Origin of the sequence: Streptomyces sp. NBC_00158, assembly GCF_045160885.1 — a bacterium.
GTDB lineage: Bacteria > Actinomycetota > Actinomycetes > Streptomycetales > Streptomycetaceae > Streptomyces.
On the sequence record NZ_CP108162.1, the window covers coordinates 1 to 56,642 of the forward strand.

The 56,642-nt window shown below is 71.6% G+C and carries 50 protein-coding genes and 7 pseudogenes (1 of these 57 running past the window's edge); 27 read left to right on the forward strand and 30 right to left on the reverse strand.

Annotated elements, in window-relative coordinates:
- Positions 1-20 precede the first annotated feature (20 nt).
- A complete protein-coding gene (locus OG553_RS35150) occupies positions 21-1,271 on the reverse strand; it encodes a S1 family peptidase (protein ID WP_331727665.1) in 1,251 nt (416 codons plus the stop codon).
- Between the two features lie 579 nt (positions 1,272-1,850).
- Between OG553_RS35150 and OG553_RS35155 the strand changes: the two genes are divergently transcribed.
- Both OG553_RS35155 and OG553_RS35160 read left to right on the forward strand, forming a co-directional pair.
- On the forward strand, positions 1,851-2,393 hold the full coding sequence (locus tag OG553_RS35155) for a hypothetical protein (protein WP_331727668.1): 543 nt from the start codon (positions 1,851-1,853) through the stop codon (positions 2,391-2,393).
- A gap of 109 nt (positions 2,394-2,502) precedes the next feature.
- Entirely contained in the window at positions 2,503-3,105 is a 603-nt protein-coding gene (locus OG553_RS35160; RefSeq protein WP_331727671.1) for an HD domain-containing protein, read from the forward strand.
- Positions 3,106-3,183: 78 nt separating this feature from the next.
- On the opposite strand, the pseudogene OG553_RS35165 reads toward OG553_RS35160, so the two are convergent.
- Positions 3,184-3,438 (reverse strand): annotated as a pseudogene (locus OG553_RS35165) (IS110 family transposase); the annotation flags it as partial.
- Between the two features lie 122 nt (positions 3,439-3,560).
- Between OG553_RS35165 and OG553_RS35170 the strand changes: the two are divergent.
- Positions 3,561-4,934: a tetratricopeptide repeat protein gene (locus OG553_RS35170; RefSeq protein WP_405983221.1), complete on the forward strand. Its 1,374-nt coding sequence runs from the start codon at positions 3,561-3,563 to the stop codon at positions 4,932-4,934.
- Between the two features lie 103 nt (positions 4,935-5,037).
- Positions 5,038-5,550 (forward strand): hypothetical protein, encoded by a 513-nt coding sequence (locus tag OG553_RS35175; protein WP_331727677.1) that lies wholly within the window; start codon positions 5,038-5,040, stop codon positions 5,548-5,550.
- Positions 5,551-5,636: 86 nt separating this feature from the next.
- Here OG553_RS35175 and OG553_RS35180 read toward each other — a convergent pair whose 3' ends face one another.
- Complete coding sequence (locus OG553_RS35180; protein ID WP_331727680.1) at positions 5,637-6,668, reverse strand: hypothetical protein; 1,032 nt, start codon at positions 6,666-6,668, stop codon at positions 5,637-5,639.
- Between the two features lie 223 nt (positions 6,669-6,891).
- Positions 6,892-7,149: a transposase gene (locus OG553_RS35185; RefSeq protein ID WP_331727683.1), complete on the reverse strand. Its 258-nt coding sequence runs from the start codon at positions 7,147-7,149 to the stop codon at positions 6,892-6,894.
- A 195-nt stretch (positions 7,150-7,344) separates the two neighbouring features.
- Between OG553_RS35185 and OG553_RS35190 the strand changes: the two genes are divergently transcribed.
- Positions 7,345-8,841: a RodZ domain-containing protein gene (locus OG553_RS35190; RefSeq protein ID WP_331728669.1), complete on the forward strand. Its 1,497-nt coding sequence runs from the start codon at positions 7,345-7,347 to the stop codon at positions 8,839-8,841.
- 234 nt (positions 8,842-9,075) lie between these two features.
- Positions 9,076-9,956 (forward strand): IS5 family transposase gene (locus OG553_RS35195; RefSeq protein WP_331727686.1). Its coding sequence is split into 2 segments (ribosomal slippage): positions 9,076-9,439 and positions 9,439-9,956, totalling 882 coding nucleotides; the frame shifts between segments, so codons are not numbered across the junction.
- A 122-nt stretch (positions 9,957-10,078) separates the two neighbouring features.
- Here the strand turns inward: OG553_RS35195 and OG553_RS35200 are convergent.
- Both OG553_RS35200 and OG553_RS35205 read right to left on the reverse strand, forming a co-directional pair.
- Positions 10,079-10,177 (reverse strand): annotated as a pseudogene (locus OG553_RS35200) (site-specific integrase); the annotation flags it as partial.
- 410 nt (positions 10,178-10,587) lie between these two features.
- Entirely contained in the window at positions 10,588-10,797 is a 210-nt protein-coding gene (locus tag OG553_RS35205) for a hypothetical protein (protein ID WP_331727688.1), read from the reverse strand.
- Between the two features lie 239 nt (positions 10,798-11,036).
- Here OG553_RS35205 and OG553_RS35210 point away from each other — a divergent pair, with 239 nt between their 5' ends.
- The 4 genes from OG553_RS35210 (at position 11,037) to OG553_RS35225 (ending at position 13,039) form a co-directional block, all read left to right on the forward strand.
- Positions 11,037-11,282, forward strand: a complete 246-nt coding sequence (locus OG553_RS35210; protein WP_331727690.1) for a hypothetical protein — start codon at positions 11,037-11,039, stop codon at positions 11,280-11,282.
- Between the two features lie 49 nt (positions 11,283-11,331).
- Complete coding sequence (locus tag OG553_RS35215) at positions 11,332-12,420, forward strand: zeta toxin family protein (protein WP_331727691.1); 1,089 nt, start codon at positions 11,332-11,334, stop codon at positions 12,418-12,420.
- Between the two features lie 144 nt (positions 12,421-12,564).
- Positions 12,565-12,849: a hypothetical protein gene (locus OG553_RS35220; protein WP_331727693.1), complete on the forward strand. Its 285-nt coding sequence runs from the start codon at positions 12,565-12,567 to the stop codon at positions 12,847-12,849.
- The gene (locus OG553_RS35225) at positions 12,758-13,039 is read left to right on the forward strand and encodes a UDP binding domain-containing protein (RefSeq protein WP_331728670.1); all 282 of its coding nucleotides are present in this window, start codon (positions 12,758-12,760) and stop codon (positions 13,037-13,039) included. The genes OG553_RS35220 and OG553_RS35225 overlap by 92 nt, the downstream gene beginning before the upstream one ends.
- A gap of 39 nt (positions 13,040-13,078) precedes the next feature.
- On the opposite strand, the gene OG553_RS35230 is transcribed toward OG553_RS35225, so the two are convergent.
- Positions 13,079-13,219 carry a hypothetical protein gene (locus OG553_RS35230; RefSeq protein WP_331727696.1) on the reverse strand — a complete coding sequence of 47 codons (141 nt, stop codon included), beginning with the start codon at positions 13,217-13,219 and terminating at the stop codon, positions 13,079-13,081.
- A gap of 608 nt (positions 13,220-13,827) precedes the next feature.
- On the opposite strand from OG553_RS35230, the pseudogene OG553_RS35235 reads away from it, so the two are divergent.
- From OG553_RS35235 to OG553_RS35255, 5 genes and pseudogenes are all read left to right on the forward strand, one after another.
- Positions 13,828-14,097 (forward strand): annotated as a pseudogene (locus tag OG553_RS35235) (SAM-dependent methyltransferase); the annotation flags it as partial.
- A 109-nt stretch (positions 14,098-14,206) separates the two neighbouring features.
- On the forward strand, positions 14,207-14,467 hold the full coding sequence (locus OG553_RS35240) for a hypothetical protein (protein WP_331728724.1): 261 nt from the start codon (positions 14,207-14,209) through the stop codon (positions 14,465-14,467).
- Positions 14,464-15,477 carry an NAD(P)H-dependent glycerol-3-phosphate dehydrogenase gene (locus OG553_RS35245; protein ID WP_331727699.1) on the forward strand — a complete coding sequence of 338 codons (1,014 nt, stop codon included), beginning with the start codon at positions 14,464-14,466 and terminating at the stop codon, positions 15,475-15,477. Before OG553_RS35240 ends, OG553_RS35245 begins: the two co-directional genes overlap by 4 nt.
- 67 nt (positions 15,478-15,544) lie before the next feature.
- Positions 15,545-15,919, forward strand: coding sequence for a hypothetical protein (locus tag OG553_RS35250; RefSeq protein ID WP_331727702.1), 375 nt, complete (start codon positions 15,545-15,547; stop codon positions 15,917-15,919).
- Positions 15,920-16,085: 166 nt separating this feature from the next.
- Positions 16,086-21,620 (forward strand): RICIN domain-containing protein, encoded by a 5,535-nt coding sequence (locus OG553_RS35255; protein WP_331727705.1) that lies wholly within the window; start codon positions 16,086-16,088, stop codon positions 21,618-21,620.
- Between the two features lie 234 nt (positions 21,621-21,854).
- On the opposite strand, the pseudogene OG553_RS35260 reads toward OG553_RS35255, so the two are convergent.
- From OG553_RS35260 to OG553_RS35290, 7 genes and pseudogenes are all read right to left on the reverse strand, one after another.
- A pseudogene (locus OG553_RS35260) lies at positions 21,855-22,690 on the reverse strand (IS5 family transposase).
- 300 nt (positions 22,691-22,990) lie between these two features.
- Positions 22,991-25,927 carry a BTAD domain-containing putative transcriptional regulator gene (locus OG553_RS35265; RefSeq protein WP_405983222.1) on the reverse strand — a complete coding sequence of 979 codons (2,937 nt, stop codon included), beginning with the start codon at positions 25,925-25,927 and terminating at the stop codon, positions 22,991-22,993.
- A 173-nt stretch (positions 25,928-26,100) separates the two neighbouring features.
- On the reverse strand, positions 26,101-26,421 hold the full coding sequence (locus OG553_RS35270; RefSeq protein ID WP_331727710.1) for a hypothetical protein: 321 nt from the start codon (positions 26,419-26,421) through the stop codon (positions 26,101-26,103).
- Between the two features lie 330 nt (positions 26,422-26,751).
- Complete coding sequence (locus OG553_RS35275) at positions 26,752-27,378, reverse strand: DUF6461 domain-containing protein (RefSeq protein ID WP_405983223.1); 627 nt, start codon at positions 27,376-27,378, stop codon at positions 26,752-26,754.
- Between the two features lie 100 nt (positions 27,379-27,478).
- Positions 27,479-27,874, reverse strand: a complete 396-nt coding sequence (locus tag OG553_RS35280; protein ID WP_331727716.1) for a helix-turn-helix domain-containing protein — start codon at positions 27,872-27,874, stop codon at positions 27,479-27,481.
- Positions 27,871-28,212: a hypothetical protein gene (locus OG553_RS35285; RefSeq protein WP_331727718.1), complete on the reverse strand. Its 342-nt coding sequence runs from the start codon at positions 28,210-28,212 to the stop codon at positions 27,871-27,873. Before OG553_RS35285 ends, OG553_RS35280 begins: the two co-directional genes overlap by 4 nt.
- A 140-nt stretch (positions 28,213-28,352) precedes the next feature.
- On the reverse strand, positions 28,353-29,084 hold the full coding sequence (locus tag OG553_RS35290; RefSeq protein ID WP_331727721.1) for an SDR family NAD(P)-dependent oxidoreductase: 732 nt from the start codon (positions 29,082-29,084) through the stop codon (positions 28,353-28,355).
- 95 nt (positions 29,085-29,179) lie between these two features.
- Between OG553_RS35290 and OG553_RS35295 the strand changes: the two genes are divergently transcribed.
- On the forward strand, positions 29,180-30,031 hold the full coding sequence (locus OG553_RS35295) for a LysR family transcriptional regulator (RefSeq protein ID WP_331727724.1): 852 nt from the start codon (positions 29,180-29,182) through the stop codon (positions 30,029-30,031).
- A gap of 70 nt (positions 30,032-30,101) precedes the next feature.
- Here OG553_RS35295 and OG553_RS35300 read toward each other — a convergent pair whose 3' ends face one another.
- Positions 30,102-30,380, reverse strand: a complete 279-nt coding sequence (locus OG553_RS35300) for an immunity 49 family protein (protein ID WP_331727727.1) — start codon at positions 30,378-30,380, stop codon at positions 30,102-30,104.
- 16 nt (positions 30,381-30,396) lie between these two features.
- Here OG553_RS35300 and OG553_RS35305 point away from each other — a divergent pair, with 16 nt between their 5' ends.
- Positions 30,397-30,624, forward strand: coding sequence for a hypothetical protein (locus tag OG553_RS35305; protein ID WP_331727729.1), 228 nt, complete (start codon positions 30,397-30,399; stop codon positions 30,622-30,624).
- Here OG553_RS35305 and OG553_RS35310 read toward each other — a convergent pair.
- Entirely contained in the window at positions 30,611-31,018 is a 408-nt protein-coding gene (locus OG553_RS35310) for a carbonic anhydrase (RefSeq protein WP_331728673.1), read from the reverse strand. The two genes, OG553_RS35305 and OG553_RS35310, sit on opposite strands and share 14 nt — an antisense overlap.
- Before the next feature lie 211 nt (positions 31,019-31,229).
- Between OG553_RS35310 and OG553_RS35315 the strand changes: the two genes are divergently transcribed.
- The 4 genes and pseudogenes from OG553_RS35315 (at position 31,230) to OG553_RS35330 (ending at position 34,785) form a co-directional block, all read left to right on the forward strand.
- The gene (locus OG553_RS35315) at positions 31,230-31,724 is read left to right on the forward strand and encodes a GNAT family N-acetyltransferase (RefSeq protein WP_331727732.1); all 495 of its coding nucleotides are present in this window, start codon (positions 31,230-31,232) and stop codon (positions 31,722-31,724) included.
- Between the two features lie 985 nt (positions 31,725-32,709).
- Positions 32,710-33,450, forward strand: coding sequence for an alpha/beta hydrolase (locus OG553_RS35320; RefSeq protein WP_331728675.1), 741 nt, complete (start codon positions 32,710-32,712; stop codon positions 33,448-33,450).
- Between the two features lie 9 nt (positions 33,451-33,459).
- Positions 33,460-33,621 (forward strand): annotated as a pseudogene (locus tag OG553_RS35325) (response regulator transcription factor); the annotation flags it as partial.
- 513 nt (positions 33,622-34,134) lie between these two features.
- Positions 34,135-34,785: a hypothetical protein gene (locus OG553_RS35330; RefSeq protein ID WP_331727738.1), complete on the forward strand. Its 651-nt coding sequence runs from the start codon at positions 34,135-34,137 to the stop codon at positions 34,783-34,785.
- 35 nt (positions 34,786-34,820) lie between these two features.
- On the opposite strand, the pseudogene OG553_RS35335 reads toward OG553_RS35330, so the two are convergent.
- The 6 genes and pseudogenes from OG553_RS35335 to OG553_RS35360 all read right to left on the reverse strand — a co-directional run.
- Positions 34,821-35,003: pseudogene (locus tag OG553_RS35335) on the reverse strand (ATP-dependent helicase C-terminal domain-containing protein); the annotation flags it as partial.
- Positions 35,004-35,108: 105 nt separating this feature from the next.
- Positions 35,109-35,750: a hypothetical protein gene (locus OG553_RS35340; protein WP_331727741.1), complete on the reverse strand. Its 642-nt coding sequence runs from the start codon at positions 35,748-35,750 to the stop codon at positions 35,109-35,111.
- A gap of 202 nt (positions 35,751-35,952) precedes the next feature.
- Entirely contained in the window at positions 35,953-36,318 is a 366-nt protein-coding gene (locus OG553_RS35345; protein WP_331727743.1) for a hypothetical protein, read from the reverse strand.
- A gap of 217 nt (positions 36,319-36,535) precedes the next feature.
- Positions 36,536-37,240, reverse strand: coding sequence for a response regulator transcription factor (locus tag OG553_RS35350; protein WP_331727745.1), 705 nt, complete (start codon positions 37,238-37,240; stop codon positions 36,536-36,538).
- Positions 37,237-38,448, reverse strand: coding sequence for a sensor histidine kinase (locus OG553_RS35355; protein WP_405983224.1), 1,212 nt, complete (start codon positions 38,446-38,448; stop codon positions 37,237-37,239). The genes OG553_RS35350 and OG553_RS35355 overlap by 4 nt, the downstream gene beginning before the upstream one ends.
- 2 nt (positions 38,449-38,450) lie before the next feature.
- Entirely contained in the window at positions 38,451-38,975 is a 525-nt protein-coding gene (locus OG553_RS35360) for a hypothetical protein (protein WP_331727749.1), read from the reverse strand.
- 122 nt (positions 38,976-39,097) lie between these two features.
- Between OG553_RS35360 and OG553_RS35365 the strand changes: the two genes are divergently transcribed.
- Together OG553_RS35365 and OG553_RS35370 are read left to right on the forward strand one after the other, a co-directional pair.
- On the forward strand, positions 39,098-40,432 hold the full coding sequence (locus tag OG553_RS35365) for an ATP-binding protein (RefSeq protein WP_331727751.1): 1,335 nt from the start codon (positions 39,098-39,100) through the stop codon (positions 40,430-40,432).
- Between the two features lie 2 nt (positions 40,433-40,434).
- Complete coding sequence (locus OG553_RS35370) at positions 40,435-41,505, forward strand: hypothetical protein (RefSeq protein ID WP_331728678.1); 1,071 nt, start codon at positions 40,435-40,437, stop codon at positions 41,503-41,505.
- A gap of 34 nt (positions 41,506-41,539) precedes the next feature.
- On the opposite strand, the gene OG553_RS35375 is transcribed toward OG553_RS35370, so the two are convergent.
- Genes OG553_RS35375 through OG553_RS35385 form a run of 3 tightly spaced genes read right to left on the reverse strand, consistent with a single transcriptional unit; the run spans position 41,540 to position 48,150 of the window.
- Complete coding sequence (locus tag OG553_RS35375) at positions 41,540-42,091, reverse strand: hypothetical protein (RefSeq protein ID WP_331727754.1); 552 nt, start codon at positions 42,089-42,091, stop codon at positions 41,540-41,542.
- Between the two features lie 4 nt (positions 42,092-42,095).
- Positions 42,096-47,597 (reverse strand): trypsin-like peptidase domain-containing protein, encoded by a 5,502-nt coding sequence (locus tag OG553_RS35380; RefSeq protein ID WP_331727755.1) that lies wholly within the window; start codon positions 47,595-47,597, stop codon positions 42,096-42,098.
- Between the two features lie 31 nt (positions 47,598-47,628).
- Positions 47,629-48,150, reverse strand: coding sequence for a CU044_2847 family protein (locus tag OG553_RS35385; protein ID WP_331727757.1), 522 nt, complete (start codon positions 48,148-48,150; stop codon positions 47,629-47,631).
- 456 nt (positions 48,151-48,606) lie between these two features.
- Here OG553_RS35385 and OG553_RS35390 point away from each other — a divergent pair, with 456 nt between their 5' ends.
- The gene (locus OG553_RS35390; RefSeq protein ID WP_331727759.1) at positions 48,607-48,858 is read left to right on the forward strand and encodes a hypothetical protein; all 252 of its coding nucleotides are present in this window, start codon (positions 48,607-48,609) and stop codon (positions 48,856-48,858) included.
- A complete protein-coding gene (locus OG553_RS35395) occupies positions 48,855-49,913 on the forward strand; it encodes a hypothetical protein (RefSeq protein WP_331727762.1) in 1,059 nt (352 codons plus the stop codon). The genes OG553_RS35390 and OG553_RS35395 overlap by 4 nt, the downstream gene beginning before the upstream one ends.
- A gap of 181 nt (positions 49,914-50,094) precedes the next feature.
- Here OG553_RS35395 and OG553_RS35400 read toward each other — a convergent pair.
- The 5 genes and pseudogenes from OG553_RS35400 to OG553_RS35420 form a co-directional block, all read right to left on the reverse strand.
- Positions 50,095-50,267 (reverse strand): annotated as a pseudogene (locus OG553_RS35400) (ATP-binding protein); the annotation flags it as partial.
- A gap of 321 nt (positions 50,268-50,588) precedes the next feature.
- On the reverse strand, positions 50,589-51,146 hold the full coding sequence (locus OG553_RS35405; RefSeq protein WP_331727765.1) for a hypothetical protein: 558 nt from the start codon (positions 51,144-51,146) through the stop codon (positions 50,589-50,591).
- Positions 51,143-52,102, reverse strand: a complete 960-nt coding sequence (locus OG553_RS35410; protein ID WP_331727768.1) for an alpha/beta fold hydrolase — start codon at positions 52,100-52,102, stop codon at positions 51,143-51,145. The genes OG553_RS35405 and OG553_RS35410 overlap by 4 nt, the downstream gene beginning before the upstream one ends.
- On the reverse strand, positions 52,092-52,958 hold the full coding sequence (locus tag OG553_RS35415; RefSeq protein ID WP_405983225.1) for a hypothetical protein: 867 nt from the start codon (positions 52,956-52,958) through the stop codon (positions 52,092-52,094). The genes OG553_RS35410 and OG553_RS35415 overlap by 11 nt, the downstream gene beginning before the upstream one ends.
- Before the next feature lie 91 nt (positions 52,959-53,049).
- Positions 53,050-53,238: a hypothetical protein gene (locus OG553_RS35420; RefSeq protein ID WP_125594457.1), complete on the reverse strand. Its 189-nt coding sequence runs from the start codon at positions 53,236-53,238 to the stop codon at positions 53,050-53,052.
- A gap of 476 nt (positions 53,239-53,714) precedes the next feature.
- On the opposite strand from OG553_RS35420, the gene OG553_RS35425 reads away from it, so the two are divergent.
- Together OG553_RS35425 and OG553_RS35430 are read left to right on the forward strand one after the other, a co-directional pair.
- Complete coding sequence (locus OG553_RS35425) at positions 53,715-53,915, forward strand: hypothetical protein (protein ID WP_125594456.1); 201 nt, start codon at positions 53,715-53,717, stop codon at positions 53,913-53,915.
- A gap of 107 nt (positions 53,916-54,022) precedes the next feature.
- Positions 54,023-56,642, forward strand: partial view of a lantibiotic dehydratase gene (locus OG553_RS35430; RefSeq protein ID WP_331727782.1) — the 5' portion only. The gene runs 464 nt beyond the window's last position; 2,620 of the gene's 3,084 nt are visible here — the first part of the coding sequence; it begins with the start codon at positions 54,023-54,025; its stop codon lies beyond the right edge, outside the window.

The following is a 56,642-nucleotide window of genomic DNA, read 5'->3' on the forward strand; positions in this document are numbered from 1 at the left end:
GAGAACCAGCCCTTCGAGCATCAGGGCGACACTTGAACCTGCAAACCCGGGAACGTGGCTACAACATCGTTGATATCGGTGAACTGGATGTCTGACGAGCACCGGTAGGTACCACTATACGGACTTGAGCACGTGCGGTTACCACTACCGCCGTGAATTATCCCGAGGGCAACAACTTCGGAGCCATTCCCCGTGGAGAACACAGGTCCACCACTGTCTCCCTGCCCAGCTGCTGTATAGCCATTGACCTGTTCCCCGACCCAGACGTTGTAGGTCTTGCCATCGGCACCTACGGCGTTCTCAACGCGGCCACGAACACGAATACCACACATAGCACCTGTGATGGCGCCAGATGTACAGACCATTTCCCCTGGCGTATTCGGGCTCACTGCAGAGACCATCTTCGAGAATTGACCAGCCCGGTTCGCTCCAGGCCCATCATAGATGGCGTTGCCCGAAGAAGTCACATTGATGAAGAGGCCGTCCTGTGCATCAGGCGTGGCTCCCTCTGCCTTGCCGATACCGATGTTCTGGCCGTTAGCCCAGTAGCTACCGACGGTCCCGCAGTGCTTGGCAGTTACAAGATACCTCTTGCCGATACTGGGCCACACAAGAGAGAAACCCGAAGAGCAAATCGCATTCGACGACCGCACAACGGCACCGCCGAACATGGCTCCTGAGTCGTTCTCACGAGCATAGGGGACATGGCGATCAACGCTAATCGGCTTGACGTCTACTCCCGCTACCTGCCTGGCACGGTCAGAGCCCGAGTGCTGCGGTGTAACCAATGCCTTGGCATCTGCTCTGGCGGTGGCAATCTCGAGACCGCTGCCGTCGTAAAGAGGCATTACCCTGACAACCCCGGCCGCTCGCGAATCCGGATCTGCGCTCACACGCCGGGCTGCTTCCAACAGCTGCTTCTGCGTAAACTTCGCAGGCTTTACGACAATCTGCACTCCACCCTTGCGGATCTCGGTGACAGCTGTCGCGACAGGCCCTGTGAAGTCGCCCTTCCAATAAATGGTCAAATTATTGTTGGGCGCATCCATCCACGTTCCGGCGTAGCCGGAATTCTGATCAGAATTAACAGCAGTCGTGATCTTCTTCTGCGCCTCGACAAGAGGGACCTGACGGGCCATTATCTCATACTCCGAAGCAACACCCGAAGAAAACTTCGGATGAACCAGCGTCGGATCATCGGCGTAGGCATTAGACGACGACGCGAAAATTCCGGCTATCGCAAATAAGGCAGCATACTTGCTCAGACGCACTTGTTAATCCCCCCGCAAAGTATCGAGCTCCGCTATCACTTCAACGTGATCTTGGGAGTATCGCCCGTATCATACACGGCAGCCCGGCTAGAAGTCTTGCAGATTGAGGGAGTTGTGAGCGTCCCGTCTGTGTGCGGTACTACCTTGGCTCGGCTGCTCTTGCTGCATCAGTTTCATGTCCGGATAAAGACCTGGCTCAGCGCTCCGTCCCTCCTCAGGCCGGTCAGGCAGTAGCTGCCGAGGATCAGCGGAACTGCGCAGTACTCAAAACCAGACCCCAAGCTCAAGACTCCGCAGGTCAGACATCCGGCAACCCCGGACACTACGCAGATCCAGCAGGCGAACACAGTCACCAACCCGCTCAATCAACCTGCACAACACCAGGTCAGAAGCATGACAACTGCTCAGATCCACTGACCAGCGGCATCAGGGAATCACCGCAGGTCAGAAGACTCCCAGAGCTCAAGAGTGGCCGGAAGTAGACATCGCCGCGCCGTCGGCCGACAGCGCGGCAAGAGGCGATGAGCAACCGGAGCAGCGCGAGCTGCTGCCGCCAACGTGGACCATACGGGCTCCCTCATGCGCGACCATCAGGACGCCGAGGAACGATGGCTGGCCAAGGAGGCCGAGCGCGAGGAACTCGCCCTGCTCCGGGGCGCGCAGCGCCGCGCAGCTCAGGCCCGGATCCGTGCCAGGCGGTACGAGCGGCAGGAGTCCGGGCTGCACCGCCCGACGCGGGCGCTCGTGCTGGCGCCGGGCCTGCGCGCCGAGATGCAGCACCGCGGGCTGCTGAAGGAGTGGGAGCCGGTCCCGGCCGAGGCGCCGAAGGCCGGGCAGACCCTCGGCGGGACCGGGCCGCACGCCGGGGCGGGGCTGACGGGCCGGCTGATCGTCGCCCTGCCCGAGACGCTATCCGTGCCGCTCGAACGCGGGGTCTGCTGGAACAACCAGCCCCACGTCCAGGCCCTCCAGGCCTGGACCGACCGATGGGGGCCGGGACCGGCCGCCGGCCGCTCGGCGGCGCCGCCCGAGGCGCTCGCCGAACGCGAACGCAGCACCGCCCTCGTGATGACGACCGGGGACGTCGTCCGGGCGGGACTGGAGCGGGTGTTGCAGGAGTAGGGCGGCCCGGTGGTACTGCTTCCCAATGCAGCAGTCAAGCGGCCGCAGCAGAGGCCGCGTCTTCGGAACTTGCCCAACCTGCACACCAGGGACCAGTACCGTCACCAGGATGACTTCGATATCCTCCGACGTCCTGTCCCGTGCCCTTGAAGCCCCGACGGAGCCGTCCCTGCGGCCGCTGCCGCCCGTAGTCGCAGAGCTGCTGCGCTCCCTGGAGGCCCCGCCCCGGTTGGTGGCGCACCTCCGCGCGGTCCACGACGTCGCTGCCGAGCTGGCCGACTGGGTGGCAGACCGGTACCCGGGCCTGGGAGTGGACCGCGACGCGGTTCTCATCGGTGCGGCAACCCATGACGTGGGCAAGACCTTGCACCCTGGAGAGCTCTCCGGGCCGGGATCAGCCCACGAGGTAGCCGGCCGGAATCTCCTTCTGGAGCACGGCTTCGCGCCCGGCCTGGCCAGGTTCGCCGCCACCCACGCGACCTGGGACGGCCCCGACGTAACGATCGAGGACCTCCTCGTCAGCACAGCCGACAAGATCTGGAAGGACAAACGCGTCCCCGACCTGGAGGAGCGGCTCCTGCAGATGCTGGCCGCGGCCACGGGGCGGGAGCCCTGGGAGGAGTACCTCGCCCTCGACGACCTCCTCACCCGTCTCGGCGCAAACGCCGCACATCGACTCGCCTTCCAGGCAGCCTTCCCCATCGGCCAATGACCTGTCCATATCCGGTCCCCAACCGCTGGGAGCGGTCTCCGTGCCGACGCCGCCCCGCACGGCACGAGGGACGTCGGCCTATGTCGCCGGGGCCACGACGGTGTAGCAGCGTCGGTCTCGCAGCAGAGCCCAGAGGACGTTGACACGTCGTCGGGCCAGGGCAAGCACTGCCTGGACATGTCGTTTGCCTTCGGCGCGCTTGCGGTCGTAGAAGGCTCGTGAATTGGGGTCGCGCTGGATGCCGAAAAGCGCTGACGCGTAGAAGACGCGTTGCAGGCCGCGGTGATAGCGCTTCGGCCGGTGGAGGTTCCCGCTGATCTTGCCTGAGTCCCGCTCCAGGCGAAGCTCAGGGAGTTCGAGCACATTGAAAAGTACGCCGACAAGTGCTGGCACGTGCCCTTGAAGAAGATGCTCCCGCCAGCAGGTTGTCGGTGGGTGCCCTTATGCTCGCCCCCGTGAACGTGGACGATCTTGAATGGCAGGCGAGCCACTTCGGCGGCCTTCCGCCGCGAATAGTGAAGTTACTGCTGGAACACAACCACCTGGACCTGGTGATCCAGGCGGCGGCGGAACGCGGTGAGTGGTTCTGCGCGCAGGGCGCGGCGCAGGCGCTGTGCCGGGCGGGAGAGTTCGGCCGGGCGCTGCGGGTGATGGAGCCCTTCGTCGCGACCGGGTGGCGCGACGCCCTGTGGGCGCGGGCCGTCATCCTGCTTCAGGCGGGCCGGACACAGGAGGCCCGGGATCTGGTCCGTCCAGACGAGGCGGGCCGCGCGTCGGCGACCGGATGCCGCGCGTTCGCCGAGCTGCTCGCCACAGCGGGACGTGTCGACGAGGCCGTCGACCTGCTCCTCCCGCACCTGGACGAGTCGTGGATCCTATCGGCCCTGGTGGAGATCACCGAGGGCCGAGGCCGTGACGAGCGGATGCTCGAGCTGATCGCCCCGCACGCGGAAGGCGCGCGGAGGGCCCGCGGCCAAGGTCGGCGGGACCACCCGTTCTCGGGGGCGCAGGAGCTGGAGGCCCGGGTGCTGGAGCGCGCGGGCCGGGCCGAGGAGGCGATCCGGATTCTCGGCCGCGACATAGCCGGGCGTCACTTCCTCTTCCAGAACACCCTCACCGCCTACGCCGAGCTGCTGGCACGCCACGGCCGGCTCGACGCACTGCGCGAGCTGGCCGTCGGACGGGACGCGCACGTCGTCCTGGACGTCTACGCTCAAGCCCTGCGCGACCACGGCCGGGCCGATGAGGCCGAGGCCGTGATGCGTGAGGCCATCGCGGCCGACGACTGGGTCGGCTACCGCGCCTGGCTCTCCGCGACCCTGCTGGGCGACGGCCGACTGGACGACGCGATCGCCGTGGCCGAACCCGGCTTCGGCTGGTACGACTGCTCCAACCTCCTGGCACCGCTCGTCTCGCTCCTCGACGATCCCAAGGACGTGCTCTACCTGGTCGAGCACCCCAGCGTCGTGCCCCACCACGATCACGAGGAGTTCCAGCACCAGTGGCGGGCCTGGGCCCTCGCCGGCCTCGGCCGCGTCGACGAGGCAATCGCCCTGGCCGAAGCCCACCCAGCCCAGCAGACCGACCCCCGCATCATCAAGGCCGGACTCCTCGACACCGCCGGCCGCCTGGACGACGCCGCCGCCGAACTCCGGGCCCTCGGCACGGTCAAGGCACGCGAAGAACTCTCCGAAGTCCTGATCCGGCAGGGCCGGCCGGCCGAAGCGATCGCCGTCCACCCCACAGTGGTCGAACAGCGCGCCGCCCGACCGAAGCCCGCCCCTGTCCCCCGGGACGAGAACGGCTACTCCCTGGAACCCCCGTTCTGAGCAAGCCCGGGACCGGCTACCAGCCCGTTCGACCCCTCCCGCCCCATCCCGTATCCGGGCGGAGACCTCTACGCCGCCAGAGCACCGAAGAGGACACCCCTTCATGAACCGCAGCAGGCAGGCGATCCGTCTCGCCGAGCACCTGTCCCAGATCACCGCCGTCCCCGTCGAGCTGGCCCACGACAGTGGCGCACGGTGGGTCCTCCAATGGGACGACGGCCCGCACTGTGAGGAGATGCGGGCACACCTCGACGCAGCCCTCGCCGACGGCGACCGCTACGCCGCCATGCGTAACCGCACGATCGGCTGCTCGCGCCTCCAGACGCTGCGGGCCTGGGCTGTCCTGGCTGCTGCCGCTCGTCGCGAGGGCGTACTCGCGTCGGCCGTGGCCGAGATCACCGTAACCAAGGACGAAGAGGAAGCCGATGAGGCGGGCGACCTGTGGCGGTTCGTGCGGCAGCTGTGGGAGACGACCTCCTACCCGGAACGGGTCGGCGCCCCCGAAGACGTTCCTCTCATCGAGCAACTCGTCGCCGCCAGTCGCCGGGACCATCCCTCAGGACGGTCCAGCACGACCAGCGAGCTGTACATGGCACAGGCACTCCTGGAGGAGTGACGGGGCGCTCCGCCTGTGCGGCGCAGTACCGGCTACGGCCCACGTGATGTGCTGGGGTGGATGCCGACTGCTCGGGAGGCGCGCTGCTACTGGATGCTGGTGAGGTGTGGGTGTTCCGGGTCGGCGGGGCAGGCGAAGACGTTCAGTTTGCCCCAGCGGCCCACCGTAACCTCGGTGGGCTCGGAGCCCCCGCGGACGGCTGGGTCGCCTTCCTCCAGGGGCTTCCAGCTGTGGCTGCCGCCGTCCCATTCCGAGCTGGCGATGGTCAGCAGCAGTTCCATCGGGGCCACGCAGGCCGGGCAGACCAGGGTGGCGGCGTCGGTCAGGTTCCATGACGCGTAGCCCCCGGCCCGCCAGCCGGGCGGGATGGACAGGTCGAACTGGTACGTCGGCCAGTCCCATTCCTCCACGCCGGCTTCCTCGGCCTCCTCTTCTAGGGCCTCCTCCCTGGCCTCGATCCGGGCGCACAGCTCTTCGGGCAGCAGCCCGGCAAAGGGGTACGTGACCACCTGCTCGGGGTGCAGCACGCAGGGCTCGGGTACGTAGCCCTCGAAGCCCACCACCTCCGGCTCGGGCGGCTGCGCCATCGATGCGGAGACCTCCCACGATCGGCGCCAGCGCAGGTCCAGCAGCATGCCGGTCCGGTTCTCGCCGTGCGCGTCGAAGGGGCACCAGAACACCTGGAGCAGGTCGCAGTCCTCCGGCCCCGCGAGCAGGTCGGGAACGTCCCTGCGGTACAGCTGTGCCAGGCCGATCATCGGGAGCGGATCCGTCTCGCCGCTCTCCCCCGCCGTCCGGTGTCTGGTCCTGAGCTCCTCCAGGAGCCGCCGCTCCTCGTCCGTGGGTCCGGAGTCCGGGTCCCGGGCCCATGCGGCAGCCAGGAGCCGCCGTTCCCGGTGGATGTCCGCGGGGCGCCGGCCGCGCCCGTGGGGGTGCGGATCGGTGCACACCGGCCACGGCTCGTCCGCCGGCCAGAGCAACGGCCCGCCCACGGAGCTCGCTGACGCGCCGGGGCTACCCGGCCTCGGGTGCAGCCGGGTGGTCGTTCCCCGGTGGGCCGAGAGTCCGGGAAAGAGTCCTTCGACGTCAAGCGGGCGCGGGGGCGTGGTCCTCGTCATGATCCCGAACCCTAAGGCCGCGGCCGGCTTGGCCCTCAACCGGCCGGTCGCTGGGCCGAGGAGCCGGCCCCGATGGCAGGGATGTGTTCCTACCTTTCACTGACATCCCGGGTATCGGTGACCACGAGACGTTCCTGTACGCCGCAAACAACCGTTCCCGGAGATGGGGGCTCTGGTCCACTTCTTGGGCTCTGTCGCAGATTTGGGGGTTGCGGTCTCTTGATCATGGTGAGAGCAGGATGCGGCGCCGCAGGAGATCGAAGTCTGCGCGGCCATACATTTGTCTCTTCAGCAGCTTGATCCTGGTGACGCTGCCCTCGACGGCCCCGGAGGTGTAGGTCGTGTTCAGGGCTGCCTGGATGGCCGCGTGGTCGCGCCGCATGCCGTTGGCCAGGGTGCGGAGTTCGCGTTGACCGTCGAGGCGGACGTCGGCGATCCAGACGTCGAGGGCCAGATGCTCGTTGCGGCGTTCGCGGATCATGAGTGCCAGGCGGCGTGATGGCGCACGTTGAAACCGGCCAGCCGGTGCTCGGGGTTGACCGCAGACCTGCTCGGTGTTGACCGTAGACCTGCTCGGTCTGATTCCCCACCTACGTGCTAACCAAAGGGCGCCATGTCCCGAGCCGAGGGGCTCGGTCATACTGACGCGCGTACCGCAAGGGGAGGCGTGCAGCGTATGGCATTCGGGGTGGAACGGCCGGGGCGTATCGGTGTGTACGCCGTGGAGCGGGAACTGGGCGCCGGAGGCATGGGGACGGTTTATCTGGCACGATCGCGCGGTGGTCGCGCCGTGGCCGTCAAGGTGGCCCGCCCCGAGCTGGCCGCTGATCCTCATTTTCGTGAGCGGTTTCGTGCCGAGGTTGCTGCCGCCCGCAAGGTCGGCGGTTTCCACACGGCCCCGGTCGTGGACGCCGACCCGGACGCGGAAGCGCCCTGGCTGGCCACGGCGTACATCCCCGGGCCCACCCTGTCCGGGCTGCTCGCGGACCAGGGACCGATGGACGAACACCGGCTGAGGCTGCTGGGTGCCGCTCTGGCGGAGGCGCTACAGGCCATCCACGCCTGCGGCCTCGTCCACCGCGACCTCAAGCCAGCCAACATCATCATGGCTGAGGACGGCCCGCGGGTCCTCGACTTCGGTATCGCACGTGCCGTGGAGTCCACCCGGCTGACGTCCACCGGAACGGCGTTCGGCACCCCCGGGTTCCTGGCGCCCGAGCAGGCGCAGGGCCTCGAAGTCGGCGGTGGGGCCGATGTGTTCGCCCTCGGTGCGGTGCTGGTTTCCGCAGCTGGCGGCAGCGCGTTCGGCTCAGGTACTCCGATGGGGCTGATGTATCGCTCGGTGCACGAGCCCGCGGATCTGTCCGCGGTGCCGGCGGGGTCGCGCCCCGTGGTCGCCGCCTGTCTGTCGAAGGACCCGGCTGACCGGCCGAGCCCGGCCCGGCTGCTAGACCTGTTCGTGCCCGGCTCCGCCCCATACACGCCCACCCTCATCGCCCCTTCGGACCATCGTCCGACTGTGCCTCCAGCCTCCCAGGCCGGGGCGCAGACCGAGAGGGGAGGCCAGCCGGACGATCTTGAGGTGCCCTCCACCGCTGCGGACACCCCGAGCGGTACCGCGATGCCCGACGACGGTCTTGCGAATGACTCCAGCAGTCACTTCATCCAGCTCGCCGGGAATGCGATCAGCACCAACGGCCCCGCCTGGCCTGCCCCCACCAAGCCTCCACGCAGGCGCACGATCTCCATCGTGCTTGTGGCCGCAGCCGTGATCAGTGCGCTCGTCGGCGGCGCGATCGCCCTCACGACTAAGAACGATTCCCCTAACACCAAAACTCCTTCCGCCTCCGCGTCGGGATCAACACCAGCGTCGTCGGCCGCCCCCAAACCCAACCCCGGCGACAGCGGGACCACCAACACCCCCAAGGACAAGGTCACGGTCCTGATCAGCGGCAAAGACGGAACGAGCTGGATCTCAGCCAAGGACGCCAATGGTCGACTTCTCTTCGACGGAACGCTCAAACAGGACCAGACCAAGACCTTCACGGACGAGGAGCGCATCGACCTCGTCCTCGGCGACGCCGGCGCCGTCCAGCTCGTCGTCAACGGTAAGGCAGTCGAAAGCGGCCTGCCCGGTGAGGTCGTGCGGAAGACGTATACGAAGAGCGACTAGCCATGTCATGCGAATCGCCGTATAGACGGTCGCCCTTCACCAGCCTGAAGACCACGGAATCGGCAACAGACACGGCGGTGTCACCAGCCCACGAACCAGCGGGACGGTAAGGGCCGCCCCTTCGGCCGTTCATCGCCAGCGTCCTGGGGCCGCGTGGTAGCCAGACCGCCCCTCGGACTAGGTTCTGTCCGGCGGATGTTGTGACTGTCTGCTTGTCTGGTCGTTAGGTTGGGTATGGGGCGGGGTGATCTGACGAATGCGGAGTGGGTGCGGCTTGAGCTGCATCTGCCTGCTGCCGGGCTGCGGGGCGGACGCTGGTGTGACCATCGGCAGGTGGTCAACGGGATCCTGTTACGGGTCCGGACCGGGATCCCGTGGCGGGATCTTCCCGAGCGGTATGGCAGCTGGAAGACGGTCTACGAACGTCATCGGCGCTGGTCCGCCGACGGCACATGGGACCGGATCCGGCGGGCGGTCCAGGCCGACACCGATCTGGCGGGCCGGCTCGACTGGAGCATGGTGGGCGTCGACTCGACCACGTGCCGGGCCCACCAGCACGCGGCCGGGGCCCGCAAGACCGCCCCGAGGGTCCCGAAAGAAGAACGACGCCTCGAAACCACCGCCCCGACGAGGGACTCGGCCGGTCCCGGGGCGGCCTGACCTGCAAGATCCACCTTGCCGGCGAGGGCGGCTGCCGCCCGCTCGCCCTTCTGATCACCCCGGGTCAGTGGGGCGACGCACCGCAGTTCACGGAAGTCCTCGCCCGGATCCGCGTCGCCCGGCCTGGCGGCGGGCACCCCCGAACCAGGCCGGACCACGTCAGCGGCGACAAGGCGTACAGCTCACGCCGCAACCGCAGCCACCTGCGAAGACGCCAGATCAAGCACACGATCCCCGAACCAAAGGACCAGCGGGCCAACCGCAGACGCCGTCGCAGCATGGGCGGCCGGCCCACCGGCTTCGACAGCGAGCTCTACAAGCGCCGCAACGAAGTCGAACGGACCATCAACCGGCTCAAGCACCACCGGGCCGTCGCCACCCGCTACGACAAACGCGCCTACGTCTTCCACGGCACCATCACCACAGCAGCCATCAGACTCTGGCTCCGCGAATGATCCGCCGGACAGAACCTAGTGGACGGACTCCCCGCACAGCGAGCACCGGCGGACGGTGTGCGATCCACGCGAGTCCGATCCAGCCGCCGGCCTTCAGTACACAGGTTGATCAAGGTTCTGGCTCACCGCCGGCTGTTACCGGGGGCCAGAAGGCTGGTCAGCTCGGCGATGGCCGCCGGTGAGGGCTTGAAGTGACGTCGGAGGTTCTCCGACTTCTTGTGACAGCAGTGCGACTACACCCCCGCAAAGGAGCTCCGCGTCAACGGCAGGAAGTGCCTGACCGCCGACACCGGAGCCAACGCCGGCGAGTGCCTGAATGTCCAGGGCCAAGCAACTGGCAACGGATCCGCGCTCGGCCTGGGAGACTGCAACGTCAGCGCCATCACCAAGTGGAAGCGCCCGTAACACCCCTACTCCTCTGGCCGGGGCCGACCCGCACACGCGGACCGGCCCCGGCCCAGCACACGGGCCCCACCCACCAGAGGCACGATGCTGATGCCGCTTCTGCTCCACCGCCGGTAGCCCGCAGCACTCAGGACCCGGCTGCCCCCCGGGCGGTCGGGTCCACAGGCCCGGCCCTGCGCACGACGAAAGACCGCCAAGGGGACCACGGCCCTTCAACACACCTGCTCTACGGGGCGGGGGTGAACTCCACCGCCGTGTCCCCGCAGCCGACTGCGATGTTCCACAGCCGCTGCTGCTCGGCCCTGTAGACCGCCAGGCCCCAGCGGAGCTTGGTCGCGGTCCACTCCGCGCCGTACCGGCACAGCGCCTCCGGCGACGGCGGCAGCCACCCGGATGGGGCACGGTCCGCCTTCGCCCTGTTCGAGCGTGCCGTCACCGCAATCAGCGACGCCGCCTGGCCCTGGTCGTGCTACCGGCTCATGGCAGCCTGCGGGTCACCCCGTGCCAGCCATCACAGAGCCTGGAACCGTCCCGTAACCAGGACAAAGAACCGTCATCCCCCGCTGACGCCCGACACCCGCCACCACTCCCCCAACGGGGGGGGTGGCTGTCGGGCATGCGTCGGGGCTTGGCATGATCACCTGAGGTGACGACGGAGAAGAGAGGGTGGCAGTCATGAACGGCAAGCCATCGCTGCGCGAGTACATCGACCGCTACGCAGCCGGTGAGATCCCCCGCGACGAGGCCCTGGCGACCATCGCGGCCTGGGACTTCGAAGAGGAGTGGTTCGACCCCGCCCACACGGCGCCGACGCATCAGGACAACACCCTGGCGGTCGTCGACCAGGCTCGCGGGCTCGGAAAGCTCGCGCCCGAGGACATCGAGGTGATCCGGGAGCGCCTCAAGCGCCGCGGGTTCTGAGCCCAGAACGTCGAAGTCGAGTAGGAGTCGAGTAGGAGAGGAACCGCGCGTGCCCGTGACGGGGGAGTACGAGCCGCTCTACCAGGAGCTCCAGCAACGGATGGGCCCCGGCGGGGACCTGGCGGTGGCCGGGATGTTCGACACCACGAACCGCCATCAGGCCGGGGGGCTGTGGACTCCCGAGCGCGCGCTGCTGCACGACGCTCTGATCGACCGGTTCAAGAGGCAGTGCCAGGGGAAACCGCGCGACGGACATGCCGTGCTGTTCACGGGCGGGGCGCCCGGGTCGGGCAAGGGCAGGGCGCAGCGCAGTCTGCCGCAGTGGCAGGCGCAGGACTCCGCGCTCGGTGACGAGCTGCGTCGCGTGCACGGCGTGGACCTCGACGACTACGTCGTCCTCGATCCGGACGAGTTCAAGATTGCGCTCTTCGAGCACGGCGGTGCACCGGAGCTTCCCGCGGCCCTCGACCGCCTGTCCGACGGCCGGCCGCTGTCCCCGTCGGAGAAGGCCTCGCTGGTCCACCGGGAGTCCGGCCACATCCAGAACGTGATCGAGAGGTGGGCCCGCGGCGAGGGCTACAACCTGCTGTACGACCAGTCCCTGCGGGCCATGGGGTGGACCTCGAACCTCCTGGCGGACCTTCAACGCGAGGGCTACGACAAGCGCGTGCTGCTGTCGGTCGAGGTCCCCGAACGGCAGTGCCTGGAGCAGAACGCCGACCGCTGGCTGGCCGGTCGCCGCGAGTTCGACGCCGGGCGTGACTGGTACGGCGGACGCATGGCGCCCGAGGGCTTCATCAAGAGCCTGTACGCGGACAGCACCACGGGTCGCGGCTACTCCATCGGCCGGGAGAACGCCGAAATGCTTGCGGAGCAGGGCCTGGCCACCGGGCTGATCACCACCGACAGGGGCGACTTCGGTCCGCAGCCCCAGTCTGACGCGGCGGTCGCCGTTCCGGCCGCGGCCCTGGCCGTCCAGCAGGGCGACACCACGGTGCGGGTCCGCAGGGGGGCCGGGTTCCTGGCCGGTGTGAACCTCCGGCCCACCCTGGTCCCGCCCACCCGAAGCGCGGCCACCTCGGCCGTGCCCCCGCCGCCCGGACCCGGCCTTTCACGAGACGGCGGCGTCGGCCTGTAACCCCGCCCGGTCGAGACCGCCGGGACCGTCGTTTCGCTGACGGTGTGACGCGTCGGCTGGGACGTCCCCGTCAGGCGAAGAGTTGCCGTCAAGTGCACCGTCCCCGTCGGCACCGCCCCTCGAATCGCCGAACTCCTCCACGGGGTGTCGCAGGCCGGTGACCTCGTCGAGGTCGCCTGGAACCCCGAGTTCCTCCGAGCGTCGTACGCGATCGAGGCCACCCTCCGGCCCGGCCTCGGCTTCGGCGGCGGCTGCCTGCCCAAGGACCTCGGCGGCTTCATCACCCGCGCCGACGAACTCGAAGCCGGCGACGCCTTCGGCATGCTCCGCGAGGCCGCTGCCGTCAACGGGCGCCGCCGTCACCGTCACCGACCCCAAGGCCCTCGACAACGCCCGCAAGGTCCACCCCGAACTCGACTACGTCGATGACCCGATCACCGCCGTTGACGACACGGACCTGCTGCTGCACCTCACCGAGTGGCACCACTACTCCCACATCGACCCGAAGCGCCTCGCCAGCCGCCCCAAGACCCCGAAGGTCATCGACGCACGCGGAACCCTCAACACCGACCAATGGCGTGAGGCCGGCTGGATCACCCGCACCCTTGGCCGTCCGTGATCAAGCGCGGCTCGAAGCACGAGGCTGAGCGTCCACCACTCACAGGAACGCCGCCAGCAGCACCGTCTCGAACGGTGTTGCTGGCGGCGTTTCCCATGGGTGAGCGGCAGAGCAGTCACCCTCGCCCGAGCCGCCGCCAGCCTCGCCGATACCCTCCTCGCCGACCTGATCCTCGCCCACGGTCCGGCGTCTGCCTCCAGCCCTTCATGAACCAGCGGATGTGGAACAGCCCCTGCGGCACGCTGGGGGCCGCGGGCATGGCGCTGGAGCTCGCGCTCGTGGAGGGCCCGTACGGGCTGCCGGTGTGCGTGGCCTACCTCTGGTCGCAACCCCGCTTCGTTCGGCACCACGCCGTTTCGTCCGGCCAGGGCCACGGGACCCGCGCCGTGGCCGGGGGCGACGGACCACTTCGCCGCGGCTGGCGGTGGCTTTGCCGAGCAGGCCCTGGCCGTCGCACGGCGGGTAGCGGAGGTCACCGGGCACGAGCCGGTGGCTTTGGACCTGTCCGACCCGGCCGGTCCCGTCCACGCCGTGCAGGTCGTCTGCCCCGGCACCCACTCACGGATCAGGAGGTCGATGCCCCGATGAACCCCGCCAACACGGCGGCGCCGCCGTCGCCCGGCGTCGGGCGTTCCGCCCAGTACGACGCCTTCCACGCCGCCCGCGCCCGCACAGGGCTGGTCGCCCGCCTGTACGCCGAGGCGAGGGGAGAGGACTACCCCACCGAGGTCGCCGCCTCCAGTTCCTGCGGCTGGCCCCTGCTGGGGCTGATGACCGCGCGGCTGCGGATGCGGCCCGGTCAGCTCCTGGTGGACGCGGGCTGCGGCACCGGCGGCATCGGCCTGTGGCTGGCCCGCGCTCTGGCCCTCCGCCTGGAGGGGTTCGACCTGTCCCCGGTGGCCGTCGCCCAGGCCGCCGAACGCCTCCCCTGCCTCTTCGCCGTCGACCGGGCGGTGTTCCGTGTCGCCGAGCTGGAGAACACCGGTCTGCCCGACGGCTGCGCCGACGGCGTCGTGTGCGTGGATGCCCTCGGGCGGGCCGCGGGCAAGGGCGCGGCCGTGCGCGAGCTCGGCCGCCTTCTGGTCCCGGGCGGCCGGCTGGTGATGACCCGGCACCATCCCCGCCTGGACGGAGCAGGCCCGCGCCGCCGGCCTCACGGTGGAGCACGTGGGCGAGCGGCCCGCGGAGCCCGCGCTGTGGGAGCGGTTCTACCGGCTGTGGATCGCCCACGCCGACGAGCTGCGCAGCGAGCTGGGCGAGGAGCGGGCGCAGAACATGCTGCGCGAGGCGCACCAGGTGCTGCCCGAGCTGCCGGGCCGCGGCGCGGTCCTGCTGACCCTGCGGCGCCCCGAGAACGCTCCGGCCGGTCCCGGCACGGCCGATACGATGACCGGGCCTGACCACCTCGTTGAGAGGACCCAGCAGTGACCCAGCACCGTTCCGCCCGTGCTGCGGTGTTCTCGGCCGGGTCCTGGGGCACCGCCGTCGCCAAGATCCTGGCCGACGCCGGCACCAGCGTCGTCGTGCACGCCCGCCGCGGCGAGATCGCCGACGCGATCGACTCGACGCACCGCAACCCCGGCTACTTCCCGGACGTCGAGCTGCCCGTCTCCGCGACGGCCACGACCGACCCGGCCGCCGCTCTGGACGGCGCGGACTTCCTCCTGCTGTCCATCCCCGCACAGTCCCTGCGGGGCAGCCTTGCCGCGTGGGCGCCGCACATCGGGCCCGACACGGTGATCGTGTCGCTGATGAAGGGCGTCGAGCTGGGCAGCCACCTGCGGGCGAGTGAGGTCATCACCGAGGTGACCGGCGTGAGCGCGGACCGGGTCGCGGTGCTGTCCGGCCCGAACCTCGCCCGCGAGATCGTGGACGGCCAGCCCGCCGCCGCAACCGTCGCCTGCCCCGACGAGGACGCCGCCCGCCGCTTCCAGCAGGCGTGCCACACCCCGTACTTCCGGCCCTACACCAGCACCGACGTGATCGGCTGCGAGCTGGGCGGCGCGGTGAAGAACGTCATCGCCCTGGCGGTCGGCATCGCCGCGGGCATGGGCCCGGGCGACAACGCCACGGCCATGCTCATCACCCGCGGACTCGCAGAAGCCACCCGGCTGGCGGTGGCCATGGGCGCCGACCCGGCCACCCTCGCCGGCCTGTCCGGCGTCGGCGACCTCGTGGCCACCTGCTCCTCCCCGCTCTCCCGCAACCGCACCTTCGGCACCCACCTCGGCCACGGCCCGAGCGTCGAGCAGGCGACGGCAGCCACCCGGCAGACCACCGAGGGCGTCAAGTCCGCCGAGGCGATCCTCGCCCTCGCCCGCGCCCACGACATCGAGATGCCGATCACGGAAGTGATCTCCGCCCTGCTGCACGAGAAGGTCACCCTCGACGAGGCCGCGGCCGCGCTGATGCAGCGGCCCCCCAAGCCCGAGCGCTGACCCCCGGAGCCCCGCCTCGCGGGGCCGCCCGCCAACACCTTCACCTCCCCACCCGGAGGCTCCCGCCATGCACATGTCCGTGCTGCCCGCTGCCCAGACCGCCCTCACCCTCGCCTTGGCCCTCTGGACGGCCACCGGCTTCACCCGCCTGCCCGGCCGCTGGCTGCGCTGGAGGATGTTCTGCCGCGCCACCTTCCCCATCGTCACGCTCACCGGCACCAAGGACGGCCGCACCGAGCCGCTGAACGTCTACGACCACCTCTCCCCCGGCTCCTTCATCCTCGGCCCGCCCCAGCTCCTGGCCATCTCACCGGTCACCAGGACCCGCAGGTCGTTCCTCAGGGCCAGGGCGGCACGCCACACGGCCCGCTCGTCGTCGAAACCACTTCGCTCCACCGCGGCCCGGTCGGCACCCGTTGATCGGTTGTATATCGCCCGCTGATCCAATGGCCGTGATCCGCCGGTGCCGGGGCGGCGTCGGCACGAACGCTCGAACCCATGATGCAGGGAACGGAATGCCCCACGATCACATACGGTCAAGGCCTGCGGACAGGCCTGCGATACCCCCGCTCCACCCAGTGACCCGGACGGCGAGGGTCGCGGTCGCGTTGACACTGACCCTGCTCGCCTCGCTCGTCCAGGCCTTGCCGATGTTTGCGCCGTCGGCGTCCGCCGCCGTGTCCGAGCACGAGGTGGTCACGTGGAACATCCAGAAGAGCGGGAAGCACTGGCCAACCGCGAAGAACCTGCTGGCAGGCCGCGTGGCGGTGGCTCTCCAGGAAGCCCCGGACAGTATCAAGGCCCCTCGCGGCTACGAACTCTGGTCACCGGCTTCGACGGACGACCGGGATGACTGCGGCACGTTCGACCGGTCCGAGGGAATGGACGCGAGCGGGCGGCAAGTCCGCAACGAGTACACCGTCTGCAAGCACGAATGGCGGGTCAAGGGCCGCGGCAGCTCGAACGCCGACAGCATCTACGTCTACTACCTCAACACGGGTTCCACCAACACGAACCTCGCTTTCCTCACGCACAAGGACCTCGACGTCCATGAGAACCGGGGAGAGGTCGATGTGATCGGCCGGCGGGCCTCCTTCAACAAGAGGGGGTACTACCCGAAGCCGATGCTCGGGCTCAAGCTCGGGGACACCTGGTTCTACGACGCGCACCCGCTGAACGGCGGCCTCGACGCGGCGGCTCTGGTCGAGGCCGTCAAAGCGGCTCGGAACAGCGAGCGTTGGGCGGTCATGGCCGACTTCAACATACGTCCCGCCGGCCTCTCCAGGGCGACCGGAATCTCCCTCCTCGCCGGTCAGAGCAGGATCGTGGCGAGCGGCCAGGTCACCCGACCCGCGAGCGCAGCAGAGCTCGACTACATGGTCGCCTCCGATCCCGGCAACGTACCAGCGGAGTACGCCGCCTTCGTGCAGGGAGCCGTCACAGGTTCCGACCACCTGCCGGTCGTGTTCCGCGTCGAGCCGGATCCCGCGAAGCGAAAGGACGGGCGGGATCACTGTCCGCCGGGTGCGCAGAACCCCACCACCGCCCGCGTCGCGCTCGCGGCGGTCGACGGCGGCACTGGGAACGCCGCTGCCGACAAGCCCGCTTCCCCCGGACCGGAGCCCCAGCACGGCAAGGTGTCCGTCCTGACCGCCGCCTCCGGGAACGTGGTCGCCGAGGCGGACTCCGCGACCCCCGCCCCCGGTACCGACGCGGCCGTCCGGGCCAACGCGCCGAGCTGCGGCGACCGGCAGTCCTGGGCGACCTGGCAGAAGCCAGACGACACCTGGGTGATCGAGACCGGCCTGACCAACGGCACCACCGCCGAGGGCCAGGGCAGCGTCCTCAGTCTGGCGGCGTACGGACAGCAGGTGACGGTCCGGCCGATCGAGAACGACGTGACGACCGGCAAGCCGGACGGCAGCCCCGGGCAACGGTGGCGGTTCGTGGCACAGGGCGACGGCTGGTACCGCGTCCAGAGCGCCTCGTCCCCGAACGGCCCGTGTCTCACCGCCCCCGCCGACGGCGCTCCCGCTGCCGGATCCACGTCCGGCGCCGCCGCCGGTCTGGCCGTCGCCGACTGCGACGGCTCACAGCGGCAGCTGTGGCGTCTGGCCGCCCCGTGCACCGGGCCGAACCGCGCCGTGCCGGGATTCCCCGGCCTGCCCTGGCCGACCGTGACCGAGCGACCTGAGCTGCCTTGGCCCTCACTGCCCGGCTACCCGGCCATTGCGTGGCCGTCCGTGCCCGGCCACCCGGGTGTGCCGATGCCCGGCCACCCTGACCTGCCCGAACTGCACTGGCCCGGTTTCCCGGACCTCCCCGCGGCTCCGTGGCCGGTGATCGGCGGCCATCCCGGCGCGAAGTGGCCCGCCGTCCCGGGGCTCCCGACCGTCCCGTGGCCGGCCATGCCCGGGCACCCGGATGTGCCGTGGCCGGTGCTGCCGCTGCCGGGCAACGGACCCGCAGCCGGCGGCGACGGTGGCAAGGCCCCGCTCGTACCCGGCCTGCCCGAGCCCGCCGCCCCGCGGATCCCCGGGCACCCGGACCTCGCGTGGCCGACCGTGCCCGGCTTCCCCGACGTGAAGTGGCCCTCGGTTCCGGGGTCCCCGGACGTGCCGTGGCCGGGCCATCCCGCCATGCCGGCCGTCTCGTGGCCGGGCGCTCCCTCGTTCCCGGCCGTCCCCTGGCCCAAGCTGCCGGACCTGCCGTCATGGGGCTGGCCGTCGGTCCCCGGCTTCCCGCTGGTCCCGTGGCCGTCACTGCCCGGCCTGCCGAACGTCCCGTGGCCGACGACCTCCGGCTTCCCGAACGACCCGTCCGCGTCCGCCAACCCGCCCGCGGAGCCGGAACCGTCCGACACCTGTGAGCCGGCCGACACCAACCACCCCGCTCCCGACGACGACCCCACCCCGGGGAACGACAGTGACGACAGCGGCCCCAGCCTGCCGGTACCCGAGCTGCCGGGCATCAGGCTGCCCGGATTCCCGCCGCTGCCCGCCTTCCCGCCGATCTTCGCCCTTCCGGGAGGTCCCGGCGGTCCTGGAGGTCCCGGCGGCGGGCCGGGTGGCGATGCCGGGTCCGGCGGCTACCTCCAGCCCGGCACCGGGGAGGCCCTCGTGCCCGACGTCAGAGGCGGCAACGCCGTGGCGGGCAATACCGTCCAGGCCTTCGAGCCGAACGGCACCGACTCCCAGAAATGGGTGTTCTGGGACCGCGGAAACGGCAACTGGGCGATCGAGACGCGGCTGACGTACAACCGTGCCGGCGCCGCCGAGCGCATGCTGCTGGCCCACGAAACCGGCCGACACGAGAGCGTGCTCGCGCCCGCCGCGACCGACCAGCCCGGCCGGTTGTGGCAGTTCAGGGACGCCGGGGGCGGTTGGACGAACATCGTCAGCGCGGCCGGCGGCTGCCTGACCCTGCGGGGCGCCCGCGAGGCTCTGGCCGTACGGGACTGCGATGGCGGCCCGCAGCAGAAGTGGAAGCTCTCCGGCACCACGCCGTCCGGTGGCGACTCCGGTGGCCGGCCGCCGTTGGGCGAGGGCGGCGCGCAGCCCGCGCACAACCGCTCGGTGGTGCTGCAGTCCGGCAACACCGGCCTGGTGGCCGACCTCGACGGCGCGGGCACGGCCCCCGGGACCCGGATCAAGGCGCGGGGCCGGGGCGGCGCCAACGCCCAGAAGTGGACGCTCTGGCAGAAGCCGAACGGCCAGTGGCTGATCGAGACGAAGCTCGGCGGCGCCATGGTGATGGATCACAACCCCGGCACCCACCGCACCCACCTCACCGGCGCGCAGGACGGCAACGCCAACCAGCTCTGGCGCTTCACCGACGCCGGGGGCGGCTGGTTCACGATCGTCAGCTCCGCTGATAACGGGTGTCTGACCGCCACCGCCGACGGCGAGGACCTGGCGATCCAGGGCTGCGACAACACGAACGCCCAGAAGTGGCGCCTGACCGAGACGGCCGACAACCCACCGACCACCGATCCCGGCAGCGACAGCGACAGCGACAGCGACAGCGACAACGGCAACGGCAACGGCAACGGCAACGGCAACAATGGCGCCGGCTCCCTCGTCGTCCATTCCGCGTTCCCCGGCAAGTGCCTGGACGTCGCCGGCGGCAACAGCGCCGACAACGCTCCGGTCGATCTCTACGACTGCAACAGCACCGCCTCACAGCGGTGGATCCCGTCCGCGAGTGGCGGCGTGTTCACCCTCAAGGCGTTCGGCAAGTGCCTGGACGTCGCCCGGGGCGCCACCGCCAACGGCACCCGGGTCGGCCTGTACACCTGCAACGGCAGCGCCGCGCAGGACTGGCGGCAGGGACCGGACCACTCGCTGGTCAACCCGGGTTCCAGCAGGTGCCTGGACGTGTCCGGCGGTAACTCCGCCAACGGCACACCCCTCCAGCTCTGGGACTGCAACCGGAGCGACTCCCAGCGCTGGGGCCTGGGCACCGTCCCGCCCCGGGAGGAGAAGCCGCCGGCCCCGCAGCCGGGCACCACGCAGGTGGTGAGCCCCGGCATCGGCTCCTCCCAGGTAGCCACCCTGCGCTCGGCGAACAACGGTCTGGTGGCGGACCTGGACCGGGCGAACACCGCCGCCGGCACGTCGATCAAGGCGCTCGGCGCCAACGGCAACGACGCGCAACGCTGGGCGTTCTGGGCCACCGCGAACGGGCGCTGGATCATCGAGACCCTGCTCACCGACGGGAAGACGGCAGCCGGTCAGGGCATGGTGATGGACCACGATCCGGGCAGACACCGCGCCCACCTGATTCGGGTCGCGGACGGCAACGCCAACCAGCACTGGGCGTTCCGCGACGCCGGCGGCGGGTGGTTCTGGATCACCAGCGACACCGACAACGGCTGTCTGACCGCCGCCAACAGCGGTGACCAGCTCGGCATCTGGGCCTGCGACGGCTCGGACCGGCAGCGCTGGCGGCTCGACGACGTCCGGAACGGTCCGCCCCAGGGCGGCGGTTCGGGCGGCTCGACCGGCGGTGGTTCCACGGGTGGCGGCTCGACGGGTGGCGGCGCCGTCCCCGGGGGCAGCGCGGGCAGTCCCGGCTCCCCGCAGGCCCCCGGTGGCAGCGACCCCCGGCACGGCATGACCGCGGCCCTGACCTCCGGCAACAACGGGATGGTCGCCGATCTCGACCACGGCTCCACCGCCGCCGGGACCCGGATCAAGTCCCTCGGCGCCAACGGCAGCACCGCCCAGCAGTGGATGCTCTGGCAGAAGCCGAGCGGCCAGTGGCTGATCGAGACCAAGGCGGGCGGCGCCATGGTGATGGACCACAACCCCGGCACCCACCGCACCCACCTTGCCTCGGCCCAGGACGGCAACACCAACCAGTTGTGGCGCTTCCAGGAGGGCTCGCGCGGTTGGTACCGGATCATCTCCGCCACGGACGGCGGCTGCCTCACCGCCGTCAACAACGGCGAGGACCTCGCCATCTGGAGTTGCGCGAACACCACCGCCCAGTGGTGGAAGCTCGACGACTGGCCCTTCTCCGGCGGAGGCGGCACTGGAGGCGGCACCGGCGGTGGCTCGGACGGCGGGATCCGCGGCCCCGACTCCCTCCCCCTCCCCCTCCCCGTGCCGCTCCCCGGCTGCCGGGACATCCCGAACGGTCCCAGAGACACCTGGGACGGAGGAATCGATCACCTGGACAACGGCCGCTGCCTGCGCCCCGGCCAGCACATCGACTCCCCCATCAAGTTCAGCGACACCGGTCTGCTCGGCCTCTCCACCAAGTCGGAGGGCTGGAAGCTGGAGTACCGGACCGACGGCGACCTGGTCCTGTCCCACTGGGAGGAGATCATCCCGCCCTGCATGAGCGGTACCTGCCAGGCGACCACGACCACGACCGACAAGGTCTGGTCCTCGAACACCGGCGGTACCCGCCCCGGCCTGGCGATCGTCCAGGCGGACGGCAATCTCGTCGTCTACAACGCCGACGGCCATTCCGTCTGGAGCTCCGGAACCTCCGCCTGCCAGAACATGTACGTCTGGGCGCGAGTCCAGCAGGACGGCAACCTCGTCCTCTACAAGGGCCACGCCGCCGGCGAGGGCGAGGACCGCTGGAAGGCCATCTGGTCCACCAGGTTCGGCCGCACCGCCGAGCCCTGCTGAGACCCGAACACGTCCCGACGCCCCGGCACCCGGCGCACGCGCGCCGAGTGCCGGGGCGTTTCGTTCGCGACACCGCTACTGACCACCGACGGACACCACACCCTGCAAAGCACACCGACCACCATCCTCACCAGCAACAACCCCACCAGCGGGGTAGGAGCCATCCCCGGAACCGTCCTCGCCACCGCAGAAGCGCACCGCCGGAAGCGAAGGAGCTAGGGCTTGTCCGCAATGTCAGGTCGGGAGCCATAGCCGCAGGCAGGTGAGGGTGACCAGGGCTTGGTAGTGGCGGGCTCGTTTGTCGTAGCGGGTGGCGAGGGCCTTGTTCTGCTTGAGCCTGTTGAAACAGCGTTCGACAACGTTGCGGCGACGGTAGACGGCACGGTCGAGGCGGCAGAGGATCTCGCCGCGTCGTCGGCGTCCGTTGATCTGGTCGATGCGTTCGGGGATGGTGCAGGCGATGCAGCGTCCGCTGAGGTAGGCGCGGATCTTCCGGGACGAGTAGCCCTTGTCGCCGACCACCCGCAGAGGCCGGGTGCGGGGCCGGCCGGGCCCACACCGATTGACGCAGATGCGGGCCATGAGCCGGCTCGAACTGCGTGCAGTCGTTGACGTTCCCGCCGGTGACGGTGAACCCCAGCGGCCGCCCTCGGCCGTCGCAGGCGAGGTGGATCTCCGTGCTCAGTCCGCCACGGGACCGGCCGAGTGCCTCACCGGTCCAGAGCCCCCTTTTCGGGCCCCGGCCGCGTGCTGGTGGGCCCGCACGATGTTCGAGTCGGCGCAGACGACGGACCAGTCGACCTCGCCGATCGCGTCGGAGTGCTGCTGGACGTGGGCCAGTAGCCGGTCCCAGGTTCCGTCCACCGACCAGCGGCGGAACCGTTCGTAGACCGTCTTCCACGGACCGTAGCGCTCGGGCAGGTTCCGCCAGGCCGCCCCGGTGGACGGCTTCCACAGGATCCCGTTGAGGACCTGCCGCCGGTCCCGCACCGGACGGCCCATCCGGGGGACGGAGCCAGCAGCGGCTCGATCACCGTCCAGGCCCGATCAGTCAGTTCATGACGCCGCACCACGAACGGAGTAACGGCCACCCGACCTTGCGGACACGGCCTAGCCTTGCCCGGCTTCGGCTTGCGGGCTGCGGTCGTCTTGCCCGGCTTCGGCTTCGGGGGCGGCGCCGTCGTCTTGCCCGGGTCCGGGGTCGGTACCTTCGTCCCGCCCGGGTCCGGAGCGCGAACGGAAAGAGACAGCCTCGGTGGAGGCAGGCACTTCCGGCCCAAAGCCGGAGATCACGGTGCTGCGCCGTATCCGTGCCGCGTCCTGCTGGACCGGGCACGCGGGCAGCCGGAAGCAGGTGTTCCCGAGATCCGTCAGCCCGCGAGCCGCCGCAGTTCCGGCAGGACCGGGGCGTCCGTGCCCGCCAAGGCGCGCAGCGCGATGCGCCAGTGCTCCCGAGCCGCCGGCTCCTCCCCCGCCTCGCGCAGGACGTGTCCGTACTCGTGTTCCGCCAGACCCGTCGCGTACGTGTCGCCTCGCTGCCGAGCGCGCTCCAGCAGCACTTCACACGCCAGCCGCGCCGCTTCGAGGCGCCCGAGCTGCCGCAGCGCCCGGGCCCTTCCCCGGTGCATCTCCCGCTCGGCGTTCCAGTGCGAGGCACCCGTGGCGGTGGCGGCGAGGCCCGCGTCGAAGCGCGACAGGGCGACTCCGGGCTCGTCCAGTGCCAAGTGGGTGTGGCCGATGTTGGACAGCGCCACCAGTCGGACCACCGGCGCGCCGATCCGCGTCGCGAGGTCCAGGCTCTGGAGGTGGTAGGAGATCGCCAGGCGCGCGTCGGCCGGCTCCGTCACGTACCCCTGGAACCCCAGGAGTAGGGCCTGATGGAAGTCGGAGACGGGCTCGGGGCGGAGCGACAGGCATTCTGCCAGGGCCGCCCGGGCCTCGGCCAACCGCCCCAGCGCTCTCAGAACGGCCGCTGTGTTGCCGAGCGTGAGCATCCGGGAGATGCCGTCCCGGCCCGCCCCCATCGTGCTGGACTCCTCCAACAGGCCCAGCGCCTCGTTCATGAACCCGTCGGAGTACCGGGCGACTGCCAGGCTGCGCAGGGCAGCGGACTGCGCCTCCGTGTCGCCGCTTTCCCGGGCCAGGCGGATCGACCGGTGCGTCAGCCGCTTCCTCGCCTGCGTGAGACCGCGGTCGTGGAGGTAGAGGTAGAGCGTCTCGATGAGCTCGACGACCTGCCGGCGGCCCAGTCTGCCGCCGTCCTTCTGCTCTGCCAGGAAGATCAGGTTCTCCGCCTCCCGATCCGCCCACGCGAGGGCTTCCGCCGAATCGTGGAAGGACGGACTGTCCGCAGAGGCGGGGTGAACGGCGTCCACGGCCGTAGGCGCAGGACGTGCCGACGGCTTGCCGGGGCGCAGGGCCTCGGCGCATGCCGCTGCCCGGCGCAGGTACCACCACAGCGCACCCTCGTCCAGCCCTGAGTGGCGTGATCGCGAGGGGTGCGAATGTGCCAGCTCCCGGGCGAACTCCCGCACGAGATCGTGGGGCGCGTACCGGCCGGCGCACGGCTCGTCCAGCAGCGCGACCTCGGCCAGCCGCTCGAGTGCCAGATCGGCGCGGCTCTCGGACACGTCCATGAGCCGCGCCATGATGCCGGCGGAGTACTCGGGGAGGTCCAGGGAACCGAGACGCGCGAGCGCGTACGCCGCGTCGAGGTCCCGTCGCCCTTGCGACGAGGCGAGGGCCTCATGGGCCACGGCCAGCGACCTGCGGACGCTCAGGTCGTCCAGTTCGAGGTGGTCCAGCCGGGCCCCCCGGGCCGCGAGCCGCTCGGAAAGCGCTTCCACGGTCAGGGTCTTGCGGGCCGCCAGCCGGGCGCCGGTGATCCGCAGCGCGAGGGGAAGCCCGCCGCACAGGGCGACGAGACCGTCCACCGGGTCCGAGTCCGGGTCTCCCGCCCGCAGCGAACGGCCCGATGCCCTGGTCAGCAGAAGCCTGCTCGACGCCGGTGACAGGGGTGCCAACCGGATGTGCCTGCCCGAATCCAGCGTCGCCAGCGGAAGCCGACTCGTGACCAGCACGGCGCACCCGGGTCCGGCCGGCAGGGCAGGCCTGATCTGCCCCGCCGAGGACACGTCGTCCAGGACCAGGAGGACACGCTTGTCCGCCAGCGTGGACCTCAGCAGCGCCGACGCCTCCGCGCTGCCGTCCGGGACCCGCCGGGGGTCCACGCCCATGCCCTCCAGGAGCATCGCGACCGCCCGGCAGGACTCCAGAGGCGGAACCCCGGGAGTCGCCGCGTGCAGGTTGAGGAACAGCTGCCCGTCGGGAAAGGCGTCGTGCAGCCCCTGGGCGACGTGCAGGGCCAGGCCGGTCTTCCCCACGCCCGCCATGCCGCTGATCACGGCGACGGCCGGGTGCGAACGTGGTGCGAGCAGGACCGTGCGGATCGTTTCGACGTCCTCGGCGCGGCCCACGAAGTGCACCGGAGGCGCGGGGAGCTGGGCCGGCCGGGCGGCAGCGGGGACGACGCCGGCCCCTTCTTCGGGAGCCGGCCGGCCCGCCCCCGACAGGATGAGCTGATGTGCCTGCCTTGCCGCGGGGCCCGGTTCCACGCCGAGTTCGTCGACGAGCATGCTCCGCAGGCTCTGGTACCGGGACAGCGCTTCGGCCTGCCGGTCCGTACGGTCGAGGACGAGCATCAGCTGGCGGTGTAAGGACTCGCGCAGCGGATGCTCCGAGACCAGCAGGGCGAGCTCGGCGGACAGGCCGTCGAGTTCTCCGAGGCGGAGCAGGGCCTCGAAGCGGCACTCCAGGGTCTGGAGCCTGCGCTCCTCGAAGTAGACGATCCTGGGGTGATCCGGCAGCACCGTCGACGCCGAGACCGTGTCGGCCAGGGGCGTACCCCGCCACAGTCCCAGTGCGGCCTCGGCTTCCCGCTGCGCCTCACGCCACTGTTCCAGACGCAGTGCCTCCTGGGCGCGGTCACTGTGCCGCGTGAAGGCATCACAGTCGGCCTCCCCCTCTGCGACCTGCAACAGGAACCCCTGGCCGACCGTACGGAGACGGGCCCCGCCCTCCGGGCCGAGGTCCTTGCGGAGCCGTGCCACGTGGTTGTGCAGGGAGGCGACCGCGGAGGCCGGCCGGGCATCACCCCACAGCGCGGTCATCACCGCACCGAACGCGACGACGTGGTTCGCCTCGAGGAGAAGGGCGGCGAGCACGGCCCGGGACTTCGGCCGTGCGACGGGGCAGGGCCGGCCCGCACCGTCGTGCACCGTCAGCGGACCCAATATCCCGAACCTCATCAGCCGCCCCCCGAAGTCTGATCTGCGGGACATTGTCGTCCAGCGACAGGAGTCGATCAACATCCGGCCGGGGTCCGGTTCCGGTCTCCCGGCCTCCTGGTCTTCAAGGGGTGAACGGCCCCTGCAGGCTCTGCCGGCAGGGGCCGTTCACCATGCCGTACTTCAGGCGCGGCTCAGTTCCAGACCTTTCCGTAGAAGAACCCGCCGCTACCGCGCTCGTAGTAGTTCTGCCCGTACAGACCGCCCACGCACTGGGTCTTGTTCCCCCATCCGTTGGTGGGGAACGAGGCGACCATCACGTTGGTGTCGGCGTCCCAGAGCTCGGCGCGCCCCCAGTACGCGAGGGCCGTGTGCTTGCCGGAGAAGCAGACCTCGTGGTTGCCGTTGGCGGGCACGCTTCCGCTGGTGCACGTGTATCCCTCGCAGACGGAGGAGGCCGCGCTCGCGGGACCGGCGGCGACCAGCCCGAAGGTGGCTATCGCGGTAGCCGTCATGATTGCCTGAACAATCCTCTTCTTCACGGTATCTCCATGTTCCCAAGAAAGGTTGACTGGACGTCGCGTGCGTTCTGCCCGGCTTCGCCCGAGGTGCTGCTCGGTGGGGAGCGCACGGACAGAACTGTGCTGGCCCGTACCAACAACCCGCCAACACGACGCCAACCGCACGGGACGGACGAGCCGCCGGTACCGGGCTCACCGGCCGGCTCGGCGTCGCCCTCCCCGAGACGCTCTGGGCGCCGCTCGTCCGGGGCGTCCACTGGACCGACCAGCCCCACGGACAGGCCCTCAGGACCTGGACCGGCCGACGGCGATCCCGGTGCTCGCTCAGAGGTCCATGTCCGGGGTGCCGCGAACCGCATACGCCGGCAGGCGGGCCTTCTCCAGGTAGGCCGGGGAGAGCGAGAGGTCGAACCGCTGCTCGATGATGCCGAGGGTGCGCCGGTAGGTATCCGCGTAGTGCTCGTCTTCGGGGGCGATGAGCGTTTCCCCATCGGGCTGCAGCACGTGCCCGCTGACGAGGTCGGGAAGCAGCAGGTCAGGCTCCCGGCCCCAGCGCCACGCTTCCTCGCCCAGTCCGAAGCCACACAGCTCCACGCCGTCCCGGGCGTAGAAGACCGTGGCCGGCGGGTGCTCCTGCATCGGCACGTAGTGGACGGCTTCGACGCCCTTCCGGGAGATCTCTGCCAAACGCTCCCCGCCGGTCGAGTCCCCGTACTCCAGAGCGAACGCCCAACCCTCCTGCTCTCCGACGCGTACGACACCGTCGCCTTCCTCGCCCGGCCGGTACCACTCGCCGAGGTCCCAGGCTTCGGCGTCGGTGATCGGCTCGGTCGCGCCGTCCCGGTCGCCTCCCATGCGCACCGCCAGTTCCTGCGCGGATATCCCCCGTGCGAACACCACGCTGGACATCCAGTGCTCCGGATCGACCAGCCATCGAATCCCGTCGCGCATGTCGTCGCCCCCACCCATAAGACGGTGATCATCGGGTGCACCCTATGCCGCGCCACCGACACGACGAGGTCGTCCGGTACGACCCGGCGACGCCGACGGGTCAATGATCAGCCGCCCCCGAAAGGCTCGCCTCCTGCGCGTCGATCAGCTCGTCCCAGTGCTCCCGCGTCCACTCGCAGGCCGCGTCCAGCGGGCCCGGTAGACCCCGGCCGAGCGAGGTCAGGGCGTACTCGACACGGCGCTCGGTGCCCTCGAACTCCTCCCGCACGACGAAACCGTCCCGCTCCAGCCTGCGCAGGGACTGGCTCAGCGATTTGGCGGTGACGCCACGCAGCGGGACCTTGAGCTCCGAGAAACGTCGCGGGCCGTCCTGCAGGCAGCGCAGGATCAGCGCGGCCCACTTGCCGCCCACGCGGAACGGCACCAGAGGGGACGGGCAGACGGGGTCGAACGTCTCGGGATCCAAGGGGGTCCGTTCGGCCTGCGGCTTCGTCATGATCCACCCAGCACGGTCTCCAGCAGCCCGGCCAGACGGGCGGGCCGGTGGTCGAAGCCGATGGCCCGGCCGTACGCGCCCGCGGCGAGTTGCTCGGCCAGGACGCCGACGTCGTGCGTCGCGGCCGCGCCGAGCCAGTCGACCGGCGCCTGGGGGCCGCAGTGGAGTTCGGCGAGTTCGTCGAGCTGGGAGAGGGCGAGCTCGTTCATGCCCGCGAGGTGGGCCGGGACGGCGAGGCGGCAGGCCCAGCGCAGCACGACCGTACGCCGGTGGCCCAGCAGGTGCAGGCCGGCCCGCGCGTTCTCCGGCTGCCAGGTGGTGAGCAGACCCGTAGGCACGGCGATGTCATTTCACCTGCATCAACGTGCGGTTGTCCGCGTCGGTCCGTACGACGCCGAGGGCGCTCTCCACCGGGTGGGCGCCGTCCTCGGCACCGGCCGGGCTGATGTCGCCGCTGCCGGTGACGGGATGTGCACGATCACCAGGGCACTGCGCCGGCGTCGTCGAAGAACCGGCCGGTCGGGCCGTCGTCGGGCAGGGTCGCGAGTTCGATGGCGATCGCCGCGCCCTGTTCGGGGGTGCGCACGCCGCGGAAGCCGTTGAGGTCGGTGGCGACGTAGCCGGGGCAGGCGGCGTTGATCAGGATGTTCGTGCCGCTCAGCTCCCGGGCGTACTGGAGGGTGACTGCGTTCAGGAACGTCTTGGACGGCGAGTACGCCACGGCCACCGGACCCGCCGTCTGCTCGGCGGCGGTTCCTGACTGCCGGGTGAGGGAGCCGACGCTGCTGGACATGTTCACGATCCGCGGTGAAGCGGACCGGCGCAGCAGCGGCATCATCGCGTTGGTGACGCGGATGACGCCGATCACGTTGGTCTCCACGACCGTCCGGATGATGGCGGGATCGACCCGGGTGGGCTCCTGCGGCATGGCGCCGGCGATGCCGGCGTTGTTGACGAGCACGTCGAGGCGCCCCGCCCGTTCCTCGATCAGCCGTGCGGCGGCGGTCGCGCTCGCGTCGTCGGTCACGTCCAGTGGTACTTCGAACGCGTCGACGCCGGCCGCGCGCAGTCCCTCCACCGCGGCCTTCCGGCGCCGATCGTCGCGGGCGCCGACGCCGACGCTCCAGTCGAGGGCGCCCAGGCCCGCGGCGATCTCGTAGCCGATTCCCTTGTTCGCGCCGGTGACCAGCGCAATCGTTCGTTCGCTCATGGGGATCATGCTGTCCTCGGACTCCTGCCGGGGTCCAAGACCGATCGGGTGGGCGACGATACCGTCCGGGTATTGATCCGGGGTAGCGTGGCCGGATGGAGACCCGGGAACTGCGCTACTTCGTCGCGGTCGCCGAGGAGTTGCACTTCGGGCGTGCCGCGCAGCGGCTCGGGATCGCGCAGCCGCCCCTGTCGCGGGCGATCCAGCAGCTCGAACGCAGGCTCGGGGCGGTGCTGCTGGACCGGACCAGCCGCACCGTCACGCTGACCGAGGCCGGTTCGGTGCTGCTGGCCGAGGGCCGGGCGGCCCTCGGCGCGGTCGACGCCGCCGAGCGCCGGACCCGCCGCGCCGCCCTTTCCGCGACCGGGCGTCCCGGCCTGGTGCTGGTGACGAAGGCCAGCGCGTCCCGCGAACTGCTGGCGGAGCTGCTCGACGCGTACGCCGCCGAACCCGGCGCGGTCGACGTCGACGTCATCCTGTGCGGCCCGGCCGAGCAGGGACGGCTCCTGCGCGAGGGCCGGGCCGACGTGGCGCTGCTGCACCGGCCGTTCGACTCGACGGACGGGTTCGACACCGAAGAGCTCGGCACGGAGGGCCAGGTCGCGGTCCTGCCGGCCGGGCATCCGCTCACTGGCCGGGCCCATGTGCACATGGCCGACATCACCGGGCTGCCGGGCCTTCCCCTGCCACGCTGGCCCGGCCCCGACGGCACCTACCCGCCCGGCCCCGGCCCGCGGGTCCGCGACCACGCGCAGCTGTTGCAGCTCGTCGCGCTCGGCCGGGCCTGCGCGGTCTCACCGGAGTCGTGCCGGGCCCAACTGCCCGGTGACCTCGCCGCCGTGCCCGTGCTGGACGCGCCGGACGTCACCACCGTGATCGCCTGGCCCCCGCACAGCCGGTCCAGAGCCGTCGCCGACCTCGTCCGCACCGCGACCCGTCTCCAGTAGTTCCGACATCCCCGGCCGGGTTCCACCTGTCGTGGCCGTGCTACTCCGGTGCCGGGGCCCGAGCCGGTCGTCAGGCGTCCACTTCGCCGGCCCAGCCGAACTCCAGGAGTTCCTTGGGGAGATACTCGGACTCGACCCTGATCTCCATACCCGCGTCACGGGCCAGGCAGGCAAGGGCGAGCGGGCCGAGCGCGACCAGGCCTTCGCCGCTCCTCGAACGGGCCTCGGTTGCGGTCCAGTACTCCTTGTGCCACGTGAGCGCTCCTGCCAGGGCCTCGTTGAACTGCTCCTCGTTCCGTGTCGCGTACCTGTGGAAGAGGTTGAGCGGCGGGTAGAGGATCTTCAGCATCGGCTCCTGGCCGGCGGTGCCAGAGCACGGGTACGACGGGCGGGTCGAGCACGACGGGGTCACCCTGGTCTTCAACTGCGACGGCGCAGGAACCGCCCGGCCGACCGGCACCCACACCGTATGCGTCGACGTCCGCAAGGCCGGGGACTCACCGGGCCACGCCGCCTGGCCGGCCGAGCGGGGCCGCTCGGGCATCGGCCCGCCGTACGCCGAGGACCCGTTCCCGGGGGTCAGAGGGTGGTGAAGGTGCCGGTTCCGGGCTGGTAGCGGGTGGTCGTTCCGGTGGTTAGGTCGTGGTACCAGCCGTGCAGGCGCAGTTGCCTGGCGGCTCGGCGGGCTTCGACGGTGGGGTGGCCGCCCAGGGCGGCGAGTTGCCGGGCTACCAGGCTGTGTCCGTCCGCCCGCCGCGGGTCGGGGTCCGTGGCTTCGCAGTCGGAGTGGCCCATCACCACGACGTCCCTGAGCGAGGGGAAGGCCAGGGCCCGGGTGAGGACGGGCGCGCCGGCCGGCTCTACGGTGGCGCCCGGGGTGCGGAGTTCGAGGATCTGGCCGGGGAGGGACCCGGTGATGAGGCCGGGGTGCAGGCGCGGGGCCGAGCAGCAGATGAGGAGTACGTCGGGCCGTGGGCGGCGGGACAGGCCCGGACCCGGTGGCGCCGCTCACGCCAGGGCAAAGAGACCTCCGCGCCTCCGCTACGGCGGCTGAACGTGACGGTGCCGACGCAGACACCGTCCGCGCGGCCCGGGTCTGCGAGCTGTGTGTCCAGGTCGTAGCCACGATAAAGTCCGCTCGATGGTTCGAAGCCTTCCGGTCTGCCGGAAGGCTTCTCGCGTTCTCGAGGAGGATCAGATGGCAGACTTCGTTGTCCGCAGAGCGGGCACCGAGGACCGCGACGTCCTGGAACGACTCTGGCCGCTTTTCCTGCACGACCTGTCGGAGTTCTGGGGCATCCTGCCGAACCCGGACGGAACATACCGCCGCGAGTGGCTAGAGTCGGCGATCGGCGATCCCGCCTGGTCGGCCTATCTCATACGGTCTGGTGACCGGCCGGTCGGCTTTGCGTTCGTACGCGCGCTGGACAGCGATGCGCACGTGCTGAACAGCTTCTTCGTGGTGCGTGGGGCACGCCGGTCGGGCCTCGGGTTGCGAGCGGTGCGGGCCGTCCTGGCCGCGCACCCTGGCCGATGGGAGATCGCTTTTCAGGAGAAGAACGCGGGCGCGGCACGCTTCTGGCGTCACGTCGCTTCCGAAGTCGCGGGCGAGGCCTGGACCGAGGAGCGGCGACCGGTGCCTGGGAAGCCTGAGCTGCCGGGGAACACATGGGTTGCCTTCGATGCGCGTTAGTCCTCCTTCGCCTTAGTTCGTGAAGGCGTGTTGGTCAGGCCGGCCGGTCACCGAGGTACGAGCTGGTGGACGTGCTCTTCATCCGCCTCGACGTCGCCGCGGTCGAGGCCCACGCCCACGCCCAATACAGCACATTGGAAGGAGAGCCCATCGGCGAGGTCTCACCCAATAGACCAACCCGAGCCGGCAGCAGCGGCCGGCCCCTGGCCGAAGGATGGAACGCCCTCCACCGTGACGCCCGGACGCAGCCATGGGAACCGGACCGGGTGCCGGCGGATCCCGCCCCGGTCGACCGCCCGGTCGGCGCTGATTTCCGCCACGACCGCCGGCCGCATCAGCACCGCGTCCAGGGCATCACGCGGTCCCCGCGCGGCCGCGAACCGTACCCCGGACCACGGATCCCCGGGGCCGGCGGCGGTGAGGTGCTCGCCGACCCGCCGGGCCTGATCCGGGCGCAGTCGCACCGTACGCCCGACCGCGCGCAGCCGCCACTGCCCCACCACCGCCCGCCTTCGACCTGTGGGACGAGACGGTCGAGGCCAGCCTGCACCTGCCCGACGGCGACATCTTCCTCATCGACGCCCACGACCACACACCTTTCCCGTCCCTGGCCGACCATGTCGAAACCATCGGCCGCTGACCGCCCGCCAGCCCCCCACTGCAGCCGCGGCGAAGCGCATGGGGTGCTGCCGAGCAGGGCACAGGCCGTGCGGGCCGGAGGAGGAATCACGGCGGGGACGGTCGTGGTGGGGCAGCCGTTCCGGGACCTGGCGCCCGACATGAGAGCACGGGACCGGCGGCTGCGGGCCTCCGCAAACCCGTTGGCGGACCACCGGTGACCACTGCTACTTTTCCGGAGGCCGTGCAAGAGAGCGAGGAGGTGGTACCCGTGAACGTATCGACATGGGTGCTCCCCTCCGGGGTCACGGTCGGGCGATAGGTCGTCCGGGAGCGCCGTTCTGTGGCACTCCCGAAAGGCACGACCGTGCACTTCACTTCTGAACAGCGTCTCGACGACGGTGTCGTCGAGCGCGAATTCATCCTCGGTGGGATCCCCGGCATCCTGTGGACGCCCGGATCCGCGTCCGCGTCCACACCGGCGCCGCTGATCCTGCTCGGGCCCCCTCCCCTCGGCCTGCGCCAGGTCTACCCCCGGCTGGTGGCCCGAGCCCGGCACTCCGCGGCGGACGGCTTCGCCACGGCCACCATCGAGCTCCCCGGGAAGGGCGACCGGCCCCGTTGGCCCGCCGCTGAGCAGGCCGGCGCCGACCTGCGCCGGGCGTTGGAGGACGGCGAGCCCGTCAGCGACGAGGTCATCGACGCCCTCGTCCTCCCGCTGGTCGACAAGGCGGTCCCGGAGTGGCGGGCCGCCCTGGACGCCCTCCTGTCCCTGCCCGAGATCGGTGGCCCGGTCGGGTACTCGGGGGGAGTGATCTCCATCGCGACCCGGCTGGCGGTGGTCGAGCCGCGCATCTCGGCCGCGGTTCTGTTCGCAGGGAGCTTCGTGCCTCGCGCCGTGTTCGAGGAGGCCCGCCAGGTCACCATTCCGCTGCACGTCCTGCTGCAGTGGGACGACGAAGGCAACGACCGACAGGCTGCCCTCGACCTGTTCGACGCCTTCGGCTCCAACGAGAAGACCCTGCACGCCAACATGGGCGGGCACACCGGCGTCCCGCAGTTCGAGGGGGACGCCGCCGCCCGGTTCTTCACGCGGCACCTGAAGTGAGACCCGGCCGTCAGGCTGCTCGCGTCCGGCATGACGGACGAAGCGGCCGGCAAGCGCCTCGGGGTTTCGCTGCGCACCGTCCGACGTCAGGTGGCCGCTCTGATGGAGCGCCTGGACGCCACGAGCCGGTTCGAAGCGGGCCTGAAGGCGGCCCAGCGCGGCTGGTTCTGAACTGGCGTCCTCACCGGCCCGTCCGTGCACGGCATCGCGTCGGTCAGCTCAAGGGCTTCGTGACGTGTGCGGTCTGAAACGCATGGAGTCGTTCCGGCGGAGGGGGAGGGGGAGGGGGAGGGGGAGGGGGAGGGGGAGGGGGAGGGGAGGCAAGTGAAGACATGGCAGAAGGGCCGCGGCGTGCCGGGGCCGGACGTCCCCTGGAACGAGGTCGTGCCAGGACTGTGGATGGGCGGGCACCAGCGGACCGACGCTCCGGGGGAAAGCCGTCCGGTGGTCGTCGGAAAGGAGTTCGGCCTGGTCATCAGCTCGTACACCCGCCCCGGGCCGCGAGAGCCTGGACGGCGCCACCCTCTACCCGCTGATGGCCACCCCCGAGCAATGGCCCGACCGTGGTTCGAGCCCTGGGAGCCCGCCGCGCCCGTCGGCTGTGGGCTACGGCCGTCAGATGCCGTGCCCATCGGCCGGATATGGCCCCGAGGCGCTCTTGCGGACCGGTCCTACGCTGGAAGCATGGCCACCGATCCCATGCTGAGACAAAGCCCCGACTCGACGGATCTGGTCCTGCGAGTCGGTCCGGCCGGGCCGACGTGGAACGTGCTGACCTCGGCGGGGCCGGCGCTGTTCGCTCCGCTCGCTCTGGGCGTGCTGACACTGCTCGTCGCCTTCGCGATGGCGCTGGCCGGGGCGCGGGCGTCGACCGTCTTCGTCGTGGTGGGGGTGATCGCCGGGCTGGAATACCTGATCGGCTGGCTGGCGACGGCCTCTTCCCGGGCCCGGGACATCCTCCGGGTGGAGTTCGCGCCGGCCGGGGTGCCCGCGTCTGTGCGGTTGGTCCGAGGTGCCGGGCCGGATGACTGGCTGCCCGTCAATACCCTGCGCGAGGTGCGGCTGACGCACAAGGTGGTGGAGCCGTACCAGGGGGACTACAAGCCGGCCGTCTCCACGCTCGCGCTGGAACTCGACCTGCGGGGCGTCCGGGAGCGGCTCGCGCTCCCGTTCAGCGGCGACCCGCAGCTGCTCGCCGACGCGCTGAAGGCCCTGCTCGGCCCGGCTGGGGTCGTGGTCTACCTGCGCACCGAGCGCAGCACGCGCGATCGGCCGCAGCCCAACTCCCGCTGGACTTCCGGTGGTTCGGCCTCGGCCAACTCGGGTGGCGGCTGACCCCGGGCTGCCCGTGGCGCTCCCCGGTCGGGCGTGTTGAGCCGCCGGGTCGACTCGGCCGCAGCCGGGTCCTGCGGCCGCGGATGGCGGGGGTAGCGGCCGCGGAGCTCGGCCCGCACGACGCGGTGGCCCTGGCGCCAGAACGACGCGAGGTCGCCGGTGACGGCGGCCGGGTGCCCGGCCGGGGAGAGCAGGTGGACCCCGGCGAGTGTCGGCGTACACGCCGCCGTGCCCAGGTAGGTGCGCACGAACGTGCTCACCGCGTCGCACCCGTTGACGCTCCTGGGCCCCGCCTTCTTGGCCGTTGAAACCGGACCACCGTCCTACGGCTCCGACGGTGTGGTCGGCGCGGGAAGGTCGAGAAGACGGGCGAGGGCGGCTGTGACGCGAGCGCGGTGGCCCGGGAGGTGTGTGGAGGCCCAGTCGGCTGCCAGTGCGAGGAAGTCGGCCAGGTCGCGCTCGGCCCCGACGAGCAGGTGGCGGAGCTCGGTGACGGACAGCTCGATCACCGGGCTGTCGCTCCGGTCAGCGTTGGCGGTGAGCCGGACGGTGTCGCCGAAGCGCTCCGCAACCGGTGACACGGGGTCGTGACCGAAGCCGAGCAGGCTGCCGGCGTCGGCGAACTGGTGCCAGTCACGCCAGTCCTCCAGTCCATCGCAGCAGCCGGGCAGGAACGTCACACCTGTGGAGTTGTCGGTGACCCGTAGACCGCCGGCCGCGAAGAGGCAGTCGAAGGTCAGCAGCCCGTGGAGGAACGAGCCGAGTGCGTCGGCCGGACGAGGCGGGCGGTCGCCGTCGGGGTCGACGTCGTTGCAACCCGCGATGCGCATCACCGCCGTTCCGACCTGAGCGGGTGAGAGCTCACCGCTGAGAGGGAGGAAGCCGAACGGCTCGATCTCGGCGACGGGCCAGAGGTCGAAACCGTCAGGGGTGTAGATCTCCAGGACGGGATGCATCACGATCACTCGGGGAGTGTGCCGCATCCCCGCCCGTGCCGCCGGCGCGGACCGGCTGTGGATCGTGGACGGCACCCCCATCCCGGTCCGCGACCGGAAGGCCGCTTGGACGCGGCCCTGTGCGCCAAGCGCCGCCAGTGACCCGAGTCAGAGGTGAGGTGGCAGTACGGGAACGCCCCGGCCGAGGCGCGGCCGGGGCGTTCGGGCCGGGTCAGTGGACGCTGACGACCTGGAAGTCACCCCAGCTCTGGGTGGTGTTGATCCAGGCGGTGCGGGTGTAGAAGCGGCCGCCGCCGCAGTTGTTGTAGGTGTAGGCGGTGACCTCGACGTTGCCCTTCCACCACCAGCCGCCCAGCGGCGTGGACGAGTCCCGGGTGATGTTGAAGCACTTGCCGACGGTGCTGCCGTTCTGGTTGGGACCCTTGATGTAGACGGACTGGGCCCTGCCGGACGCGTCGTCGATCTGGATCTGCTGGCCGTTGTTCCCGGCGAACGCCGTCCCCGTCCCGGCGACGAGGCCGGTACCGGCCACGGCGAGCGTCACTGCGGCGGTGGCGAGCTTCCTGCGGATCTGCACGGTCTTCCCCCTGAGTCGTGGTGCTTGCGGGCACCAAAAGTTGATCTTGGTTCGGAAGAAACCTTCTCCCGGGGGCCCCGTGCGGAGCAAGCCGCTCCGTCGACAGGAGCGTTCCGATTTCGTCCCGTTTCGTCGACAGCCATTCGATCCGGCCCGGGGGCAGGTTTCTGGTCTTCCCGGATGGGAAGCCGGGCCAACACCCGGCGCCCACGGCGGGTCAGGCCAGGCCCGAGGTGATGGCGCGGCGGACGGCGTCGGCGCGGTCGCGGATTCCGGCCTTGGCGAACAGGTTGTTGATGTGCGTCTTGACCGTGGCCTCGCTGATGAAGAGCTGCTCGGCGATGCCCCGGTTGGGCAGGCCCTGGCCGATCAGCGCGAGGACCTCGCGTTCGCGGCGGGTGAGGTCCTCGGGCAGGGGCAGGGGCCTGCCGGGCGGGGGCGCCTGGGTCTTGACGGTGGCGAGGAGGCGGGCCTGCACCTCGCGGTCGAGTACGGACTGGCCGGCGGCCGCGGCCCGGATCGCGCGGGTGATGTCCTGGCGTCCGGCGTTCTTGGTCAGGTAGCCGCGCGCTCCCGCGCCCAGGGCGCCGAGGATCGAGTCGTCGTCGGCGAAGGTGGTCAGGACGACCACCGCGACCTCCGGGTGCTCCCCGGTCAGCCGGCGGGTGGTCTCGATGCCGTCCATGACGGGCATCCTCAGGTCCATCAGCACCACGTCCACCGGGCCGGCGGCGACGGCCGCCAGTACCTCGGTGCCGTTCGCCGCGGCCGCGACGACCTCGATGCCCCCGGCCAGGGCGAGGACGGCGGCGAGGGGCTCGCGGACGGCGGCCTGGTCGTCGGCGACGACCACCTTCAGCGGCGGTTGGGGCGGCTGCTGCTGCGGCTGTTGTTGCGGCTGTTGTGCTTCGGGTGCGGTCATTGCGGGATCACTGCCTCCACTTGCCAGTCGCCCTGGTGCGGGCCTTCGGTGACCGGGCCCGCGGTGAGCGTGCCCCCCAGCAGGGCGACGCGTTCGCGCATGCCGATCAGTCCCATCCCGCTGCCCGCGCCCGGGACCGCCGGGCGGGTGCCGGGGCGGTTGCGGATCCTCAGCGCCGTCGACGCCGGGGCGAACGCCAGCTCCACGGCGACGGCTCCGCCGGGAGCGTGCCGGGCCGCGTTGGTCAGGGCCTCCTGGGCGATCCGCAGCAGGTTCTGGACCGCCCGGGCGGGCACCTCGCGCACGGTCCCGGTGACGGTGAGGGCGTCCGGGTGGCCCGAGGACGCGAGCATCGAGGCCAGGGTCTCGCGCAGCGGCAGCGCGTCCTCGCGCAGGGCGTGCACCGTCCACTGCGCCTGCTTCAGGCTCTCCTTGACGAGGCCGTGGGCCTTGGCGTTCGCCTCCCGGACCTTCTCCAGGTCCCCCGTGTCGATCAGCGCGTCCGCCAGCTCCAGCTGCATGTTGATCCCGGCGAGGGAATGCGCCAGGACGTCGTGCACGTCCCGGGCGATCCGGCCGCGTTCCGTCAGGACGGCGGTGCGCGCCTCGGCGCGGGCGGCGCGTTCGGCCGACTCCGCCGCGTCGATCGCCGCCCGTACGGCCTGCCGCTGGGTGCGGTTGACGATGCCGACCAGGACCGGGGTGCCGGTGGTGAGGCCGAACACCCACGGCAGCGCCTCGTGACCCGGTCCGAGGCGCAGGTACAGCACGGCACCGCAGAGCAGGCTGCAGAACCCGGCCAGGACGAGGGCGGGCCTGGTCTCCAGGCGGTAACCGATGTGGCCGGCGAGGAAGAAGGCGAAGAGGTAGGCCGTCCCGCTGCTGCTCAGGCCGATCAGGGCGGCCGCCGCGACGACCCCGAGCGTCAGCCAGACAAGGGCGAGGCGCGGCGGGACCTTGTGCTCGGGCAGCCGACGGGCCAGCAGGGCGGCGGAGTTGACCGCGAACAGGACGGCCACGGCCAGGCCCCGGCCGCTCGGCCCCATGGGACGGATCGTCAGGAGCCCCACGACGACGACCGCGACGGAGACCGCCCACTGCACGCGCGGGTCCTGCCCCGGTACGGGACGCGCGCCCGCATCCCGGCCGGTGTCGACGCCGGGGTGCGGGGCGATCTGGTCTGCGGGCACAGGCCGAAGATACGGCACGGTCAGACCGTTGTGCCGAGGACGGGCAGGGTGGCGGCGCCGCGCACCGTCCGGCTGCGTACGTAGATCGTGGCCACCCGCGTGACGACCTCGGTGAGCGCCATCAGGACGAAGGCCGCGACCCAGGCCTGCTGGCTCGTGATGTGGTGCGCGAGGCTGAACCGGGCGACGTCGTCGGCGCCGCCGCCGTGCTCCACCCAGGTCTGGAACCCCATCCGGGCCCCCATGCCCGCGATCCAGAGGACCGCCGACACGGCGCCCGCCTTGATCAGGAGCTGCCCGTCGAGGGCGCGGATGCGGGTGTAGACCCCTCCGGCGATGCCCAGCGCGGCGCCGACCGCCGTGAGGGCCCCGATCAGGACGAGGTCGTTGCCGGCGGTGGGGACGGAGTCCAGGTACGAGTACCCCACGAAGGCCACGATCCCCAGCGGGAGCAGGAAGGTCCTGTGGTCGAGACGGCCCTCCCGCAGTTGCCGGAAGACGATCAGGACGAGGGCGATGTCGGTGATCCACTCGGTTGCTGTCATGCCCTCAAGACTGCTGCGGCGCCGCTCGCCGCGCCTGGACCCGGGGGTGGAGAAGGGGGTGGAGATCCGCCGCACACCACCCCGCCTGGACCGCCGTCGGAGGGGCCGCGTAAACATGGATCATGCCGGAAGAGCCTCCCTCCCCCGAATCCCCGCTGGAACCCCCGCCGGAAGCCCCGTTGGAACCCCCGCTGATACGGAGTCTGCGCACCGCCGTGGCCGCCGCCCCCGGGGACGTTCCCCTGCGGTTGCACCTCGCCGAACTGCTGCTGTCCGCCGGGCTGCACGACGCCGCGGTGACGGAGGCCGCGGCCGCCCTGCAGCACGCGCCGGGCGACGGAGCGGCGCGGGAGCTGATGATGCGGGCCATGGGGATGCCGTCCGCCCCGGCCGCTCCCCCGGCCGCTCCCCCGGCACCGTCGGAGTCCGCGGGCGGCGCCGCCGGCGAGCCGTCCCGCCCCGCCGGGTTCGACTGGCGGGCCGCCGAGCAGGAGGTCGACGGCATCGTAGAACCCCGCTTCGTCGAGCCCCCGCTCAGCGCCGACGGCGTCGGCGACCCCGGGGACGCCGACGCCCGGGAGGTGTCCGCGCCCGGCGTCGTGCGGCTCGCGGACGTCGGCGGCATGCGGGAGGTCAAGGACCGCCTGGAAGCCGCGTTCCTCGCACCGATGCGCAACCCCGAACTGCGCAGGCTGTACGGCAAGAGCCTGCGCGGCGGGCTCCTGCTCTACGGGCCGCCCGGCTGCGGCAAGACCTTCATCGCCCGGGCCGTCGCCGGCGAGCTCGGCGCGAACTTCCTGTCCGTGTCCGTCAACGACGTCCTCGACATGTGGATCGGCAACTCCGAACGCAACATGCACGAGGTCTTCGAGACCGCCCGCGGTCAGGCGCCCTGCGTCGTCTTCCTCGACGAACTGGACGCGCTCGGCGCCAAGCGCAGCCGTACGCAGCACAGCGGCATGCGCAACACCGTCAACCAGCTCCTCACCGAGCTCGACGGCATCGACTCCGCCGCCAACGAGGGCGTGTTCGTCCTGGCCGCCACCAACGTCCCCTGGGACGTGGACATCGCGCTGCGGCGGCCGGGACGGCTCGACCGCACCCTGCTCGTGCTGCCGCCCGACGCCGCCGCCCGCGAGGCGATCCTCCGCTACCACCTGCGCGAACGCCCCATCGAGGCGGTCGACCTGGGGCGTCTCGTCAAGGCGACGGACGGCCTCTCGGGCGCCGACCTCGCCCATGTCTGCGAGTCGGCGGCCGAGAGCGCGCTGCTCGACTCGGCGCGCACCGGCGTGATCCGCATGATCGGCACGAAGGACCTGCTCGACGCGGCGAAGTCGGTGGTCCCCTCGACGGAACCGTGGTTCGCGGCGGCGCGGAACGTGGCGATGTTCGCCAACGAGGGCGGCATGTACGACGACCTGGTGACGTACCTGAAGAAGAGGCGGAAGCTGTGAGCATGGACGCGGTGGTGGCGCGTGCCGTCGCGCTGCAGTCGGCGGGCCGGTACGAGGAGTGCAAGGCCGTGCTGGCCCCCCGCCTCGCCGAGGCGCCGGACGACGAGCTGGCCTGGCAGGTGCTCACCGTCGCCCACGAGAAGCTCGGCGAGTACGAGCTCGCGGAGCGGGCGGCCGGCGAGATGCTCCGGATCTCGCCCGGACACGTCGGCGGCCTCATCCAGCTGTCCCGGGTGCTGCTCCGGCTGGACAAGCGGTCCGAGGCCCGGGCGGCGGCAGAGGAGGCCGTCCGCAGGTCGCCCGGGGTGTGGACCACGCACTTCGTGCTGTCCGAGGTGCTCGTCGCCCATGCGGCGGCCCTGCCCGCCGATCACGAACGGGCCTACGAGGCGGCCCTGGAGGCCGTACGCCTCGCCCCGGAGGAGCCCGAGGCGCACCAGGCGGTGTGCTTCACGGCCGTGCGCACGCAGCGCCAGGACGTCGCGAAGCGGGCCCTGGTGGAATGGCTGCGCCTGGACCCGTCCAACCAGACGGCGCAGGCCATGTACACCGACGCGATGGCCGACTCCCCGAACGTCACGGCCGCCCGGTCGGCGGAGATGTACTCCGCCGGCCTGGCGGGCGCGCCCCAGTCCGCGATGCTGCGCAACGGCCTCGACCGCGCCACGTACCGCCTGCTGCGGGGCACGCGCTGGCTCGCGATCGTCTGCGTGGTGTCCGCGGGCATGATGGTCGACCTCTTCACCACGTCCAGGCACCCGGTCCTGCGGGAGCTGCCCGTACCGCTGGGCAACCGGCTCTGGGTGCTGACGGTCATGGCCGCGATCTGGGGCTTCGGCGCGCTGTGGCGCTACCGCCGGATGCGCACCGGGGTGCGGCTCAACATCCGCTCCCTCGTACGGCGCGGCCGCTGGTCCCGGATCGTGCTGGCGCAGGCGGTGTGGGCCATGCTCTGCGCCCTGCTGATATCCCAGGTCCCGTGGACCGACCGGGGCGTGCCCGGGGTGCTGTTCTGGGCGGGCCTGCTGGTGCCGCTGTCGACCATGGTGTACGACCGCAGGAAGGCGGGGTGACCGGGTGACTGCGTGACCTGGTGGTCCGCCGCGGTCACCGGACCCCGGACCCCTGGGGCCCGGGGACGACGGTGAGGCGGGTCCAGACCAGCCAGTCCTGGGTGGAGTCGCCGTCGGCGTCCACCTCCACGTACAGGGTGCGGGCGGCGGCCCCGGTGAAGCGGGAGAGGTCGACGGTCAGGGTGTCCAGGCTCCCGGTGTAGCGCTTGGCGACCTCGGTGAGCAGGACGCCGTCGCAGCCGACCCTGATGAGCACGCCGTTGGTCTGGGGTGGGCCCACGGGACTGAAGAAGCCGTACTCGGCTTCGAGCCGGGTGCCGGCCGCGACCCCGGGCAGGTGGAACTCACCGCGGATCCAGCCGTCGTCCGTCCACCGGGGGTGGGTCTCCAGCACGCGCTCGCGGCGCGATCCGTCCTCCAGCATCAGACGGGGGACGGGGTGGATGGCGAAGCCGCGCGGGTCGTTGCGTGATCCGCCGAAGGGGAGGCGGCCCGCACCGCTGGACCACACGGCACGGGGGGCTTCCTCGATCAGGTCGAGGTCCGGGGCAGGTGTGGGGGCAGGGGGCCGGTTCGGCTTCATCACGGGGTCAGGCCTCCGGGGGATCCGTGGTGAGGAGCAACGTGTAGCCGCCCGCCGGGCCGTCCCGGCGGCCTTCGACCAGCAGGGTGCACTCCCCCGCCGGGGGGAGGTCGACGGGGCCGACGCGGCACCGGCGTCCCTCCGGGAACCGGCCGGCCGCCAGGACCTCGCCGCCCGGGCCGCGGAGGGTGGCCGTGGGGTCGAGGTCGATGCCGCCGGCGACGACGTCGATCGTGGCGCGGCCGCCCCCGCCGTCGATCCGCCACTCCCGGGAGCGCCCGGCCTGTACCGCGTCGAAGGTGCGCACGCCGGGCGGCAGGCGGGGCGGGCCGCCGACGCGGGCGGGGAGCCGCGCGGAGGCCGCCGGGGGAAGGGCGGAGCGGGTCAGGGGTACGACGGTCGGGGGGCCTCCCCCAGACTCCGTCCGGGGGGACCCCCACTCCGGCGGCGGATTGCCGAGCGGGTCGCAGCCGGGCTCGATCAGCAGCGCCGACCGCTCGGCGCAGGTGAACCGGTGGATCCGCCGGTTCTCGTACGCCCACGCCACGAGCTCCGCCGTGCCGTGCAGGCGCCGCAGCCGGATCCCTCCCCCGGCGGAGGCGGACACGACGGCCATGCCCGAGGCGTCGGCACAGCAGGCGAGGGCGGTCACCGCCCCGGCCCCGTCGCCGAATTCGCGTACGACCTGACCGGTGGCCACGTCCCAGACGAGCACAGCGCCGTGGTCGTCGCCGGAGACGGCGAACCGGCCGTCCGGCGAGAAGGCGACCGTGCGGACGCCGGCCGTGTGCCCGACGAGGACGCTGCGGCTGCCGTCATCCGGACGGCAGAGGGCCACCGTGCCGTCGGCGGTGCCCACGGCGGCGGTCCGGGCGTCGGGGCCGAGCGCGATGGCGAGCACCGCCGACTCGTGCCCGAAGCGCCGTAGGACCGCGCCCGTCCCGGTGTCCCAGACGATGCTGCTGGCGTCCTGCGAACCGGACACCGCCAGCCGTCCGTCGTCGCTGACGGCGACGGCGTCGACGGTGTGGTTGTGGGCTTCCAGGCTGCGTACGAACTCCCCCGCGGCCACGTCCCACAGGATCACCCGGTGATCGGCCGAGCCGGAGACCGCGACCGTGCCGTCGGGGGTGAGGGCCACGCAGCGTACGGCCTCGGTGTGTCCGCTGAGCAGCCGGGCCTCGCCGGTGCGCAGTTCCCACACGGTCAGCGGGAGGACATCGGTGGCGCAGACCGCCAGGCCTCCGTCGGCGCTGACCGCCAGGCCGTTGGCGTCCTCGTAGCCGCGCCACCGTGCGGTCGCGGTACCGCCGTCGAGGTCCCAGAGGGTCATGGCCCCGTCTTCGCCGCCCGTCAGGGCGGACCGCCCGTCCCGGGTCGCGGCCAGCGCGCGGGTACCGCCCGCCGTGGGCAGGACGCGCACCACGTCGCCCCTGCCCGCGTCCCACACCCCTGGCTCGGCGTTGCCCGCGGCCGTCCAGGCGCGGCGTCCGTCGGCGCTGAGCGCGGCGGCGGTGGCGGGCCTGCCCCGTCCGCCGAGGTGATGGACCTCACCGGTGGGGAGGTCCCAGGTGAGGGTGGCGCCGTCGCGGGTACTCAGCAGCGCCCTGCTCCCGTCGTCGGAGAGGGCCACGGCCCGTACGTCGAGTCCGGCGCCCTCCAGCGGCTCGTCCCGTTCGCCCGAGGGGAGGTCCCACAGGACGACCGTGCCCTCGTCGTCGGCCGACAGCGCGGTCCGCCCGTCGCCGCTGACCGCGACGGACCGGACGCGGGCCGGGTGTGGGCCCAGGCGGCGGTGCCGACGGCCCGGGCCGGTCCAGAGGTGGAGTTGCCCGTCCCCGTCGCCCGCCAGCAGCGTCGTCCCGGTGGTGTCGACGGCCAGGCAGGTGGCGCCGCCCCGGTGGATCCGGCGCCACTGCGGGACGCCGACGGGTGGGCCGGCGCAGACCTCGCCTGCGGCGGTGGCGACCAGGGCGGTGGTCCCGTCCCCGCTCAGGGCGGCCGCGACGACGGTGGCGGGGTGGACGCGCCCGCCCGGGTCCGGGGCGCCGGGGCCGGCGGGGTGTCTGCTGAGCACGCCGGCGGCGGACAGGGCCAGCGCCGTGCGGCCGTCGCGGCTCAGCATCACGTCGGCGACGGGCCCGCGCCGCCCGCCGGGGTCCGCGAGGCGGCTCGGCGTCCTGTCGGCGGCGTCCCACAGGAACAGGGCGCCGTCCGTGCAGCCGACGAGGGCGAGGCCCGCGTCGCCGCTGAGCGCGAGGGCGGCCGCCGGGGCACCGTGGCCGCCCAGGTCCGACAGGGAGCGGCCGGAGCCGGTACGCCACGCGGAGACGCTGTGGTCGTCGCCGGCGCACAGGACCGTCTCCCCGGTGTCGTCGAAGCCCACCCCGTTGACCGCACGGCCCACCTCGAACCGGTGGAGGAGGCGCTGCCCGTCCGTGTCCCAGACGGCCACGGTACGGTCCGCCGCACCGGACACCACTCGGCGCCCGTCGGGGCTGAAGGCCACGCTCCAGACGCTCGCGGTGTGCCCCGGCCCCGGCCGGGACGGCCCTTCGGCCCGGCCGGTGCGCAGGTCCCAGACGCGTACGTCCCGGTCGGCGGAGGCGGAGGCCGCGCGGCGGCCCGCCTCGTCGACGGCCACCGCCCGGACCGGGCCCCGGTGGCCGGTCAGGGTGCGGATCGGCCGTCCGGTGGCCGTGTCCCAGATCCGGACGGTGCCGTCCGCGGAACACGTGGCGGTCACCTCCCCGTGACCGCCGACCGCCACTCCGGCCACCACGTCGCGGTGCCCGACGAGCCGGTGCAGGACCCGGCCGGTCCCGGTGTCCCGGACGAGTGCCGTGCCGTCGGCGGAGGCCGAGACGGCCAGCAGGCCGTCCGGGGTGAGGGCGACCGCGAGGACGGCGTCCTGGTGGCCCTCGTACCGGCCGAGGATCCGGCCGGTCGCGACGTCCCAGCGGATGACGGTGCGATCGTCGGAGCAGGACACCGCGGTGCTCGCGTCGGCGGACAGCGCCAGTCCGCGCACCGGGCCGCTGTGTCCGCGCAGCGTCCGTACGACGCGCCGCGCGGCCGCGTCCCAGACGAGTACGTCGTGGTCGCTCCCGGCGGAGAGGAGGAGCCCGGCGCGCTGGGTGACGGCCAGGACGGGGGCGGTGTGGCCGTGGCGCAGCTCGTCGCGGAGGCCGGGCCGGTACGCGACCTCGGCCAGCGTGCGCAGGGCCGTGCCCGACGGGTGTTCCAGCCGTGCGGCGGTGATTGCGAGGGCCAGGGCGGTGGTGGGCTCGTCGTGCCGGACGGCGCGGGTGGCCCACAGGATGCTGCGGGACTCGTCCGCGTTGCGCCGGGCGTGCCAGGCCTCCTCCTGCGCGCGGTCGAGCCGTTCGGCGCTGGCCCGTACGTATTCCAGGGCGGGTCCGGCCATGAGGGCGGGGCGCTGCACGCACCAGGCGCGGGCGGCTTCGGTGATCGACTTGGGCAGCAGGAACTCCTCTCGGCGGTCGTGGCCGGTCCAGAGCTGGAACGCCGGTGCGAAGTCGGCCGCGTACCAGTCCGAGAAGGCCCGGTGGTGGCGGACCCAGTCGGTGAGGCGGGGCCAGGCCTCGATGAGCGCCTCGTGGGCGATCTCCACGGCGGGGCGGCCGCTGACCGGGTCGCCGCGCAGGACGAGGAGCCGCTCGCGTACGAAGGTGGCGACCACGGAGCGTGCGACGGGGTCCCATTCACCGAGCCAGGCGCGCCGGGCTGTGAGGGCGGAGGCCGAGGCGTCGCCGATCTGCTCGGCGGCGACGAGGCGGACGAAGACGGCCGGGGCCGCGTCCCGTTCCTCGTCGGTGAGCTTGTCGCTCCAGGTCTCCTCGGCGGCCCGGTACACGGCCCCGGCGACCCCCTGCGCGGGGTTCACCTCCGCCGAGCCGTCCTCGCGGCCGGGGCCTGCGGCTCCCCCGCTCCCCAGGGCGAGATAGCCGTCGAGGCTGAGCACGCCGGTGTCGGCCTCGGTCTTCCAGAGCTGTTTGAGCGTCAGTTCCAGCAGGGGCAGCGCGCCGGGCCGTCCCCGTACGTCGGCGATCAGGCGGTCGGCCAGCTCCCGCTGCACCCGGCGCAGCTGGAGGCGGGCGGGTTCGACGATGGCCTGGCGGAGCTCCTCCGCGGTCATGGGCAGGACGGTGACCTGGCCGCGGGTGAGGGCGTCGGCGAGGCCCGCGTGGCGCAGGGCCCGGCCGTAGAAGTCGGCGCGCAGCGCGATGACGACGACGGCGCCGTGGTCACGCAGCGCGAGGAGGACGTCGGTGAAGTGGTCCGCGGTCCGCTCGTCGGTAGCGGCGTACAGGCGCTCGAACTGGTCGACGAGGACCAGCAGTCCGGCGGGTACGGCCCGGGAGAGCGCGGCGGCGGCCTCGCCGGGCGGCATGCCGCTCAGCCGCTCCGGGACGGCCTCCGGCGGCAGTGGACGGGGCTCCTGCGGCGGGCCGGGGTCCGGCGGGCAACCCGGGCCGAGCGCCGCGGCCAGGCGCGCGAGGGCGGCCCGTCCCTCGGCCGTCACGGCGCCGGGGGTCCGCCCGTCCCGGGGTTCCGAGGCGGGGCGGCCGGCGGCGAGGGACCGGACGAGCGCGGGCAGGGGGTCGGTGCCCGCCACCACGTCGCAGCGCAGCCGGCGGCCGAGGTCGCCCGAGGTGCCGGTGAGGGCCTTGGCCAGTCCGGCGTGGAGCAGGGAGGACTTGCCGGAGCCGGAGTTCCCCACGAGGACGGCCCTGCGCTCGCGGGCCAGCGTCCGGGTCAGGCGGCGTACGGCGTCGTCGCGGCCGAAGTAGAAGCGGGGGTCCTCGAAGGCGTCCAGCCCGAGGTACGGGACGTCCTCGGGCAGTCCCAGTTCGGGACACCGGGCACGGATGGTGGTGACGGGCCCCATGAACGCCGTACGGGTCAGCCGGATGCCGGGGTCGGCCGGCACCGCGAAGCGCCCCCTGTCGCCCGCTCCCGCGACGACGCGGCGGACCCCGATGATGCTGGTGACCATGCCCACGGCCACTTCGTGTTCGTCGTCCCAGACGGGTGCGCCGCTGAAGCCGAAGGTCACCTGGTCGCTTTCCAGCACGTGAACGGGGTGTCCGTTCTCCGTGGTGGAGCCCGGCACGACGAGGCACCGGCCCGAGAGGCCCTCGACGGGCTTCGCCGCGGGGAACCCGAAGGTGCGCAGCTGCCGGTCGGCGGCCGTGTCGAGGGCGCCGAGCAACAGGGCCGCTTCGGCGGGGGCTTCGGGGACGCGGAGCACGGCGACGTCCTCGCCCTCCGGCTCGCCCCACCACTCCTCGACGACGGTCCCCCGCCAGCGCGCCCCGTCGGCGTGCCGGACGAGTGCGACCTCCCGGCCGGGACCGGACCCGGCGTCCACGACCACGTGGGCGCAGGTGACGACGAGCCCGGCGGCCGCGATGAAGCCGGCGCCGCAGGTGGCGCCGTCGTCGCCGACCACGCGGACGATGCCCTCCCGGAGCCGGTCGGTCATGCTGGTCCCCTCCCTCCGCCGGGTCGCCGTGCTACGCCGTGTCCGGTGCTTCGCCTCCGGGTCCCCGCTGCTGTCCGGGATCGGTTCCGGGAGCGGGAGCGGAATCGGTTCCGGGATCGAGAGCGGGATCGGGATCGGGAGCGGAATCGGGAGCGGTTTCGGCTCCGGGGTCCGGGACGGGGCCGGCGGTATGCCCGTCGCCGCGCGTGCCGACCGCGTTCCAGACCAGCCTGACGCCGTAGTTCATCTCGCCTGCCACCTTGGTGATGACGAAGTTCCCCGCCTCCCCGCTGGCTTTGAGCCCGAAGGTGATCTCCGCCTGGTCCGGGGGCACCTCCAGTCCCCGGACGGCGTTGACGAACACCCGGGCGTGCACGGCGAGGACCTGGCCGACGGCCCGCTCGAAGGAGTCCTGGGCGACGGCGACCCCGTCCTGCAGCCGCCCCCTGAGGCCGACCTTCTGGACACCGGAGAACCCCGACAGGTCCTCCTTCTCGCTCTCCAGGAACACGGTGGTCCCGTCGGAGTCCTCGAACCGCAGATAACTGGCCATCGGCTCCCCCTGTCAGCGGTGGGACCATGCTATGAACGCCGGGGCGGCCGGGGCAGGGTCCCCGAGGTTCGGCCGGCCGGCGCGCGGTGGTGCAACGGCGCGCAGCGGGGGCGCGCACGGAGCCGGGAATTCGCGATCACACAAGACTGCCGCGGATGGCCCCGAGCCGGAACCGCCGGCGAGAGTGATCACCCGGGACGCTCGCGTCCGGCGGGGCATCCGTCACCCCGAATACGGCTTCCACCCGGGCGTGGGGCGGGTGGTTGACGGAGAAATCTTCGGACGTCCTCGCATCTCCCCCGACGCCCTAACCTCCCTGTGTCATCGCTTACTTGAACACTCCACTATGCGTCCCGAGCGGATGCGCCCCCGGTACGGCGGTGGTTCAGTGGAGGTGGGGAAACAATCCGCAATCAGGACTCGGGGCGATGGAGACGACCGAGGGAGGCCGTGGCCATGAACACCTTCAAGCTGGGTGAACCTCTGGACCAGAGCGGTGAGGGCTTCCACAACATGGCCCCGCCCGTGGTGTTCAGCACCCAGGCGACCGGATTCGTGGAACTGAAGACCCCTGAGGAGCTGCGCGCCTGGGAGGTGGCCCTGCGCACCACCACCGGCATGGAGATCTCCGCCGAGGCGCTGGCCGGCCACACCTGTGAGACGGGGTGCGGGCCCAACTGCTGCTGCGACAAGTGCGACGCGGCATGATCCTGGCCCTGTCGTACCACGAGGACCTGCACGCCATCGCCGTCCAGCTCGCCGTCCGCGCCCGTGGCGAGGAGTTCCACATCGTGGAATGCGACTCGGTGAGCGGCAGGCCGGGCCTGTCGTGGGAGCTGGCCGGAGTGCTACCGGAAGACGGCACGGGCTCCGGCTCCTCGGCCACCGTGCTGACGTCGGAGGGCCGGACGGTGGCCCCCGGTGAGGCGGAGCTGCTGTGGTGGCGCCGCGCACGGGCGGACCAGCTCACCATGTCCGGCGTGACGTCGGGTGACGGGGAGGTCGGTGCGCAGCAGGTCACCCTGGTGAACAACGACTGCCGTGGAGCGCTGGCGGGCATACTGGCCGCCTCGTTCCGCGGCGAGTGGATCTCCCCGCCGGAGGCGACCGACCGGGCGGGGGACAAGGTCTACCAGCTGTGGGTGGCCCAGCAGGCCGGATTCCGCGTGCCGCGGACACTGATCACGCAGTCGCGTGACGAGGTCGTCGACTTCACGCGCGAGGTCGGGCGGGTCATCGTCAAGCCCGTCGTGGGTGCGCCGGGCCCTTCCCTCCTCACCCAGTGGATCGACGACCCGCTGTCGCTGCCCCCGGAGTCCTTCGCGGTGTGCCCGGCGACCTACCAGGAGTACGTTCCGGGGCGGCACCACATCCGGCTCAACTGCTTCGGCGACCGGATGTTCGCGGCGCTGATCGAGACGGAGGAACTGGACTGGCGGCCCGACCTCCGCGTCCCGATCAGGCGCTGGCCGGTCCCCGAGTACCTGGCCCGGCTGGTCCGCACGACCCTCGACCGGCTGGAGCTCCCGATGGGGGTGATCGACCTGAAGCTCACCCCCGAGGGCGAGCCCGTCTGGCTTGAGGTCAACCCGCAGGGGCAGTTCCTGTTCCTGGAGCCGATCACCGGCGAGCCGCTGACGGAGCACTTCGCGGACTATCTGGTCGACACCGCAGCGAAGACCGCAGGGGCTGCGACGCCTGTGGCGGACGCGCCCCCCACAGCGGCTGCGACGCCCGTGGCGGCGGGCGGCGGTCGCTACTGATCAGCGCCCGCACAACACGCGTCAGGGCCTGCCACGACATCGTGAACGGTTGACGGGCGGCCCCCGCGGGGAGCCGAGAGGAACGATGGCCCACCGAGCAGACCGGGCGAGAGCAGCCTGGCCTGTTCCGCGGCACCGAGCACCGGGCAAGGCCTTGGGTGACCAGGTCAGCCCGCGGCAAGCCGCCGAAGGTGAGGCGGTCGTCGATGGCTGCGGAGAGCCGGGGCCGGTGGAGGTCTTGGTCCAGACGGAGAAGGACTCGTTGGCGGCGATGGCGACACGGTTCTCCTCCTCGCGTTCGGTCGGGACCTGGACGAGGAGTTCGGCGCCGCGGCGGGCGAGTTCCATGTAGCCGTCGACCTCGCCGCCCTCCCCGCCGGGGCCCTGTTCCGCCTCGAAGACGACGCCGCCGTCCGGCTCACCGGGTGGCGCGACCCCTGCGTACGAATCGACAGCGTCCGGCCGCGGCTGATCGAACAACCGCGTACTCGCACCGCGGCGACGTTGAGCCGAGCCCCGATTGCACCGACCCGGTCGCTCGGGACGGCCGGGGCCGCGCGGGCAAGCGCGACAGCTGTCTCCCGAGCGTGGGGTGTTCTGCTCCCTCGACGCCCTCAGTACCGCACTCGAAGACCGGATCTGACGTTGACGCCCACTCCTCCCCGAACCAGATCGTCAGCCGTGTTCGGGGGGCGAGACGAACACGCACTCCGGAGTGACGCCCTCGTCGTAGCCCGCCGCGCTCATGATCATGAACTGGAATCCGTCCGCGTCCGGGTGCCGCTCGTTCGTACGCGTACGGAGCCAGTCCCGCAGGATCCCGTACGCCGGCTTCTCGGCCGGGTCGGGCAGGCCCTGCGCCGCGTGGAAGGACAGTTCGCGGCACAGGTCGAGGACGGCCTTCTGCTCACGCCGCTCGGGAAACCAGACCATGTGCCGGGCCCTCCGTTCCGCGATGCGCGAGACGATCTCCCAGTCGGAAGCGCTCCCCCGCCTCGTCGGGCGGTACAGGAGGTGGAGGTCGTGCATGACCGGGACCGGGGCGAACAGCCGCCAGTCGGGCAGGATCAGGCCGGTCCGGTCCAGGGCACGGAGCCGGTCGAAGACGCGCAGCGGGTGCTGGCTCAGGGCGGTGGCGGCCAGGGCCGCCCCCAGGACCACTTCCACCGCCAGGGCGATGTGGGGCCGTGTCCTGGTGGCGGTCCCGCCTCCGCGGTGGAACATCTGGCTCATCGCGGCAAGTCTCCGTCCGGGAGGCCCGCGCAGAACGCGGTGATGATGGATGCCGCCCGCGTCGCGCTCTCGCGCGACAGCAGCAGGTGTCCGGGCCGGGCGCCCGGCACGACGTGCCCTGCCACGGAGCCGGGCAGCGGGAGCCGGGGCGTGCCGGCGGCGGAGACCAGACAGACCGGGGCCGCGGAGCGGGCCAGCACCGCGGGGGTGACCGTGCCCAGCTCGCCCATGGTGGTGCTCTCGTGCCTCCCCGTCCGCCACGTGCGCTGGTCGCGGTACTGGTCCTCGCACCGGGCGCGGACGTTCTCCGGCAGGCCCGCCACCCAGTCCGGGGTGGTGAGGAGCCCTCCCCACCCCAGGCGCAGCGACCACAGGACCAGTGGGGAGATGCCGCCGTGTCCGCTCCCGTCGGTGGACGCCACCCCGTCGGGCCGCATCACGGGTTCCAGGAGGACGACGCCGGCGACCCGGCCGGTGAGGCGTTCGGCGGCCCGCACGGCCAGACCCGCCCCCAGGGCATGGCCGACCAGAACCAGCCGGCGCTCGCCACAAACGTGTCCCACGAGGTCGACGAGGTCCTCGACGGCTCGGGCGGTACGGGGCGTGCCGCCGCGGGCCGGGCGACTGCGTCCGTAGCCGGCCCGGTCGTAGAGCAGGTGTGGCGCCATGCTGCCGGCCGAGGTCAGCGCGGGGGCCAGCCAGGCCCAGTGCTCCATGGTGGCCAGCGAGCCGGTCGCGAACACGAACACCGGTGACCGCGGGTTCGCCGGGTTCTCGGGTGGCGTGTCGGCGAAGCGGTACGCGAGTTCGTTGCCCGATCGCACCGTCACCAGGTGTTCGTCACCGCGCCCGGTGAGGATCCGGCGGCGGCGGGCGGCGCGATCGGCGAACCCGGCCAGCGCGGCCGCTCCGATGCCGCCGGCCGCGATCCGGACGACCCTGGCCTCAGCAGACATCGCCGGACCTCGCCGAGATCCGACGCGCGGTGTAGAGGATCGCCGGATAGGTGGCGACGAAGGCGAAGAGGAAGCGGCCCAGGCCCATGGCGCGCGCGTTGACCAGGTGGAACAACGTACCGGCCGAGACGAACACCGGGGCGTACCTGCCCCGGCCGAGGAAGTAGAGGAGCCCGAAGCCGCACTCGCCCAGCACCACCGCCGCGCCGGCCGTACGCGCGGTACGCGGATGCGTGCGGACCAGCTCGAAGGCCTTCCGGTCGCCGTACGTCTCGGTGCGCAGCACGCCGGGCAGGGCCTCGCCGGATCGCCACTCGGCGCCCGCGAGCTTCGAGTAGCCGGCGACGGTGTACGCCAGGGTCGACTGGGCGGCGATGTACCAGAGGCAGGCGTCCGTGACCCGGGGGCCGCCGCCCGCGAGGCTTGCCAGCGCTGACGCGGCCTGGACCTGGAAGAGCAGTTGCTCCGAACCGTCCGACTGGACGGTGTGGTGCCGGTGGGTGACCGCCGAGGACACCGCGAGGAGGGCCAGCGCCGCCGAGCGCGTCGTCCGGCCGGGTCTTGCCACGAGCAGGGTCACGGAAGCGGCCAGCCGGACCGTTTCCAGGAGCTGTTCCGTACGGCGTCCCGATGAGGCCTTGACCAGCGCAGAGAGGAGCTTCGCGTCCACGGGGATCCGCCGGCTCATGAGATCGCCGCGCAGGACCGTGCCGTCGCGGTGATCGGCGCGTGCCGATACGAGGGCTTCGAGGGAGCCGACGACTGCGGCGGCGGCCGCCAGGCGGTCCGTCAGCCCCAGTGCCGTCTCGGGGCGGGTCGTGCTCGCGGCGTACGCGGCCCTGAGCGCTCGGAACATGTTCACCTCGTCGGTCGGAGTCTTCCTCGGCAGTGCGGCAATGACGAAGCGGCTGCCCGCACGGTGCGTGCGGGCAGCCGCCGTGCGGGCGTCAGACGCAGCAGGGGAACTTGTTCACGACCAGGTCGCCGCCCGCCGCGGAGCGGTCGCCGGACGCCTGCACCGCGTAAGAGGCGCCTTCGGTCTGCTCGGTCCGCTCCGCCGCGGCGGCGGGACCAGCGGCCAGGACGCCGACCGTGAGAACGCCGCCGGCGATGGCGAGAATGCGGGATCGGTCCATTTTCATGCTCCATTCTGAGGCTTGTTCAACGCGAACAAGAACGGGGTTCGGCAGACGCACGCAATTGGCGCGAGAATTCACCGAAGAAGAGGAATCCCACGCGGATCCGGACTTGATGCCCCGACGGGACAGATCGAGTCACCGGCAGGAACCCCGGTCCGCTACGGCAGCCACAGTACGCGTCCGACGAGGGCGTTGTTAATGACCGGAGAGTAACTTGAGGTAGATCTGAGGCTCACCTGAGGTTCTCACAAATGCGCAGGTCAGAGGTGTGAAAGAATTCGGAATTCTCAGTTCCGGCGAAATAATCAACCCAACCCAGAGTAATCTCTGCACGGAATGAAGGATTCAAGATCCCGGATCCTCAACTCTTGCTCAAATGAATTGAGCCAGCCCCGATCCATGAACAAGACTCGAATCCAGAACGACCCGGGGAAAAACTTCTCCGGGGTCGCACCATCAAGAGGAGAATTGTCATGGCTGTCGCCACCCTCATGCCCGCCACCGCTGCCGACCTTTCCGACTTCGACCTCGAGCTCGACCTCGCGGTCTCCGCGGAGCTCGACGCCTCCCTGCAGCCGATGGCGGGCTTCACCAAGATCACCTGTGGTTCGAAGTCGGCGACCTCCACGATCATCAGCTGTGTGGACGAGCTCGGCCCGACCTGCTGCGCCTGACGCCGAACACGTACCGGGGCCAGCAGTGACGGGGCGCCGCACCCGGCAGGGTCGCGGCGCCCCGGCGCTCTCCCCCCTCACACCCCACTTCCCGGAGGCACCTCGCCATGGCATCGCAACCGGACTTCTCCGCCACGGGCCCGATGCTGCTTCGGCTGGCCGCCCTGGAACGCGGAGCCCTCGACGTTCCGCTGCCGCGCCCCGACGCAGCAGGTTCCTTCGCCGACGAGGACCTGACCTCCTACCTGCGCGCGCTCGCGGCCCACCCCGTCTTCCGTGAGACCGTCGAGGTCTCCAGTGGCTCTCTCGCCGCCCTGCTCCGCAAGGTCGAGTCGGGTGCGCGGGTCGAGCGCAAGCACCTGCTGAAGGCCTGCCTGTCCATGTCGCGCTACGCGCTGCGCGTCACCGGCAGACCGACCCCCTTCGGGCTGAGTGCCGGTGTAACGGCGCTCCGCAGTGCGGACCGCGCACGTGCCGTCATCGACGGCCCCGGGGACAAGCACGTCAGCCTCGACGCGGGCTGGTTCGCCGCACAGGCCAGGACCTGGCTCGAAGAGCCGCGCCTGCGCCATGCCGCCGACGTACTGGTCAACGACCTGTGTTTCCTGCGGGGAGACCGGCTGGTGCTCGGGTGCGGCCGTGACGACTACCGCGGCCGCGAGGTGACGGTGCGCGCCACCGCCTTCGTCCGCTGGGTACTGGACGAGGCCGCCTCACGCCCCGTCAAGTGGGCGGCTCTGCTCGACAAGGCGGCCTCGGCCCATCCGGCCGTGGACCGGGAACGGCTGGACGCGGTCCTGCTCCAGATGGCACGCACCGAATTCCTGCTGACCACGCTCGCCCCGGAGTCCCTGGACGAGAAGGCCCTGGCCCATGTCCTGGACCTGCTGGGCGAGGACGGTGCCGAGGGCCGTCGGCTCACCAAGGTCCTCGGCGCCCTCGAGGAATTCCGGAAGGCTCCCCCGGGCGGCGGCGCCGGCCTGTGGCACGCCGTCCACCTGGCCGCCGGTGTGACGGGCCCCGACGCTTCCGTGGCACAGGTCGACCTCGCCATGACGGCTGACGTCGCGGTCCCGCCCGCCGTCACCGAGGAAGTGGAGAGGTACGCCTCCGCGCTGTGGAACATGACCCCGCAGACCGAGGTCTACGCCCACATGCGCGAGTACCGCGAAGCCTTCATGGACAAGTACGGCGAAGCGGGAGCCGTGCCGCTCCCCGAGCTGATCGACCCTCACACCGGGCTGGGCTTCCCCCGGGGCTACAGCAGCCCGCCGGTCTCCCGCGACGCGCGCCTCGCCGCGTACGAGGGGAACAAGGACGACACGCGGGACGGCCGCCGCCTCGAGGTGCTCGGCCGGCTGATCCAGCGCGGAATGCTCAGCCCCGACCGGGAGATCAACCTCAGCCCCGCGGATGTCAGGGCCCTGACCGCCGGCCACGGAACGCCGCCCCCGCCGGCCCTCGAACTCACCTTCCAGCTGCTGGCGGACCGCACCGGCAGCCTGGACCGCGGTGACTTCACGCTGGTCGCCGCCCCGATGATCGGCTCGGCCACCGCCGGAGCCTCGATGGGCCGCTTCGCCGCCATCGCGGGCATCGAGCAGCCGCTGGGCACCCTTCTGCGCGCACCGGCCCTTGAGGGCATCACGGCGCAACTGGTGTTCAAGCCGCTGAACTCCCGGGCCGGCAACGTCACCCAGGCCGGCCGGCTCGTCCCGTACGAGATCGTCGTGGGCGGGATGCCCGATACCGGCTCCCCCGCCTCCCTCGACTGGCGCGACCTCCTCGTGGCCGCCGACGGTGAGCGGCTCCTGCTCGTGCACGCGCCCACCGGGCAGGAAGTGCACCCCGTGGTCCCCAGCATGCTCAACCTGGAGACCCACGCGCCCAATCTCGTCAGGCTGCTCGCGGAGATGAAGCACTCCGGCGCCGCCCGCATCCTCCAGATCTGGGACTGGTCCGGCTTCGGCGCCGCTCCCTGGCTCCCCCGGGTCCGCCTGGGCAAGGCCGTGATCTCGCCCCTGCGCTGGCGCCCCAGCCTGGCGATGCGCGATGGCGCCCACTCCCCCGGAGCCTTCCTGACAGCGCTGGAGGAATGGCGGGAGGAGCTCGGCGTGCCCGACCGGGTGTGTGTCTCCCAGGCCGACAACAGCTACGAGATCGACCTGCGCGAGCCGTTCCACCAGGAGCTCCTGCGCAGGGACGTCACCAAGGCCCAGGTGAGGATCACCGAGACGATGCGTGCGCTCGGGTCCTACGGCTGGGCCGGCGGACGGGCGAACGAGATCACGGTCCCGCTGGTCGCCCGCCCGCGGCCCGGCACGACCCGCACGGCGCCGCCGCCCAGCCCGGTGCCGGCCGTGCACCACTCACCCGGCGGAGAGTGGTTCTACGCCGAACTGTCTGCCGTACCGGAGACGCACGACGAGTTGATCTGCACCCTCGACGAGATGCTCCGGCCCCTGCACGGACAGCTGGACAGCTGGCACTACGTGCGCTTCCTCCACCCGGAGCCGCACGTACGCCTACGGGTCCGCTCGTCGGATCCGGGTATCGCCGCAAGCCTCCAGGCACAACTGGAGCAGCTGCGTGTCCGCAGGCTGATCAGGGCGTTCCGAGTGTGCCCGTACGAGCCGGAAACGGCCCGGTACGGCGGTCCGGACGTGATGGGCGACGCCGAGTCCGTGTTCTGCCTCGACAGCCAGACGGCGGCAGCGGAACTGCGGC

Coding starts and splice junctions, on each gene's coding strand:
- OG553_RS35395 (WP_331727762.1), top strand. CDS start 48,855: ATGATCCTGGCCCTGTCGTACCACGAGGACCTGCACGCCATCGCCGTC.
- OG553_RS35160 (WP_331727671.1), top strand. CDS start 2,503: ATGACTTCGATATCCTCCGACGTCCTGTCCCGTGCCCTTGAAGCCCCG.
- OG553_RS35385 (WP_331727757.1), bottom strand. CDS start 48,150: ATGGCCAGTTATCTGCGGTTCGAGGACTCCGACGGGACCACCGTGTTC.
- OG553_RS35290 (WP_331727721.1), bottom strand. CDS start 29,084: ATGAGCGAACGAACGATTGCGCTGGTCACCGGCGCGAACAAGGGAATC.
- OG553_RS35270 (WP_331727710.1), bottom strand. CDS start 26,421: ATGACGGCTACCGCGATAGCCACCTTCGGGCTGGTCGCCGCCGGTCCC.
- OG553_RS35370 (WP_331728678.1), top strand. CDS start 40,435: ATGGACGCGGTGGTGGCGCGTGCCGTCGCGCTGCAGTCGGCGGGCCGG.
- OG553_RS35350 (WP_331727745.1), bottom strand. CDS start 37,240: ATGACCGCACCCGAAGCACAACAGCCGCAACAACAGCCGCAGCAGCAG.
- OG553_RS35275 (WP_405983223.1), bottom strand. CDS start 27,378: ATGCGCGACGGGATTCGATGGCTGGTCGATCCGGAGCACTGGATGTCC.
- OG553_RS35420 (WP_125594457.1), bottom strand. CDS start 53,238: ATGGACCGATCCCGCATTCTCGCCATCGCCGGCGGCGTTCTCACGGTC.
- OG553_RS35300 (WP_331727727.1), bottom strand. CDS start 30,380: ATGCTGAAGATCCTCTACCCGCCGCTCAACCTCTTCCACAGGTACGCG.
- OG553_RS35410 (WP_331727768.1), bottom strand. CDS start 52,102: ATGTCTGCTGAGGCCAGGGTCGTCCGGATCGCGGCCGGCGGCATCGGA.
- OG553_RS35405 (WP_331727765.1), bottom strand. CDS start 51,146: ATGAGCCAGATGTTCCACCGCGGAGGCGGGACCGCCACCAGGACACGG.
- OG553_RS35210 (WP_331727690.1), top strand. CDS start 11,037: ATGAACGGCAAGCCATCGCTGCGCGAGTACATCGACCGCTACGCAGCC.
- OG553_RS35425 (WP_125594456.1), top strand. CDS start 53,715: ATGGCTGTCGCCACCCTCATGCCCGCCACCGCTGCCGACCTTTCCGAC.
- OG553_RS35190 (WP_331728669.1), top strand. CDS start 7,345: ATGGCATTCGGGGTGGAACGGCCGGGGCGTATCGGTGTGTACGCCGTG.
- OG553_RS35280 (WP_331727716.1), bottom strand. CDS start 27,874: ATGACGAAGCCGCAGGCCGAACGGACCCCCTTGGATCCCGAGACGTTC.
- OG553_RS35315 (WP_331727732.1), top strand. CDS start 31,230: ATGGCAGACTTCGTTGTCCGCAGAGCGGGCACCGAGGACCGCGACGTC.
- OG553_RS35365 (WP_331727751.1), top strand. CDS start 39,098: ATGCCGGAAGAGCCTCCCTCCCCCGAATCCCCGCTGGAACCCCCGCCG.
- OG553_RS35155 (WP_331727668.1), top strand. CDS start 1,851: ATGCGCGACCATCAGGACGCCGAGGAACGATGGCTGGCCAAGGAGGCC.
- OG553_RS35390 (WP_331727759.1), top strand. CDS start 48,607: ATGAACACCTTCAAGCTGGGTGAACCTCTGGACCAGAGCGGTGAGGGC.
- OG553_RS35330 (WP_331727738.1), top strand. CDS start 34,135: ATGGCCACCGATCCCATGCTGAGACAAAGCCCCGACTCGACGGATCTG.
- OG553_RS35250 (WP_331727702.1), top strand. CDS start 15,545: ATGCACATGTCCGTGCTGCCCGCTGCCCAGACCGCCCTCACCCTCGCC.
- OG553_RS35295 (WP_331727724.1), top strand. CDS start 29,180: ATGGAGACCCGGGAACTGCGCTACTTCGTCGCGGTCGCCGAGGAGTTG.
- OG553_RS35360 (WP_331727749.1), bottom strand. CDS start 38,975: ATGACAGCAACCGAGTGGATCACCGACATCGCCCTCGTCCTGATCGTC.
- OG553_RS35265 (WP_405983222.1), bottom strand. CDS start 25,927: ATGAGGTTCGGGATATTGGGTCCGCTGACGGTGCACGACGGTGCGGGC.
- OG553_RS35380 (WP_331727755.1), bottom strand. CDS start 47,597: ATGACCGACCGGCTCCGGGAGGGCATCGTCCGCGTGGTCGGCGACGAC.
- OG553_RS35415 (WP_405983225.1), bottom strand. CDS start 52,958: ATGTTCCGAGCGCTCAGGGCCGCGTACGCCGCGAGCACGACCCGCCCC.
- OG553_RS35185 (WP_331727683.1), bottom strand. CDS start 7,149: ATGATCCGCGAACGCCGCAACGAGCATCTGGCCCTCGACGTCTGGATC.
- OG553_RS35180 (WP_331727680.1), bottom strand. CDS start 6,668: ATGACGAGGACCACGCCCCCGCGCCCGCTTGACGTCGAAGGACTCTTT.
- OG553_RS35175 (WP_331727677.1), top strand. CDS start 5,038: ATGAACCGCAGCAGGCAGGCGATCCGTCTCGCCGAGCACCTGTCCCAG.